Source organism: Shewanella sp. Shew256 (assembly GCF_002196695.1).
Lineage (GTDB): Bacteria > Pseudomonadota > Gammaproteobacteria > Enterobacterales > Shewanellaceae > Shewanella > Shewanella mangrovisoli.
Genome location: NZ_NAJR01000005.1, coordinates 344,542 through 402,212, shown reverse-complemented (window position 1 = coordinate 402,212; position 57,671 = coordinate 344,542). Strand labels below are relative to the sequence as shown.

Below are 57,671 nucleotides of genomic sequence, written 5' to 3'. Positions count from 1 at the left end.
TGCAGGTTTAAAAGCTCTGTGCATTAAAATTATTAGCTTAAAAATCAGTGACTCAAGATTAGATAAAAGGGATCACAATGGCGTTTAAAATAGCCTCATCACCCCATGTTACCCGTAATTTGCATACTTCAACGGTTATGCAAAGGGTCATTTTATGCTTGTTACCCGGCCTTGTGGTGCAATGCGCCTTTTTCGGCTGGGGCACGCTTATTCAAGTGTTACTGGCGATTATCGTTGCCCTGAGCTGTGAAGCCGCGGTGATGAAACTGCGTAATCGCAGCATCAAAGCGAGTTTAAGCGATAACAGCGCCATGTTAACGGCGATCTTAATCGGGGTTGCGATCCCGCCGCTGGCGCCTTGGTGGATGATTGTCATGGGCACTGCCTTTGCGATTGTTATCGTTAAGCACCTCTACGGAGGCTTAGGCCATAACCTGTTCAACCCCGCGATGGCCGCCTATGTGTTGCTGCTGGTTTCTTTCCCGGTGCAGATGACCAGTTGGATTGCACCAAGTACGGTTGCGCTTAATACCCCAAGTGTGATTGATAGCTTGCAATTGATCTTCAATGTCGGCGCCCATGGTGGCATGGAGCAATTCCGTCTCGGCATCGATGGGATCAGTATGGCGACACCGCTCGATACCCTCAAAACCGATCTGTCCTTAGGGCTGACTACTACTGAGAGTATGGCCAAAAGCATATTCGATGGCGGCACTGGCGTAGGTTGGTTTTGGGTCAATTTAGCTTATCTTGCTGGCGGTTTAGTGCTGCTTAAATTAAAAGCCATCCGTTGGCACATCAGCACAGGCGTGTTGGTGGGATTATTTGTAGCATCGAGCATCGGCTATTTATTATCCCCCGATACTCAGGCAAGCCCGCTGTTCCATTTATTCTCGGGCGCGACCATGCTCGCCGCCTTCTTTATCGCCACCGATCCCGTCACCGCGGCGACCAGTCCACGCGGCCGTTTAATTTTCGGCGCATTAATTGGTGTCTTGGTCTATGTCATTCGTACCCAAGGTGGCTACCCCGATGCATTCGCCTTTGCCGTGCTGCTCGCAAACCTGTGCGCACCATTTATTGACTACTATGTGCGTCCGCGCACCTATGGCCACTCTGCGGGCTAGGCCTGTGACATAAAAGAATCAAGCGAGCTTGAACAAAGATTCTTGAGGAATAAAAGTGAATAATCCAATGATTAAAAATGGTTTGCTGCTTGCCCTGTTTGCCCTGCTCTGCACGGGCTTAGTAGCAGTGGTCAATCAACAGACCTTAGATAAAATTAAGCAGCAAGAGCAGCAGGAATTGATGCGCGTGTTGCATCAGTTGATCCCCGATGAGATCCATGACAATGAGCTGACCGAGCAATGTACCCTGTTGCAGGATAAAGAGGCGCTCGGCACCGACGATGCCATGCCAGCCTATATCGCCACTGCTGCAGGTAAGCCCGTTGCTATCGCCCTCGAAGCCATTGCCCCCGATGGTTACAACGGTAATATTAAGCTGATTGTGGGTATCAATACCCAAGGTGAAGTGTTAGGTGTACGCACACTTGCCCACCAAGAAACCCCGGGCCTTGGGGATAAAATCGATTTACGTAAATCCGATTGGGTCACCAAGTTTGTCGGAAAAGTGCTGACATCCGAAGATGATAAGCAATGGCAAGTGCAAAAAGACGGGGGTGACTTTGACCAATTCACTGGCGCGACAATCACACCACGCGCCTATGTGAAAGCGGTTAAACGCGCCGTATGGTACTTTACTCAGCATCAAGCAGAGATTTTCAGCCAACCACTGAATTGTGAGGCCAACCATGACTAATTATCGCGAAATTGCCTGGCAAGGACTGTGGAAAAACAACCCAGGTCTAGTGCAATTGTTGGGACTGTGCCCACTGTTAGCCGTCACGGCCACCCTCACCAATGCCCTCGGGCTTGGGGTCGCCACTATGTTGGTACTGATTGGTTCAAACATTTTAGTCTCGTTGGTACGTGACTATGTGCCCAAGGAAATCCGTATCCCCGTGTTTGTGATGATCATTGCGGCGCTGGTGACGGCAGTACAGCTGCTTATCAACGCCTACGCCTATGGCCTGTATTTGTCCTTAGGGATCTTCTTACCGCTGATTGTGACTAACTGCATTATCATTGGCCGCGCCGAAGCGTTTGCCTCCCGTAATAATGCCTTTAGCGCCGCCTTCGATGGACTGATGATGGGGCTTGGCTTTACCTTAGTCTTAGCGGTACTTGGCGCAACGCGGGAAATTCTCGGCCAAGGCACCCTATTTGATGGCGCCGACCAACTGCTCGGCCCATGGGCAAAAACCTTAACGATACAAGTATGGCAAGTCGATACGCCCTTCTTGCTGGCGATGTTACCGCCCGGCGCCTTTATTCTGATGGGCCTACTTATCGCCCTGAAAAACGTTATCGATAAAAAGCTTAAAGAGCGTCAACCCGAAGCGGCAGTGCAGCCAAGCGTAACACGGGCACGGATCACCAAAGTGAGTTAAGCCCTTATTGAGATAACAGCTTAAGTAGTGGGTTTAGCGTTAAACCCACTACTTACAAGGACCACTATGAATCAAGAAAAACGCATCCAAATCCTCACCCGCCTTCGCGAAAACAATCCCAAACCCGAAACCGAGCTGAATTTCTCTAGTCCCTTTGAATTACTGGTGGCAGTGACTTTATCGGCGCAGGCGACCGATGTGAGCGTGAATAAGGCAACCGATAAACTATTTCCAGTCGCCAATACCGCCCACAGTATTTATGCCTTAGGCGTGGATGGATTAAAGGAATATATCAAGACGATTGGCCTGTATAACAACAAGGCCATCAATGTGATTAAAGCCTGTGAGATCTTGATTGAAAAATACAACGGCGAAGTCCCAGAGGACAGAGAAGCGCTAGAGTCGCTTCCTGGTGTTGGTCGTAAAACCGCTAACGTGGTGCTCAATACCGCCTTTGGCTGGCCGACCATCGCCGTCGACACCCATATCTTTCGCATGGCAAACCGCACTAAATTCGCCCCCGGTAAAAATGTGGTCGAAGTCGAGGAGCGCATGTTAAAGGTTGTTCCCGCCGAATTTAAAGTCGATGTGCACCACTGGTTTATTCTGCATGGACGCTATACCTGTCTGGCCCGCAAACCCCGCTGTGGCAGCTGCATTATTGAGGACCTTTGCGAATTTAAAGAAAAGGTCTACCCCGAAGAATAAAAAGCCACAAGGCTGTTGTTCATGAGCGGATAGCGGACATCATATGGTCCGCTTCTTAATGCTGTAAATTACTCTAGTAAATTTAATTACTTACCAAGTTTTTGCTGTAAGAAATCGATGAAAACCCGAACTTTTGCGGGCAATAGTCTGGTTTCAGTCAATGCGTAAACAGGTAAACTCGCACCGGTCCATCCTGGTAATAATCCGACTAATTTCCCTTGGGCTAATTCTTCTATTACCGAGGTTTGCGGCAATAGAATAATGCCGTGATTTAACGTTGCTAAGCGTTTCATCATGCCCACGTTGTTGGCCCGATAGCGACCGCCAAATTCAGCCCGAATGTCTTGTTTGCCATTTCTCAAATCCCAGTGACTTGTCTTTGGAAATGCTATGCCGTCATGCCCGATGAGTTCCGATGGATGTTTTGGCTGACCGCATCGTTTAAGGTAAGCAGGTGACGCAAACAATTGGCTGGTAAAACTGGTAATTTTTCTGGCAATTAGTGTTGAATCCGGTGGTTGCCCCATACGGATGGCTAAGTCTATATGCTCTGAAATCAGGTCTGCATTACGCGGCGTCATATCAAATTCGACGTTAATGCCCGGGTAAATAGCACCGAATTCTTCAAGCAAGGGCGCGATGTAGATGATGGCAAAGTCGACAGGAACGGACGCTCTGATTGTCCCTGTGGGGTGTTCAAGCATTTCACCAAGTTGTTCGTGGGCTAAATTGGCTTCATCGACAATACGTTTACAGCGCTGGAAGTAAAGTAATCCGGCTTCTGTCAGATCCACTTTTCTGGTGGTGCGATGCAATAAGCGCAATCCAACTTCTTTTTCTAAATGACTTATTCTGCGGGAAAGCGTTGAGCTCGGCATGTCTAAAGCATCCGCCGCCTTGCGAAAACTCATCACTTTGCACACTTCCACGAATAACGCCATGTCTCTCAATATGTCCAACTAGATTGCTCCATTAATGCATCAATCAATTCCATTTTAACTTATTTATCCCAAATATCTATTGATTAATAATTGTACGCAACCAAGAGGTGGCATTAAAACAGAGGCACATTAGCGTGAAAATTAATAAACAGTTCAGTGCAATCCGTATGGGCGATGTTCGTACTGAGTTGAAAGGCAAGCAAGTCGTCATTGTCGGTGGTACCGGAGGTTTAGGGCGTGCACTTGCGCAAAACATGGCTAAACATGGCGCTGATGTTCTGGTCTTAGGAAGAACATTTCGCGATCAAGCCCACCAAGGTATTCGCTTTTTGCAAGCGGACTTAAGTTCGATGCGGGAAGCTGAGCGTGTAGCAGCCCTTATCCCTGCCGAAACACTGGATATGTTGATTTTTACCACCGGAATTTTTGCTGCACCTAAACGGCAAGAAACTGCGGAAGGGCTGGAGATGGACATGGCGACCAGTTACCTCAATCGGCTGGTCATGTTTGATAACTTCATGCCGCGTTTAGGCACGCAGACTCACCAAAAACCCCGGGTATTTGTGATGGGGTATCCAGGTTCAGGTAGTCCAGGCGTGCTGAACGATTTGAATGCAGAGCAAAGCTACAAAACCATGCAAGTGCATATGAACACGGTCGCCGGCAATGAAATGCTGGTCCTTGATAATCATCATCGCTTCCAAAATTTTTCGATATTTGGCCTGAATCCAGGTTTAGTTAAAACCGATATCCGCAGTAATTTCCTCGGTGGGAACCGGGTGATTTTCAATCTGCTGGAAACGCTGATCGGTTGGTTTACCCCGACACCGGAGCAATACGCCCAAGGCATTACGCCGTTACTGATTGCGCCTGAATTAGACCAATACTCCGGCACTTTATTTAACCATAAATCTCAGGCACTGCTGCCGACCAAAGGCATCAATGCGGACGACCATATGCAGGCTTATTTACGTCAGTCTCGCGGCTTAGTCGCAAAGGCATTGGCTTAATTATCCAGTTAACGAATAGCAGAGGTTATTACGATGAAATCCATTTTTGATTCGATCACTTTAGGTAAAAACACCCTACAAAACGCGCTTGTTATGGCGCCAATGACCCGTTCAAGGGCCCATCAGGATGGTACTCCCGGTGCATTAGCAGCCGACTATTACAGTCAACGCGCAAGTCTGGGGTTAATTGTCACCGAAGGCATACAGCCATCAGACGACGGGCAAGGCTATATCTTTACGCCAGGGATTTACACCCAAGCCCATATCGACGGCTGGAAGCAGGTTACGAAAGCGGTGCATGAAAAAGGCGGACGTATTTTTTTCCAGCTGATGCATGCTGGCCGCATGTCTCATCCAGACAATACACCGCATCACCGGGCTGGTTTGGCCCCTTCAGCCATAGCGCCAGGTACGCAAATGTTTACCTTGAAAGGCATGCTGGACATTCCGGTGCCCGAGGCCATGACTCAGGTGCAAATTAAGCAAGCCATTGGCGAATTCAGACATGCCGGACGCAGTGCCATTGAAGCGGGCGCCGATGGTGTCGAAATTCACGGTGCGAACGCTTACCTCATCCAACAGTTTTTTGCCCCAAGCGCAAATACCCGTACGGATGAATATGGTGGTTCTATCGAAAACAGAGCCCGCTTTGCTATCGAAATTGCTAAAGCTGTCGCCGAAGAAATCGGTGCAGAAAGAACCGCGATCCGCTTGTCGCCGGGCACAAAATTGTGGGGCATTGATGAAGGCGCTGAGGGACCAGCCTTATACCGCTATTTGGTTGCAGAGTTGAACAAGCTGCAATTGGTTTATTTGCACGTGATGCATCAAGGTGATGACGAGCTTCTGCGCGATATCCGTGATGGTTGGGATGGCATTTTGATCGTTAACAAACCAGGCCGTGCCCGCGAAAACATCGGTGAAGATATTCGCAGTGGAATAGCCGATTTAGAGGCTTATGGTCAGATGGTGCTGGCTAATCCTGATTTTGTCGAACGTCTGAAACAGGACATTCCGTTTAATACGGCGGATCGCAATACTTTCTTTGGTGGCTCAGCACAAGGTTATACCGATTATCCGCTGGCCAAGGTTGCAGGCTGAACTACCATGCAAATAGTAACCACACAACAGGTCAGCCACGGCTCACATTTTCGGGCACAGGTTCTGCGTGGCTATCAGCAAAAAATTAACCCGTTTATTGCGGTTGATCACGCCTGGATGAGTGGACCCACATTTCCTCCTCATTCACATGCAGGTTTTTCAGCGGTCTCCTATGTGTTTCTCGATTCTGAAAGCGGAATTGATAACAGCGACTCAACCGGGGTGAAGAACCTAATCAAACCAGGAGGATTGCACTGGGCCGCGGCAGGCTCAGGGATTGTTCATGAGGAAGTTCCGGCCGAGCCCGGCAAAACCGTGCATTCGTTACAAATATTTATTGCCTTGCCAGAGGCTAAGCGGTTGATGCAGCCAACGTCTTTGACGTTGGAAGCGGAAGATGTTGTCAGCGTTAAGATTCCAGAAGGAAAAGTCCGTATTCCGGTGGGTGAATTTAATGGCGTGCAATCTCCTTTAAATACACCCACGGATGTGACCTTACTGGATATTACCTTAAACGCCGGAGCCTCGATCAATTTGCAGGTAAAAGCCAACCACAACGCTTTTTTGCTGCCAGTTTCGGGGGCGTTTACTGTAGACCAGCAAACGTTCTCTTTTCAGCAGCACAAAGTACCGGTCTTCTCGTCACAAGAAAATGAGCAGACCATCACAGTGACCGCGTCCGATGCCGGTGCGAAGGTCATGTTTTTTAGTGGCAAACCACTTTAATTAATGAGGATACCAAGATGAGTTTCAGTAGATTTACTGGCGAGAACGCAACGCTGCTCTTGATTGACCATCAGGTTGGCACTATGGGCTGGGTAAAATCTATCCCAATTGACGAAATGAAGCGTAATGCCCTTATGCTGGCGAAAACCGCCAAGATACTAAAAATGCCCGTTGTATTGACCTCCAGCATGGAGGAATACGCGCAAGGACCGTTAATGCAGGAATTAAAAGATGTCCTGCCGGAAGAGTTTGAAAACAGAATTCAACGCTTAGGTATCGTTAACGCGATGGACGACGGAAACTTCGCGAAAGCGACCAAAGCACAGGGGCGCAAACGTATCATCATTGCCGGAGTGACAAATGATGTCTGTACTGTCTACCCTGCTCTGAGCTTGGTTTCAGAAGGCTATGAAGTCCAGGTCGTAGCGGATGCGGGCGGCTCTCCGAGTAAGATGGGCGATGACATGGCTTTACGGCGAATGGAACAGGCAGGCGTTGTATTAACCAGTACCAATCAAGTCATTGCCGAGCTTGCCGGCAGTTGGAGTACACCCGAAGGGATGCGAATCGTGCAGGAAGTTGTGATGCCCTCTCTTCAAGGTGCTTAGCTAACAAGTAGCAGTCTTAGTTGCAATAATTAAGACTGCTATATAAATGGCGGAGACTTCTTTGAGCTAGATGCGGATAGAGGTTTGTCTGAGCCACAATGGTCATCATACGACAAACGGAGTTTGTATAGGTCCGCTTTTGGCACTTAGCAGTCCTTTCAAAACATCGAAATATTCTACCATCCACTACCGCAGCGAGAACTTTGGCTGGCCAACCATCGCCGTCGACATCCATATCTTTCGCCTCGCAAACCGTACTAAATTCGCCCCCGGTAAAAACGTGGTCGAAGTCGAGGAACGCATGTTAAAAGTTGTTCCCGCCGAATTTAAGGTCGATGTGCACCACTGGTTTATTCTGCATGGCCGCTATACCTGTCTGGCCCGCAAACCCCGCTGTGGCAGCTGCATCATTGAAGATTTGTGCGAGTTTAAGGAAAAGGTCTATCCCGAAGAGTAAGGGCGCTACAAGGCTGTGGTTAAGCGCTTTAGTTAACGAAATGAGCAAGCAACAAGGGCTTTCACGCTAGAGAATACTTTCAGGCTAGTTAAGATTTTGCTGAAAGCCCTTTTGATATTAGCCCTGTGGTGCAGATTAATCGGCTTGAGCGGCTTTTTGCTGCAATAGGGCGAGCAATTCTTCATATTTGGGTCCCTGGCCAAACTGGGGTAGCGCTACCGCAAACACCACCAGCGCAAAGGCAATATAAATCGCGTACGGATGGCTCCAAAATCCTGCCAGCAACGTAAGCGTGCCTAAGATAAGCAACATAATCACCCCAACACGTACCCGCTGCGCCATTTGCATTTTTTGTTTCGCGGCAGCGATTAACGCGAGTTCTGCTTGAGTAAATGCCATATCCAATCCTTTGCAGTAAACCTATCCGATAAAAATAACCCTCAGGCACAGTTTGCACCTGAGGGCGGTTTTACTGCAACAATTTGCTAACGGTATTACTGAACTAACACAGCCTCGGGTACGGACCATTGGCTAACCAACCATTCACCCTGCCAATTTTGAATCGATACCCACAGGCTATCCGTTGCCGCTAACTTAGCGCCGGTTATCGCATGCACATGCTGGCCATGTTTGCTGCCATGCAACACACCATTTTCACCTTTTTGCAGGGCTTCTAATGGCAAAGCCTCTGGGCCGATATTGGCATAACCTTGGCGAATATGGGCGACATCACCCTGTTCAAAGATCAACATAAAATCTTTTACGTAATCATCATGGTGTTTGTAAGGCGCCTTTAAATCTAAAGGCATTGGCGCGATTTTAAATTCACCAAGCTGCTGGCTCGGCCAAGCGGGTGGAAGGCTTGGGCTAAGCGACTGATAGAGAAACACTAAGGGTAAAATCAAAATCAAGCCACTGAGCTTATATTTATGCTTTAACCAAAATACCGATGATGCCATTAGCGAGCCTCCCCTATCATATCTGCGGCTAAGTCTTTGGTTTCGGCCTGTTTAAAGGCGCGGACATGGCGCAATCCCCACATCATAAAACCAGTGATCGACATCCCAGAAAGCACCAGCCCAAAGAAGAACCAAATCAATTTAGTCCAAATACCAGCTAAGGTGCCGTAATGCAGCGGATCAGCAATATGCATTAAGGTTTGCATACCTGTCATGGTTTCTGGCGAGGTAGCACTGGCGATTTCGCCGGTCCACGGGTTAATGCTGAGACTATAGGAATATTGATCGTAAAAAATATGATCGCCACTGCCGCTTAAATGGTACATATCCCGTTGATGCTCAGGTAGCATCACATAGCTTGGTTGAAAATCGGGGAAACGCTGCTTGGCTAAACTTAAAGCCTCAGTAAAAGAGACATTAGCGCTTGGCAGTTGCGTATCACCAGCTTGCATCAAAGGCACTTGCTCGGCGGCAATCATAGGCGCATGGGATTCAATATCGATATCGGCATGCCAGAAGATGGCTTGGACTAAATACCACAGCCCTGTGAGGCTCATAATCGCGATAAACCAAATCGACCAGACGCCGGAGAGTTTATGCAGATCCGACAATAGAGTCTTCTTGCCTTGGGTGAGTCTAAGTTTTGGGGCAAAAAAACTGCGCCAAAAACGTTTATAAACGATGAGTCCCGTTACCAATGAGGCAAGCATCAAGAGGGCCATAGAGCACACAAGGTAATACCCCACGCTATAGCCGCTCTGCCAAGGGAATAACAGCCAACCATGTAATGAGCGCATAAAACCGATAAAGGTTAGTCCTTCATTGATCTGCTGGATCTCGCCCGTATATTGATTCACATAGGCGATGGCATAGGGTTTATCGGCATCGGTAAAGGTAATGGCATTGACTAAATAAGGTTCGAGGGTCATTGCCCCCATCACTTGCGCATTTGGATACGCCTTTTCGACCACCAGCATCAACTCGTCGACGGGTTTTGCGGGTAATTCGTTAGGATTAGTCGCACGAGCCGCAGGGTTGGTCAGCCAAGTCAACTCATGACTCAACACGGCCACAGTGCCCGTTAAACAGATAAAACTGAATAAAATCCAGATGGGCAATGACACCCAACCGTGTAACATAAACCAGAAGCGATTACTTATTTTCGCCATGGGGGATTGTTTCCTACCTCTTTTAGAATCCCAACAGTGTAAAGGTAATGCGAATTGTTATCAATACAGCATATTGATAATACGATAGGTTTATAAGATTTGTCACAAATTAGGCCGAGTTGCGCAATAGCTCGCAACTCGAATGCGGTCAATAATGCTTAAAGATCCCATCGATTAGACAAAACCAGAGAGTGATTTCACTATGCATAAGGTATTCGTTACCCTCGTTTTTTTAACGTCTAGCTTCATTGTTCAAGCCAATACCATCAGTGTTGAGCAAGTCTCTGAGCAAGTACAGCTTTTAAAAGGCATCGATTACGGCACCAATATTGGCCTGATATTGACGCAGGATGGTTTGGTGCTTATCGATCCTATGCCTGGGAATGAACACTTAAGTGCTCTGGATGATGTGATTCAATCCCTCTATGCCAAACCCGCTAAATTCATCTTAAATACCCATGAACACGTCGATCATACCGGTGGTAATCAATATTTTATTCAACAAGGCGCGCACCTAGTGCCAACGCAAAACACTGTTCCATTGCAAAAAGTTCCGTCACAAAAAGTATCTTCACAAAAAGTTCCATCACAAAATACAGCCCCGATGCAGAACACGGTGGCAGCGAAAAATACTGTGCCATTGCAATCCGTGATACCCGATATATTGGCCACCCAAGTTTCTTCCCATTCATCTGCCGACTGGATTTATTTTCATCCACAGAGCAACAGCCTGTTTGTCGGCGATATTGTCGATAACAGCTGGCACCCGACTTTTTATACGGGTGGTATTAGTGGATTTAATGCCGCCATCAACCATATTTTAGCCATAGGTAATGAGGACAGCCTTATCGTGCCCGGGCATGGTAAGCCAAGTAGTAAGGCATCCCTGCGCCGCTTTCAGCAAAACACTAATGACTGGGTTCAACAAATCGAGTCGCTAATTGACTCAGGCAAAAGTGTGGAACAGATAACCCAACATCCACAGATCGCAGAGCTGGTTGCGCGCTTTAATCAGGAGAGCAAATCCCCTTTTCTGCCGCCAAAAGCCTTGAGGAAATTTATCGAACGTACCATTGCCGTGATAGAAAAAGAACGTCAAACAACGGGAAAATAACGGATAAATACTATTTTAAGGACGAAAGTTGATAGCCAGAGTTTACAAAGCTAATGCTCCAACGGCTTAGCGGGCCGGGCAATACTACTCGCAACTCAATAGCCCTCAATCCCAAATACATCAACCTACGCTTGAGGAGATTAACTAAGGATAAAAACCGAAACAAAAACAGTCTAACATACTGTTATTATGAAATTTTATTAATTATCTTGTCTGTCGCTTCAGGGGAATAATTCTTTAGTCAAAACAGAAGTTCCGCTACAATACCCATCTTTGTTTTAGAGAGTCCTTGCGAGTATGTCCTATCCACAGCCCTTAGCCGATGCGCCTCAGTCCCATACGCATATGCACCGTCAATTGGCTGAGCCACAACCTAGGATTTGCCTTCGCACACTCGCAGAGCAACTTAAACTTGAGCAAGTGACCATTATTGGCAATGCCTCTGGCGAGTGGCAGCCCGCGGCCGAAGGCCTCACCTTTATCTTTAATGGCACACAATGGTCGCAGCAGAATGCTCCCCAAGGTCAAGTGGTCAATATTGCCAATGGCGGCTTTGCTGAGTCGCAGTATGCCTTTGAAGTTCAAGGTCATCCGCAAGCTGTGCAACTGGCGAAAGCATTGACACAAGTCGCCACCGATCTCACCGCATCCCTTGGTTGTTGGCCATCTTCAGGCTTAACGACAGTTGTACTCATGCTGCAATTGGCAAATCACGTACAGGTTCAGCGGATGTCGCTGTTGCCGAGCTTACAGCGCAGTATTGAACTACCAGAGACACGCCATTTACCCTGCATGGTGCATAACTGGCTAGGGGAAAGAAGAATCGCCAAGACGCTGCTGTGTGAACGCTTAGATTGGGCCGAGTTTACTCTAATGCCTTGGGAGCCAATGTCTAAGGACTGTGAAACAAATGAAGCGAGAGAAACCGATAGCGGTAAGAATAAACAAACTTTATGCGAGGAGCCCTTTAAACAGCTGGAATTACTCAGACAATCCAACCTCGCCCCAAGTGTAAGGGAGGAGACTAAACAAACGCTACGTCAGCACTTAGCCAAGCTTGCACACACACCTTATGAGATTTGGCAACAATGTGCCGATCACAGCAAGCTTAAAGCGAGCGAGCCTTTGTTCTTTAATCATCTTCCCGAAAGCCAAGCGAGCCCTTGGTACCTGATGGATTATCACGCCTCGCAATATCTCGATGCCATTCGCCACCAGCTCGCCTATTGCCAGCAGCAACTCACAGACTAACGCATCAGATTTATCCGGTTTTCCCTAACGCCATGCCTAATGGCTCAAAGTAGGCAATCAAGGCATTGAAGATACGTTGTCTATGTGGCTCATCGGGATACGCCCCTTCCTTTGCCAGCGCTGAATAGCGCGTGCCAGAGACTAAATAGGGATTTTGGATCCCTTGATGGGATTCAATACAGGCCTCAAAGGCCCTCGCCATCATTTCCGTCGGTTTAGCAAAATACTGCGCCCCATAACGCTTATCTAAGGCAATTGCGCGGCGCACGTAATCACTTGGCTCCAAATTGTCCTCGGAGAGCAAGGTAACACGAAAGATCTCAGCTAAACGGTGATTAAGGGGATGCTCGATAAGCGGCTGATCCGCAAGCCAGAGATCGCTGGCGCACTTAAAACGCCCTGTGGCGCGCGAAAACGCCTTAGGGGCAACATAGTGGTCAAACGCATGCCAAAACTCATGGGCCAGCGCCCCAGCACCCGCATTTTTCGCTAATGCCAATTCTCGCGCCCCTGGCGCATAGTGTGCCTGCACACCCTTTTGCCCACCATGGCCAAAGGCAAGGCTTAAGGTTTGCCTTAACCCTAAGGTCAACGGCGGTAAATTGAGGATAAAGGCAAGATCTGCCAGCGAATCAAATACCAAATTCGCGGCAATTAATGACTCCTCGCGCGTGACCCAACGTCCCACACGTACATGGCTAAAACCAAAGGTTTGCTTCACATCGAGGAAAGTCATTTGCTCCCCAAAGCGATAATCGGGCCCATGACGATGGTATTGCTGATGGATTAGCACGCGATCCCTGAAAACGGCAAGTGAAAGGTCGAGGTCAGTTATTCTAAGTGAAACAAAACAGCATTTATAGCCCAGCCCCTCAACGATACAAGGCGCTTTAATACTCACATACCTAATGGCACAGACACAAAATCCATTTTGAGTATTTATTCTCGAATTTGCATAAATAAAAATATAACCCTCGGGAATTTTCTAACAAATATGCAAGTCAATGAATAGTCATTCAAAAATGGATGTGAGTGGTTTATTTATCATCAGTCTGGAGGGAAATCGCGGGGGCTGTTGTTTAAGCTAATTGGGGCCTGGCTTATGGGGACTGGGCTAATTGGAGCTAGGCTAACCAAAAGCGGAAATACGCAGGCAGTTGACCTGTCCAACGTTTAAAGGAACGCCTGAAATTACTGGCATCACTAAAGGATAGAGAATTGGCAATCGTGTGCGCATCTTGCTCGGGTTCGGCTAAAAAATACAGCGCTCGGATCAAACGCGTTTCGTCGGCAAGTTGCCCGTAACTTAAGCCCATCTCCGTCAGGCGGCGTTTTAAGGTTGCGGGGCTCATCTCCAGCGATTGTGCCATCTCTGGCAAGGAAAGAGTGCTGCGCATCAGTTTAAGGCGGATCCCACCCGCCAACCCAAGGCGAAACTCGTGCGCTAACAACGCTTGGCGAGCCGCCTGGGTCATATTCGGCGCCGGAGCGATATCTGGCGCTGACATTATGTTTGGCGCCTGATCCAGCCTATTCTGTTGAGATACGATAGGTTGTGACGCTGTGGCTTGAGTTCCTATAGTTTGCGACGCTATGGCTTGAGATGCTAAGGCTAGAGAGTCCCCCACAGAATGACTAGCGCCATGATGAATCACACCATCATCGATGACACCATTATGAATGAGATTGTCATCCCACTCTTCCCCATTAGATATGGCATAGGCCGCGCTCTGGCGCGCAAATAATGAGGGTTGGCGTAACTGGGCTTTGGTCATTGAAATTCGGCAAAGGGGCGCATCAAAGCTTAAGTCCGTGCCAAAGTATTTATAGTAATGGGCCAAATTATCCGGCGCGCGGTAGGGAAAACACAGACTACCGCGCCAAGCTTGCCCAAGCAGCTGCTTACAGGCTGCGGTGAGCGACGACAGACTCAGCTCAATCAAAAATTGCCGATGGCGCTGCATACCTAAGTCGAGACTCACGAGATAATGCCACTCATGCTCGCCTTGGCAGCACCAAGTTTGCAGCCAGGGCTGAGTGAGCCAATGATACTTATGCCAAACGCGGCTTAATGCCTGTAAATCCTGCGCGCAAAACATGGCCGCCGTCAGCGCGCCGCTTTGGGATGGCAACCAACGTTGACCCAATAAAAAACTTAAATCGCCACTTGGCCACAGGGAGAGCGCATTATCCAGCAGTCGTGATAATTGTTTGGGGCTAATAAGGTGATCGGGTTTACGAATATCCGCGATAAAAATCCCCGTCCCGCGCAGTAACTTATCAGTATCCAATTCACGCTGCTTAAACAACATTACTAAACTTGCCACCAGCAATTGGCTATCGATACATTTATCCTGCCATGTGGCGAGCGCGCGCATCAGTTAAGCCCGCTTTCAGTCGAGGTGCTGCGCGAATGAAACGGCTGAGTGATAGGCGCCGCTGAGGCGCGTTTCGCTTTTTTCTGTGATATTTTTTGATTCAATAATTGCAACAGTGTTGCAGCCTCAGCCTTTGGATTATTCTGCTTGTCCTGCCTATCCAATGCTTTGGGAGAGGGTAGCGTCCAAACCACTGAAACAGAGCAGCCCAACTCCCTCACCCCTTGCTGTACCTGCTCTGCCATCACACTCACTAAAGGCGGAATGGCGCCGCTCATCAGAATGATAAAGCGATCGCCAGCATAACGGCAGACTAAATCCTGACTTCTTAGGCTCGCGCTTAGCCACAATGCCAACTGGGACAACAGCCTATCGCCCTCTTCGACGCCGTTTGATTCGTTGTATTGATGAAAATTATCGACATCAAGCATAATCAGACCAAATGATTGATTTTGCGATATTTGTCTAATGAGATGCTGTTCGAATGCCTTGGCATCATTGAGCAGGGTCAAGCCGTCGGTTAACTGATGTTCGCGATGAAATTGCTCCCGAGTTTGTAGCTGGCGATTGACGACGGTCTGCTCATCTCGCCATAACCATAAACCGTAGGTCAGCACCAGCAGCCCGACAGGCGTGGGCATCTTTTCAAACCAGTTATATACAGGAATGGTTTTGACGATAAAAATCTCGTCCAGTAAATCCAAATAACAACCCAAACAATAGCTTGAGAGGCCCGCAATCAACAGATTTGTCACTCTACCCGAGGGGCGCACCGAGACCATCACCATCAGCCAGCACATGCCGAGCACAAATAAGGCGCCCTCGGTGACCACATCAAACCAATCGACCGCCGTTACGGTTTTGGCCGTGGTGCTCTGCCAAAGCAGTAAAGGCACCATAAAGATGATCAGCAGACTCACGCCATAGACGCTGGCGAGCCGTAATGATTTTGCAGGAGTTTCCAAAATACACACCTTGTTTAATAAAGCCCTAAAAGGAGAATTAAGCCTTGTTACTATGGGGACGCAAGTTAGCGGGCTTTTATGACAACTCGGTGACGTCACTTGTCGCGACGTTACGATAGAAAATACATGATTCAAATATAAGTAATTAAATTTAAAGCTAAAAAACACCTTCCAACCTCACAACACGCAATGCTACTGCGGCAAATTAGCTCAGGCAGTTTTCAGCTGGATCGAGAAAAGTGCCATCTTCGCTTAATTTGAGTCCCTGTGAACTCAATCTACGCCGTATTCGCGGACCAAAAAGCATCGCATCCCGCCCTAAAGTAACGAGCCAAAATCTAAATAAACACTCTCTAACCCATTCTAAAATTGGGTTATTTTCACTTCTAATGGGATTAAACGATTCAATCATGCGAGCGCCCCATAACAGCCAACGCCTTCTTATATGACGTTAATTCTGTAAGCGTCATTTTGGCTCAGCCTTAGCTCAAAATCGCCATATCACTCGGTAAAAGCGGGCCAAACCGTACGGCTCAACGATCCCGTCACAAATCTGACATTTTGCTCCCCTAACTTGGCCGCCATTACAAATCAGCCTTCCCACAAGGCTTGCAATAACACTCAACTGAAACGGAACTCAAGATGCAATCTCCAATCGCTCGACAATTAGGTTCTCTGCTGCCACAACAAGCGCATCCTGTCGCTAGGGTCCACAAACGTCTCACGTCGCGTCTCTCAGCCTTAAGCTTAGCCCTGGTGATCGCAGGCTTGAGTCACAATGCTCTGGCCATAGGCAAACTTGAGGGGCAAATTCGCGATAACAGCAGCCAACAACCCCTTGCAGGTGCGACCGTCACCTTAAAAGAGATCAACCTTAGCCAGCAGGCTGGCCGTGATGGGCGTTTCTTTTTTGTCGGCGTGCAGGATGGCGATTACACCTTAGTGGTCAACTACCTCGGTGCGATGCCGACCGAGCATAGGATCAGCATTCGCGATAAACAAACCACACTGCAAGACATCAACTTAAATAGCCAAGATGTCGAGCATATCCGCGTGGTCGGCCAACAAGGCGCATTAAGTAAATCCATGAACCGCCAACGCGGCGCCGATAACGTGCTGAGCGTGGTCAGCGCCGATGTGCTGGGGAATTTCCCCGACAGCAATATCAGTGAATCGCTGCAGCGGGTGCCAGGGCTGTCTATCGAGCGGGATCAGGGCGAAGGTCGCTTTGTACGCGTGCGCGGTATGGCGCCTGACTATAACTCAGTATCGATGAACGGCACGCGCTTGCCCTCACCCGAAAGCGATCGCCGTGCGGTTGCCCTCGATGTGGTGCCATCGGATCTACTGCAATCGGTAGAAGTGAGTAAAACCTTAACACCGGATATGGATGCCGATGCGCTGGGCGGCGCCATTGAGGTTAAAAGTCTGTCGGCCTTCGATCGCGATGACACTTATCTCAACCTCAACGCCGAGGCGAGCCAAGATACCTTAACCGATAATACCAATCCTAAACTCGCCGCCAGCTACAGCGATATCTTTGCCGACAAGCTAGGGGTAGCCATAGGTGCCAGTTGGTATAACCGCGACTTTGGCTCAGATAACGTCGAAACCGGTGGCAAATGGGAATTTGCCGGGGATAACGGCTTTGAGGATGCGGCGCTCGAATCCATCGATGAGCGGGATTATGAAATCAATCGTGAGCGTTTAGGCATAGGGGTGAACTTCGATTATCGCCCGAGCGATGATACCGATCTGTATCTGCGCACCCTTTACAGTGAGTTTGATGATACCGAAACCCGCAACAGCGCTAAAACCAAGTGGAAATCGCCGCAGCAAGCCAATGCCCTCGGGCAAGGCAAAACTACCCGCTCGCTAAAATCACGCACCGAGAACCAAAACATCACCTCCTTTGTGCTAGGCGGTCAAACCCGCTTCGAACGCTGGACCTTTGACTATCAAGCGAGCCACAGCACCGCTAGCGCCGACAAACCGAGGGATATCGCCGGCGCTGACTTTGTCGCCAAGATTGATAACACGGGCTTTAGCAATACTAAACAGCCACAAATTATCGCCCCCGAAGATTACTTTCAAAACACTAACTTTGAATTAGATGAAATTGAAATCGCCGCCTCCAAGGCCGAAGACACCATCAACAGTGGCCAACTGGATCTTACCCGCCAGTTAACCATTGCGGATTACAGCGTCGAGCTAAAAACCGGCGTCAAGCTGAGCCGCCGTGATAAATCCAATCGCGAAGATATTTGGATCTACAGCGACTTAGGCGATCAAGGCGTGAGTGATGAAGACTTGTTATTGAGTCAATATGCGGCCAATGAGCTTGACTATGACCTCGGCCGCTTTGGCAGCGGCATCAATGCTGCGCCACTCTGGCAGCTAATCGACAGCCTCGATGCCGACAGCAATCGCGATGATATCGAGTCCACCATTAACGACTTTGATATCAGCGAAGATATCAACGCCGCCTACCTGATGGGCCACATCGATATCGAGAAACTGCGTATCCTTACGGGGCTGCGTTTCGAGCAAAATCAATGGGACTCTAGTGGCTACGGTTACGATGGCGCCAAGGGCGAGTTTATCGATATCAAGCATTCGCGCGATGAGGATCATTGGCTGCCTGCACTGCACCTCACTTACCGCTATAGCGACAATACCGTGCTGCGCGCCGCTTGGACCAACACCTTAGTGCGCCCAACATTCGGCCAATTGGCGCCGGGATATTTGCTCGAAGAGGATGATGGCGATATCGATTTAACCTTTGGCAATCCACAACTTAAGTCGCTCGAATCGATGAACTTTGACTTAAGCCTCGAGCACTATTTTGGCAATATCGGCTTAATTTCGGCGGGGCTGTTTTATAAAGATATCGACAACTTTATCTATCAGGCGGATTTAGCTGGTCGTGGCGATTATTTCGATGCCCATAGCGCCGTCACCTTTGTTAATGGCGACAGTGCCGACATCTACGGCGTCGAGCTCAGCTATGTGCAAGAGTTTAACTTTTTACCCGAGCCCTTTAATGCGCTGGTGCTCAACTCTAACCTCACTTACACAGATTCCAGCGCCAAGATCAGTTGGCTGGAGGATGGCCAATTACTGAGCCGTGATATTCCGATGCCAAGCCAATCGGATCTCACCGCTAACCTGTCCTTTGGCTATGAAAATAGCTACGCCAGTGTCTGGTTATCGGCGGCCTATAAATCCGAATATTTACAGGAAGTCACTGAACTCAGTGATGAGCGCTACGATCTCTATCAAGACAATCACTTGCAGTGGGACTTTGTCGCCAAGGCCCATTTAACCAGCAATTTAACCTTGTATTTCAAAGGGGTGAACCTGACCGACGAGCCCTACTACAGCTACACGGGTGACAGCAGCTATAACGCCCAATACGAAGCCTATGGCCGCACTTTCCAGTTAGGCGTGCAGTACACCAACTATTAATCACCCATTGAAAAGAACGAAGATATGACAACACCATTTACCCAAATTAGTGCCATAGCTGTGACCTTAGGCCTTATCAGTGCGCCCTTGAGCGCATTCGCTCAACCCGTCTCAGCCCAAGCTTATAAAGGCAGCCAGGCCCAAGCCTTACTGTTTAACAACGATAACAACGCAGTAATCCCTGCCGCCGATTGGCTGTGGGTGAGTGAAAAGCAAGGTTTGATGCGACAAAGCATGCCAAGCGCAGATAAAACGACCCTGCCCGCAGCTAAAACCTTAGTCAAAGGCGAGTTTGAATTGTTAGCCTTTAGCGATCCCTATGCCTTAACGCTGGATCGCCGCGCCGATCGCATTCGTCCTATCATGGTCAAACAGATAGAAGGCAAAGTCGCGACTAATGTATTGCCACTGCTGCCGATGGCATCGTTTGAAATCAATTGGATCTGCATTCAGCCAAGGCCGCAGGATGGCAATATCTATGCGTGGTTTGGCGGCGAAGACGGTTATAGCGAACAATGGCTGTTAGGCGATGCCGGACACTTTATGCCGAAAAAGCTGCGCAGTCAGGCAATTCCCGTCAACAGCACTAGCTGCGCCATCGATGGCGACAAACTGTTAGTGAGTGAGCCCGAAGCCGGTGTCTGGCAATTTGATGCCAGCCCCTTCGCCGACAATAGCGCTAAGTTGGTTCTCGCCGCCCTCAATAATGATATCGCGGGCATGCAAGTCATCGATGGCAAGTTATTGTTAAGCGATAAAAAAGGCGCCATTACCTTAGATCAACAGGCTATTGCGAACTACGACTTAGGGAAGGTACAGGGATTCAGTGGTTATCTAAGCGGAACCAGCACCAACAAGGCAATCCAGTTTGCCCTCTATGATGATAAAACCGATCAGTACTTATTTAGCCAAGCAGTCTTACCTAAAGACCTGAGTCAATCAAATAACGAGTCCAGCGATAATATTATCGAAATCCCTGCTTGGGTTGAAAGCGCGCCATCCGATCGACCCGGCGATACCATGGACGATCCGGCGATTTGGGTGCATCCAACTCAACCGGAAAAAAGCCTAGTGCTTGGCACCAACAAACGTTGGGGACTATTGAGCTTTAATATGCGTGGCGAGCAGGTTCAAGCCCTGCCGTCGGGGCGTATCAATAACGTCGATCTACGCCAGCAAGTGATGCTGGGCGGTAAAAAACGCGATATCGCGGTGGCGACCTTAAGGGATAACGACAGCCTCGCCTTCTATGAAATCGACGCTGAAGGGAAGCTCAACGAGTATCCCAATCAAGCCACGAATATGCTGGATATTTATGGCATGTGCCTGTATCAAGATACCGATAGCCTGTATGTGTTCGCCAATGAAAAGTCCGGCCGTATCGCCCAATACCGCGTCGATTGGCAGGCAAATGGCCCAAGTATTAAACTGGTGCGTGATATTCATACTCCAAGCCAAGTCGAAGGTTGTGTGGTCGATGAAGCTCAGCACGCGCTGTTTATTGGTGAAGAAGACAAAGGCATTTGGCGCTTTAATGCCAAAGCTAATGGCAGCACTCAAGGCAAACTCATCATTAAAGCCGAGGGCGACTTAGTCCCTGATGTCGAAGGGATTTCACTCTACCAAGGCGCGACTATTCACGGTAAAAAGCAGGATCTGCTGGTGGTGTCCAGCCAAGGCGATAACAGTTACTTGCTGTATCAGACGCAGCCGCCCTACGCCCAATTAGGCAAATTCCGCATTGGAATGAACCTTAACGGGATGGAAAATGGCCGTGAAACCAGTATCGATGCGAGCAGTGAAACCGATGGCTTAGCCGTGACTCACTTAAGCGTCGGCACGGGAGCTTGGCAACAGGGAATGTTGGTGGTACAGGATGGGCACAATCATTTACCCGATAATAATCAATCTTTTAAATGGCTGCCTTGGCGCAGTATTGTCGAGAAGTTATCGCTTAACTGAGTATTTCGCCAACTGAAATCGGCATGATCTGGCGAGACAAATGATAACCGAGCCTGAGTGGCTCGGTTTGTTTTTGCCTTGAACCTTTATGCTTGAAACTCGCATCTTGAGGCTGAAATCGCTATACTCCGCGCCCAAATATGTGGCCAATAACTAGCTCGATATTGCAATCCTTTGCGGTTGTCAGCTTTTTAAGCCGTTATTAACGACTTTTTCCTAGGACATACCCTTGATCTCTACCGCAAATATCACCATGCAATTCGGCCCAGAGCCATTATTTGAAAATATCTCGGCAAAATTTGGCAACGGCAACCGTTATGGTTTGATTGGCGCAAACGGCTGCGGCAAATCGACTTTTATGAAGATCTTAAGTGGCGCCCTCGCCCCAACCTCAGGCAACGTGTCTATCACGCCGGGTTTAAAGGTCGGCACCCTAAGCCAAGATCAATTCGCCTTCGAACAATACACGGTTATCGATGCGGTGATCATGGGCGATACCCAGCTGTGGAAAATCAAGCAAGAGCGTGACGCGATTTATGCCAAACCCGATATGACCGAAGAAGACGGCATGCGTGTGGGCGATCTCGAGAGTGAATTTGCCGAAATGGACGGCTACAGCGCCGAAAGCCGCGCGGGCGAAATTCTGATTGAAGCTGGTATCGAAGAGTCCTTCCACTATGGCCCTATGTCACAGGTCGCCCCCGGTTGGAAACTGCGTGTACTGTTAGCCCAAGCCCTGTTCGCTAACCCCGATATTCTGCTGCTCGACGAGCCCACCAACAACTTGGATATTCACACCATCAGTTGGCTCGAAACTGAGCTGAATAAGCGCAAATGCACCATGATCATCATTTCCCACGACAGACACTTCTTAAATGCTGTCTGTACCCATATGGCGGATATCGATTACGGTGAACTGCGGATTTATCCCGGTAACTACGAATACTTCCTCGAGCAATCGGCCCTGCAGCGCGAACAACTGCTGTCGAGCAACGCCAAGAAGAGCGCCGAGATTGAAGAACTACAGGACTTCGTTAACCGCTTTGGGGCTAACGCTTCTAAGGCAAAACTCGCCAGCTCACGCGCTAAGCGCATGGACAAAATTAAGCTGGATGAGGTCAAATCCTCCAGCCGTATCGCGCCATCGATTCGCTTCGCGCCAGGCAAAAAGATGCACCGTCAGGCATTGGTGCTTGAGAACCTCGCCCACGGTTTTGATGGCGAATTGTTATTCGAAGGCGGCGATTTAATCCTCGAAGCCGGTGCAAAGCTTGCGATTATCGGCGAGAACGGCGTAGGTAAAACAACTTTATTACGCTGTTTAGTCAATGAGTTAATTCATAATCAAGGCGTGATTAAGTGGTCCGAAAACGCTTCTATTGGTTACTGCCCACAGGACAGCACCAGCGACTTCGATAATGATTTGACTATTATTGAATGGATGGACCAATGGCGTCAGCCAAAACACAACGATTTGATGGTGCGAGCCATGTTAGGTCGTTTGCTGTTTACCGAAGATGATGCCAACAAAAAAGCGAAAAACTGCTCCGGAGGGGAGAAAAACCGTTTAATTTTCGGTAAGTTAATGATGCAAGATATCAACGTCATCATTATGGACGAACCGACCAACCATATGGATATGGAAGCGATTGAATCCTTAAATAATGCCCTCAAAGATTTTGAAGGCACATTGATTTTCGTTAGCCACGACCGCGAATTCGTGTCCTCGTTAGCGACCCGCATTATCGATATTCGGGATAGAAAATTGGTGAACTTCCAAGGGACATTTGATGAGTATCTGGCAAACCTTGCCAGTGCATAAACCTGCTGCTGTGCGATAAGCCTTTTTTAAAAGGCTTTATCCATTAGCCTATAAGGTTGCCCTATCAAATAGCCCAATAGAGTTACCCAATAAAGTTGCCTAATAAAAAGACGCTTCACTCTACTCGAGATAAGCGTCTTTTTTATATCCCACTCGCATATCACCCTTTATAACACCCAGTGACTGACGGCCTTCACTCCGTCTTCGCTTCTACCAAAGCCGCAAGTTGCAGTAATGATTCCTGCCAGCCTAAGTAACACATCTCCTCTGGGATCACGGCAGGAATGCCCTCCTGAGTGATCTGCAAACTGGTACCGCAGGAAACCTCGGTTAACGCGATAGTCACCTGCATCACGCCGGGTAAATGTTCATCATCAAACTGGTCGGTATGTCTAATCAATTTGTTGGGGATAAGCTCGGTATAGACCACCTTAAAGGAGTGACTGTGTCCGGTCGCAAATTGGGTAAAGCTCATGGAATACCCTGACCCAACGGCTAATTCAAACTCATGAATCGTTCCCACAAAGCCGCAAGGTGGTAACCAACGCTCTAGGGCCGCTTTATCGGTAAACGCCTTGTAGACTAACGCCGCTGTCGCGCGTAGCACTCTATGTAACTTCACTGTACCTGTGTTATTGGGCATATCCTTATCCTTCCAGTTGCTTATAGGCCAATAATGTTCTTAAAGATAGCGCAAGAATCCCATTCGCTATCACCTGCGCGAGAATATTAATTGTCCCCTCAGCTTGAAATGGTTGGCTCAATGCGACGATGCTTAAACTGCATTAAGTGCAATGACTTCGCATCAGAGTCCGACTGCTGCAGAGCGATATCTAGCCGTTCTGCGGCAAGAGTGAATGCCAGATTTGTGCTGTGAGAGGTTTCCGTTATTTGCCCTTTATATTGAGCGATTAAACTCAAAAGTCCCGACTCATTCACCACATTTTTAGGCAACGGCGTTTTAAAGCTCGCCTCATCGCTAAACACGACGACCGAATGGAGCCCTTCGACTAACCCTAAGCAATGGGCAACCGCCAAACAATGTTTATAGTTCTGATGGAGAGGATTTTTAAAGCGGGTTTGTTTGGTAAAGATTTTTTGCGTCCACTGGGCTTGCTTCTCGCCGCCAAATATCCAGCCGGAGTAATTTTTAACTTCAAGGACGAACACGCCGAAATGGGTCAGTAAAACTAAATCCACCTCTGTCAAAGCAGGCGTACCTTCAGTTATCTCATCCATGGGCAAAATTAAATTGCGATAAAGTCGGTAGTCCTCATCTTTGAGTCCCTGTTTCAGTAACTTAGCGACTCGCTTTTCCCCCTGTTGACCTAATCTTTCAGCTCTGTATTGCCTAAGTGACGGACGAAATAACAAGGTCGCTATCGCAAACAGCAGCAAAAGAATTGGAATGACCAAAATAATCGACAGCGACTCGAACATTGAAGAGATGGGAGACATTGTGCTTGGCGCAGACGTAGGTTTCGCTGTTACCACGGCAGGTATTGTATTGGGTTTCTGTTTAGGCGCGTCGTGGCGAACCGTAGTGGGTGTTGCAGGCGGCCTTAGCGTGGATTTAACACCGTTGGCGACGGGCTGCTGGCAATGCTCGTCAAATCTTGCTTTAAGATCTTGGTAGCGCGGCGTAGTGGGATGCCAATCTTGCATCTCACTTTGGATAAGAATACAGATGGCCTCAGAGTCTTGTTTCACCAACGCCCATGCCGTTGAGCAAGATAAGCCGATACTCAGAGCGCTCATCCACAAGATTAACGTTCGAAAAACCATGGGATAAGCCCACTTATCCTTTACGCGTCCCTTCACTCTGTCTGTACTCCTGTACGGTTTTGTTAATGCCCATGGCCGTTATAGAACACTTGTTGGCATGTGTTTTTATCTTACAAGATTTAGCCAGTGCTACATTTGACTGAAATGTATCATATCGGTCTCTCGCAGCATAAAAATCGAGTGAAATCACAGCTCAAACACCGCATTTTCTCAACCTTGGTTTACACTCTTAGGGTATCGAATAAGCAGAAAATCCCACTAATTGTGCCGACTAATACTTATGAGGTATTGCATACGCGCCAGCAGTGCACCAGCTTATCCTATAAATTCTGATGGTGGTGATAGCCTATGAGTCTTGAAGAATCCTTAGAACAACTAAAACGTCAGTACTTACATGCACTACCCGATAAGAAGAAACAAATTATCACCCTGTGGATCTCGCTAAGGAAAAACTGGCAGAGCCATATGCTGTCGGCGGTCTACCGTGAAGTCCATAACTTAAAAGGCTCCTGCGAAACTTTTGGCTTGACCGACACCAAAGAGATTGTCGATAAGCTTGAGCTGCTGTTAAAGAATTTACTCGATTCGCCCGCCCCAGCGCTGAATGTGATCAAAAGCTTAGATACCCTCTTCCACCAACTGCTGCAAAATAACCTCCGTGGTGAGCCAGCGGCCCCCGTGGTCGAAGCGCAAATGCAGCACAGTCCCTATAAACCGACTAAAGCACGGCACGAGTATCGAATTGCGATTATTGAGGATGACAATAATGTCGGGGCGATGATAACAAAGCAGCTGCATGAGTTTGGCTTTAATGTGCAGCACTTTTTAAATTTCACCGACTTCCTCGAAATTCAAAATACCTCGCCCTTCGATTTGATTTTATTAGATCTCATCTTGCCCGATTATACCGAAGAAGCCTTATTTACCGCGGCGACCGAGTTTGAGAAGCACAATACCCGTGTATTTGTTCTCTCTTCCCGCGGTGATTTTGAGATGCGACTGCTAGCGATCCGTGCCAATGTCAGTGAGTATTTTGTCAAACCCGCCGAAACCACCCTGCTGGTACGCAAGATCCATCAGTGGCTCAAAATGTCAGAAAAACAGCCGCTTAAAATTTTGCTGGTGGACGATCAGCAATCCATGGTCGATTATTTTTCCAGCCTGCTTCGCAGTCATGGGCTGATGGTCAAAGGCATGACCAAACCCGAGCAAGTGCTGCCAACCCTAGAGCAATTTGAGCCAGATCTGTTTATTTTCGATTTGTATATGCCCGATGTGAATGGTTTAGAGCTGGCGAAAATGATCCGCCAATTAGATAAATACAGCTCAAGCCCTATCCTAGTGCTCAGCTCCGACGACACTATGCAAAACAAAGTCAGCATCATTCAGGCGGGTTCCGACGATTTAATCTCAAAACAAACCGCGCCGAGTTTATTTGTGACACAAGTGATTTCCCGCGCCCAGCGTGGCCATGATATTCGAAGCTCCGCCAGCCGCGATAGCTTAACGGGCCTGCTCAATCACACCCAGATCCTCGTTGCTGCCCGCCGCTGTTTTAACCTCGCCAAACGCATCAACTCCTCGGTGTGCATTGCTATGCTGGACTTAGATCACTTTAAACAAGTGAATGATACCTATGGGCATTCTGGCGGCGACAAAGTGCTGTTGGCCTTTGCTCATCTGTTGCAGCAATCCCTGCGCCCCGTGGATTTTATGGGTCGTTACGGCGGCGAAGAATTTATGTTGGTCTTGCCCGATCTCCCCGCGCCCTTAGCCATTGCCAAGCTTAATGCTATTCGCGAGAGCTTTAGCCATATTGTGTTTGTCGAAGAAGGCGCCGAATTTAAAGTCACCTTAAGCGGGGGCTTAGCCTTTTCGACCGAATGCAGCGAGTTTCAAGACTGTTTATTGCTGGCGGATAAAAATCTGTATGAGGCAAAACGTACCGGACGCAATCGTTTAATCACTACCTTAAAATAAGCCCTAACTCTCGCGATATGCTCTGGCGATAATTTCACCATGCCCGAGCTTTAAAAAGTCCCCCGTCGCGGGGCGTTGCATGAGTAACTAAACGAATGCGCACAAATAAGATTGTTGTGTGGAATGATAAGGTAGCGCGTAATTTGCCATTGTTTGCGATTGATAAGACCAAGGTGAATCGACGCGCTAAGCCTGCACTAAACATGCGTTGTCAGTGCTTTAGTCTCGCTTAAGCGAGGCTAAATAATTGAGCATCTTATCCGCCAGTTGCGGCAGTTCGACGACATGATGGATAACGCCGCGTTTGATCGCTTCCCTTGGCATGCCAAACACCACACAGCTCTGCTCTCCCTGCGCAAAGGTTTTACCGCCCTGTTCATCGATTAACGCCATCCCATCGGCGCCATCTTTGCCCATGCCAGTTAGGATCGCCGCAGTGGTATTGGCTCCCGCACACTCGGCAACCGAGTTAAATAGCACATCGACCGACGGCCTATGGCCACTCACCTTGTCGCCCTGGGTCAAGCGGGTCTTAAAACTGCCGCCGACCTTAATCACTTCTAAGTGTTGATCCCCCGGCGCAATATACACATAACAGGGCAGCAAACGTTCACCATCTTCGGCCTGTTTGACATTCAAACGGGTGAGTTTATTTAGCCGCTCAGCAAAAGTGCGAGTAAAGCCCGGTGGCATATGTTGGGTGATCACAATCGGTGGCATTACCGCCGGAAACTGCTGTAACAGCGATAAAATCGCTTCGGTACCACCAGTGGAGGCGCCAATTGCCACCAATTGCGTGTTGATTACTCGGTTACTCAGCACGGGTTTATGGCTAGGTTGTACCACGACGGCAGGAGCTGCTCGTTGGGTTTTCAGTTTCGCGTGGGCGGCCGATTTAATTTTCTCTAAAATTAAATCTTGGTATTCATTAAAATCCTGGGGCGAATCTAATTTCGGCTTGGGGATAAAATCCACCGCTCCGAGGGCGAGCGCGTTAAATGTAGCGTCGGCGCCTTCTTCAGTTAAGGATGAAATCATCACCACCGCCGTGGGCCTGGCCTTCATTAATCGGTCTAAAAAGGTCAAGCCATCCACTTTAGGCATTTCAATATCTAAAGTGATCACATCGGGGCGATGCTGATTAACCATATCCTTGGCCATATAGGCATCGGCGGCCATGCCCACGAGGGAAAGTTCGCTATCGGCTTCGATCATCTTGCCCAATAAGTTACGGATCAATGCCGAATCATCAACCACCAGTACTTTTATCGTCATGTCTTAGTCACCAAAAAGTTCCACATCTCCGCCACTCGGCAAATTCCTGATCCTTAGGCGATACTCACTTTCCCTGTCCATAATGGTGCTATTATGCATTGTTCTGATTTTTCTAACTTTTACTAAACCTGTCGCCGGAAAAAAATACACTTTTCGAGGATAATAATCGAGTAAGTCTGCGGCCAAAATGGGGATTTGTTCCATCTGCAAATATTCGAGTACAAACTCCGCATTGCGCTCACCGATATTATGGGCGGTGATCCCATTGAGCATATTTCCGCCCCCGAACACTTTAGCGACCAAGGCACGGCGCCGCGCACCCAGTTTGAGCAACTCATTGATCAGTAACTCCATGGCGTACACACCATAACGGGCTGAATCGGTTAAGATCCCCGAGCTGTTGCCATTATCACTCGGTAATAAAAAATGATTCATTCCACCAATTTTTAAATCGGGATCGGAGAGGCAAACGGACACACATGAGCCTAGCACTGTGACTATCATGGTTTGGTCGCGGGTGGCGAAAAACTCCCCCGGCAAAATTTTGACCGCATCACAGCCAAAATGATGGTCATAATAGCGATTCGGCTCGATAACGGGGTATTCAATATTCGGCTTTGGCACTCATCAAGCTCCCTTTACCGCCTTGTAGGTTGTCTGGCCCACTGGCTTAATGATCTGGGGGAACATATTAAAGTTCTCCGAATGGCCTGCGATGTAGAGTCCATCATCGGCAAGGGAAAGCATCATGTGTTTAAGAATGCTTTCCTGCGTAGTTTTATCGAAATAAATCATCACGTTTCGACAAAAAATCACATCGATTGGCGTCTTGATTGACCAAAACTCATCGACTAAGTTGAGCCGAGTAAACTGCAGCATCTGTTTGAGCTCTGGCACCACGCGCACATTGCCTTGTTGTGCCCCGCGCCCCCGCTGAAAAAACGCCTTCTTGCGCTCGGCACTTACCGCCTCGATACGCTCGATAGGATAAATACCCAGCTGCGCCTTTTTCAGTACGCCGCTGTCGATATCCGAAGCAATGATTTCGATGGGCGTGTTGAAGCGGCCAAAATGCTCGGCCACCACCATAGCAATGGAGTAAGGCTCTTCCCCCGTGCTACTGGCCGCACACCAGATCCTTTTGGTATGCGGATGTGCCTGTAAATATTGTTTTAAGATCTCAAAATGATGGGGCTCGCGAAAGAACGCCGTCTGATTAGTGGTCAGTGCATTAATAAACTCCTGATGTTCACTCTCGTGTGCCTGCAAATACTCAAAATACGCAGTAAATCCCGCTAACTTGAGCGCCCTTATCCGCCGGACTAAACGGCTATACACCATGGCGTCTTTACTGTCGGCTAACTTAATGCCGGCAAATTGGTACAGCCGGGTTTTCACCGTATTAAAGTGCGCCGCCGTAAAAACAAACTCTTTCCCTAGAGGTTGATGTTCGCTCAATCAAAAATCTTCCCATTCATCTTGGTCGGCTTTATTGACCTTTGGCGCCATCGCCTTAGGTTTAACGGGCATGCGAGTCACAGTCGATGGCGGTTTAACCGCTAACTTCTTGTGGCTCGCCACGGGTTTGGGCGCAGCTGTGGTGTCTTCGTCCACGGTAAAGTTGGCCACACTGTCCGCTAACTGCTGCGCCTGCGATTGCATGCTTTCGGCTGCGGCGGCGGCTTCTTCCACTAAGGCCGCGTTTTGCTGCGTCATTTCATCCATTTGCACCACGGCTTTACTGATCTCATCGATACCGATCGCCTGCTCATTCGAGGCTGAGGCAATTTCGGCCATGATGTCGTTCACCCGTTTAATAGCGATGACGATTTCTTTCATGGTGTCGCCGGATTTGCCGACTAAGCTGTTACCGCTTTCGATTTTGGTCACAGAGTCGGAGATCAAGGCTTTAATGTCCTTAGCTGCGTTGGCCGAACGTTGGGCTAAACTTCTCACCTCTGAGGCCACCACCGCAAATCCACGACCTTGCTCACCGGCTCTGGCCGCTTCGACCGCCGCATTAAGCGCTAAGATATTGGTTTGGAAGGCTATGCCATCAATAACACCGATAATATCGGCAATCTTGCGTGCCGATTCGTTAATCGATGCCATGGTTTGCACCACTTGCTGGATAAGTTCGCCCCCATCGACGGCGACATCGGCGGCCTTAGAGGCAAGTGCATTGGCCTGGCTGGCGTTGTCGGCATTTAGCTTCACTGTGCCTGTCAGTTCTTCCATACTCGCCGAAGTTTGTTCAAGACTCGATGCTTGCTCCTCAGTGCGGCTCGACAAATCAGCATTGCCCTGAGCGATTTCGGAAGAGGCGGTATTGATGGTATCGGCGGCCTTTTGAATGTCTCTTATCATGTAAGATAGCTTTTCAGCGGTTTGATTTGAATAGTTTTTCAAATCATTAAAGGTGCCTTCGTAATCGTTATAGATACGCGTGGTTAAATCGCCTTCGGCGAGCGCCATCAACACCCGCGCCACATCCTGTAGACCGCGATCCGAGGTCTCAATCAAGGCATTGAGGCTGTTCGCCAGCATTAAAAAGAAGCCCTGCTTACCTTGCGTCTCAGCCCGTTGGGAGAAATCCCCCGCCGCCGCCGCATTGACGATGCGCGAGATTTCCTGCTCGATTTGCACTTCGACCGTGCGGTCGAGCCATTCGACAACAGAACCTAACCGCTCGCCCGTTTTGGAAATAATCGGGCTTGCAGTTAAGCGGAAGTGACAACTGGCCACTTTGATTTGCGATTCATATTTACGGTCGAGCTTGTCTAACAGACTCGCTTGATGGGCTGGATTCTTATGGAAAATATCCATAGAGCTGCCAAGAATTTTATCGACGGAGAAATGCGGCAGCGCTTGCCTGATCTCACTCTCAGATTGGCGCAGCATCGATTCCACCGAACGGTTCATATAGATGATGGTGCGGTTGGCATCGGCGATCATCACATTGGTACTGGTATTATTCAGCGCTTCTAAAATGCGCTGCGTCGCCCGCTCGGACTCTATGCTCTCCGTTCTATCAATCCACTCAACCCCCGTACCTAAGTGTTTATTTTCACGGGTGATAATGGGCGTCAGGATCAGCTTAAAAGTCCGTTTCCCAATGGTGATTTGCGCCGTATGGGATTGGGTAAGACGCTCGAGCATATTGCGTTGATGGGCAGGATTTTTATGGAAAATATCGATATTACTGCCCACCACCTTGGCCACAGAGAACTGCGGCAGCTCTTTGCGAATGTCCGCCTCAGCCTCAGATAACATATTCAATACCGCTTTATTGGCGTAGATAATATTGCGGTTGCTGTCGGCGATCATAAAGCTGTTGCCGCTGTTATCTAATAATTGGAAATAGCGCTGCAGCTCTTCTTCCTTTTGCTGGCGCGCCTCTTCATTTCCAAACACATTGAAAATACCCATTATGATTACTCCTGATCAGACAGACTATTTGCATCAATTAGACCCAGCTCATCACTGCTGATCAGAGCCTGTATATTTACCAAAATGATCATCTTGTCTTCTACCGTTGCCAGCCCCTTGAGGTAACGGCTATCGAAGGCCACCCCAAATTCGGGGGCGGGTAGAATTTCTTCGGCGGCGAGTTTAATCACATCCGACACCGCATCGACGACAATCCCGACGATACGGTCAAACACATTCAACATAATGACGATGGTGAACTCGTTGTAGGTCGCACTGCCCACGGCAAACTTCATCCTTAAATCGACAATAGGTACGATATCGCCCCTAAGATTCAGTACGCCCTTGATAAAACCCGGCGCATTGGCGATTTTGGTGACGGGTTCATACCCACGGATCTCCTTCACCGACATAATGTCGAGCGCATAATGCTCTTCACCCAGCACAAAACTTAAAAACTCGACCTCATCGTGGACGCTGTACTCCTGCTTACTCACCGTGTTTGTGCGGTTATCCATTGCGACATCCTTAGTTAATTTTTGATATGCAGTGCAAGTGATTCAACATCGAGGATCAAGGCCACGCTGCCATCGCCCATAATGGTCGCTCCCGATACACCGGGGATCCGCCGATAGTGCTTTTCAAGGCTCTTGATCACCACTTGTTGCTGCCCGACGAGAGCATCGACACACAGACCAAAGCGTTTATTATTGCTTTCGAGCAAGACCACTATGCCGGCCTCTGGCGTTTTAGCTTGGGGTTCGATTTCCATTAATTGATAGAGGTTTAGCAGGGGTAAATATTCTTCCCGCACCTTGAGTAACCGCTCTTTAGCCAAAAATTTAAGCTGCTCGGTTTGCGGTTGTATCGATTCGATAATGTGTACTAAAGGTAAGATATAAATTTGATTGCCTACGCTGACACTCATGCCATCGACAATGGCTAAGGTAAGGGGAAGTTGGATTTCGAAGGTCGCGCCCTGACCCGCAACGGAATCAATATCGATGCGACCACCTAAGGCCTCAATATTCTTGCGTACCACATCCATACCCACGCCGCGCCCCGAGACATCGGTAACCTCAGCCGCCGTTGAGAACCCTGCGGCAAAGATCAATTGCCAAACTTGTTTGTCCGTCATGTTCTCGGGCAGTGCCATGCCATTTTCCCGGGCCTTTTGTAAAATGCGCTCGCGGTTTAACCCGCCGCCATCATCGTGGACGGCGATCACTATACTGCCACCGCGCTGACTGGCTTTAAGGGACAAGACACCGGCTTCACTTTTGCCTGCTGCAAGCCTTTTTTCTGGTTTTTCAATACCATGGTCAAGACTGTTACGAACGAGGTGAGTGAGCGGGTCGACTAACTTTTCAATCATCCCCTTATCAATTTCAGTGTTGCCGCCCTCAATCACCAGACTGACATTTTTGCCAAGCTGATCCGATAAATCCCGCACCAGTCGATGAAAACGGTTAAATACGAACGACACGGGTAACATGCGTACCGACATCACGGCTTCCTGCATTTCCCGGGTATTGCGTTCTAACTCATTAAGCGCGGTTTTTAGCCGCTCACCTAACTCGCCGCCCAGCTCATTACCGATAAGGGTGAGCATGGATTGGGTGATCACCAATTCACCCGCAAGATTAACTAGAGTATCTATCTTGGAGGTTTCTACCCTCAAAGTAGCATCTTGACTGGCGGCACTGGCTTTTTTCGCTGCAGGTTGACTACTGCTGCTAGATCCTGACCCTATGGTTGAAGTAGAAGATTGCGACGGCATTGCCTCGGCTTTAGCTGCCGATTTAGCGGGCTGTGTACTGGCTTCTTGTGCAGGCTTTTGGGCTCGAGTCGATTGCAGCTTTGAAGTGTCCGCTTCAGCTCGTGGCGCGGACGCCTGATTAGTGATGGGCTTCTCTTTGACCGATGTTGACGTTAAGGCATCAATTTCAGTGGCGAATGTTTCGGGCGTTAATGATTCAAAAAAGCCGAAACCTAATTCATCATCCAGCGCATCGTCGCTAACAGCAGCAACCTGATTGGCAGCCAGATCAGCAGCCGCCTGTTCTTGCGGTGTCAAACTCAGCTCAACTGCAGTAGGTGCGTGAATATCCTCGGCGCGGATGTCCTTTGCGGTATAGGCCTCGTCAAAAAAGCCGAAATGTTCCGTTTCATCGACTAACCCAAGCTCCACTTCATCCTCAAAAAAACCGAAGCTATCGTCTACTGATTGAGTCGCTACACTTGGCTTAACCGCAGCTTGTAAGGGGTTATCTTCGCTCTGGTTATTGGTATTGGGATTTGCGGCACTCAAACCATTTGCCGCATTGGCGGTTTGAGTGGAAAAGGGTTCGCCATTTAAGGCCGCCACCAGCTGGTTTTTGGCAAATTCCACCTGCTGCCAATCTATGGGTTCCTCTTCCCGATAGAGGTTTAAAATATGTGAAAGGGTATCGACGGTACGAAGCAAAAGATCAATGACAGAAGAGGAAAGCTCAAACGTGCCCTTTCGGGTTTTATCGAGCAAATTTTCCATTACGTGGGTCACGCTGGTGAGCGCAGTAAAACCAAAGATGCCACTGCCCCCTTTAATCGAATGGGCAGCACGGAAAATGGTATTTAATTCTTCGGGATCGGGGGCGTCTAAATCTAATGCAAGGAGCAATTGCTCCATATTTTCAAGATGTTCGTGGCTTTCTTCAAAAAAAACCTGATGGAACTCTGCCATATTAATGGACATAGCACACCCCGACCTAGGTTAGCCCAGCACTTTGGCTGTGATAGCTAATAGCTTCTGCGGGTCAAAGGGCTTGACCATCCATCCCGTAGCGCCTGCGGCTCGACCTTGCGCCTTCATGTCTTCACCGGCTTCGGTGGTAAGCATGACGATGGGCGTACGCATAAACGCCGACATGGCTCTGAGGGATTTTATGAGCGTCAAACCGTCCATACGGGGCATATTTTGATCCGTCAAAATAAAATCGAATCGTTGTCCGCCACATAAATCCAGGGCTTCACGACCATCTTTTGCGAGCACGACTTGATAATTTGCCGACTTTAACGTCGCCTCAACCATCTGTCTGATCGCGGCCGAGTCATCAACAATTAATATTTTTTTGCTCATTTACCATTCCATCATGACTTTAGTTTTATTTCCTGGAGCTACTAACTCATAGCTCTTAGAGAGGGATTTAACCAATAAAAGACCACGACCCGAAATTTGAAACCAATCTGCGATTTCCTCCTGCTCCTTCGGCACATACCCATCACCACTGTCGGATACAGTGATCCTGAGTTCACTGAGTTGTGCATGCCATTCCAGCTCAACCTTGACCCAATCTTCAGCCTTAAGCTTGTCTATGCTGCTTTCACGTATACTGTGGTATAACTCAAAACGTTCAGGATCATTTTTAAGACGAGAGTCTAACTTGAGTACACCATGGTCAACTGCGTTAGTAACTAACTCAGAAACAACAGTAAATACCCTCTGACTAAACGTAGTAGAAAACCCAAAAATATTCAAAAACTGATTCAGTGAATTTAAATAGTCGGCATTTAATAACATGGCGCCCATCATTTTAATGGCCCAAGTAAACTCCCCTTTCATACAAATTTGACTCGATTTATGTTCTCGTTCTCGATACCAGTTATGTAATAACTCGAAATCGAGTACACACACCGCAATATCATCGGTGATCTCGTGTTCAAAAATGGTTTTGAGTTTTGTTCTTAGGTGTTCAGTTAAATCGCGACCATAAAAACTCAACAACGAAATCACGCTGTCCATACCAAAAAATGTGCCGCCTTTACTCTGTTGCTCAATTAATCCGTCACTGAGTAAACAGATCCGTCCCGTCCGCGGAATGGGAAACGAAGCAATATTCGCGATAAACGCACTGGGCGACAAAATGCCGAGAGCCATATTTTTAGAGCGGTATTTCTGTATGTGCTCATGCTCGGCATAAGCCGAATCGCTCTCCAATTCATCTTGATAAAGCAATGCGTCCGGCATGCCGCCATTCCAGAGGTTGATTTGATTTTTAAAGAAATCTATCTCTAAGACCACGGCCGCCACAAAACGATCGCCGGGGCTGTCTTCATACACATTGGCATTAAGTTCATAAATCAAACTGACGAGATTAAAGCCTTTCGCCACCATGGCCCTGAAGGTATTGGCCACCCTTAAAATCGGCATAGCCGCACTTAATCCATGGCCGGTAGAATCCGCAATAATTAAGAAGAAGTTTCCGTTGGGCCCAACGGTATTAAGAATAATATCGCCGCTAAAATTAGCACTTGCTTGAGTAAAGGATTTGACGAAATCAAAACTGACATTGCGAATATTGACAAGATGCTCAAATAAATGTCTTGCCATTTGTTCTTCGCGAGCCTTTTGATAGAGCATTTTTTCTAATATTGAGCGTTGTTGCTTAACTTGTTTCTCTAAGGAAAAATGCGCTAATAACCCTTCAACTTTATGCCAGAACAGTTCTAAATTAATCGGTTTAATAATAAAATCTAAGGCCCCTAAACGAAAGCAGGATATTATTTTTTGATATTCGTTATCCGCGCTGATAACGATTACGGGCACGGGCGATTCTCGGTATCGCAGTCTTTCTAATAACGTCATGGCGGTACCATCGGGCAAATAATAGTCTAATAAAATAAGTTCGATATTTTGCTGATTAATTTCTTCGCTTGCTTCTTCCAGATTACAGCAAGTAATCACCCCCCAACCTTTACTGTGAATAAACGCCGTAATAATTTGGTTTGTGACTAAGTCATCATCAATGACCAGAATATAACGTTGGCTTTTAGGCACTTACACATCCCGTTCAACAAGATACAAACGTCCCATATTGGCAATCGTAATAATTTCTTCCGCTTGCCCATGCAGTCCCCGAATCGCCGTGCTGATCTGGCGCTCAAGTGCCTTACGATGCAGCAACACCATCATCCCCAGTGCCGAGCTATCAATGTAGAGCACGCGGCTAAAATCCAGCACTAAGTGCTTAATGTCCTCTTCGAGAAAGGCCTTTTGATAATCGCTGGTGAATTTTTTATGATGATAAAAATCAAAACGTTCTGGCAAAGAGATATAAAAAATATTAGCCATCACAATCTTCCCTGTTTAGAAAAGCTCAATCTCACCACAACTGATTTGACTTGCGGATACTGGATTATGGGTGTTGGTACGCCGACCACTGATCTGCGAAACTAGACCATCACACTGCTCATCGAATTCTTCAGGCGACATTGCCGTGACCCGATTTAAGGATTCACGCAAGTGCTGCAAACTCTGATTGGTATAAATCAAACTTTGCGAGGTGATATCGCTAAATTGTAAGCCACGAATCGTGTCGGCAATGGCACTCTCTAATTCGTGGGCGGAGGCGTCGATGCGGTCAATGACCACAGCGTCTTTTTCTGCTTTTACAATGATTTGTTCTAGCGCCGTATCGAGATCTTTTTTCGCCTCGATAATGTAAGACATATCCTGAGCGGCGACTTTACTCACTTGATGGGTTAACTGTTCAATTTGTACTTGAATTGTATGTAGCTGTTTTTGAATGCTTTCACTAAAACCAGCGCTGCGATTAGAGAGGGCGCGCACCTCATCGGCCACCACGGCAAAGCCCCTACCCGCATCCCCCGCGCGGGCGGCCTCAATTGCCGCGTTCAATGCCAGTAAATTGGTTTGCGAAGAGATTTGGTCGATATCCTTCAAGGCCTTCATCGCCTGCGGCATGGCTTCATAAATCACATTCACTTTCTCGAGCAAATCGATATTAGAAGCTGACATCTCAATGGTCGATTGAATAAAACGCTCCAGCGTGGTCGAGGTGTTATTGGCAAATAGCTTCATCTGCTCAGAATGGAAAATCTCTTCATCATCAGTGCTATGCACCAGTGCTGAAATAAACTCGCTTTGCTCGTGCATTAACTTACCTAGGCCATCGAAGGCGCCGCCCAATAGCTCGACTGCATCCGACTGCACCGACAGCACATCATCGATACTCTGCTCACAGGTTTTTAATGACACAGACACTTCTTGATACAGCGTCAGTTGATCTTGCCAATCGGCGCGAGTACCAGATGTGGCATAGGCATGGGAGATGGGTTGAGACACTGAAGATTGTCGATAAAACTGCCAAGCGAGCATAATGGTCACGGCAACTAAGGTACTCAGCATAAAACTGACTAGGCTGCCGATGAAATATCCTATTACTGCAGCAAACACTGCAACAATGCCATCCTTGTATGTCATAGAGACTTCGCAATTATTGATCTGTGATTAAAAAGTAGTTTCATATTCAGGGGTTTTCAAACAACTAATCGACTTTTTTCACTAAAATCAGAACGGCATGCGCAAAATGGATACGCTATACAGGCATTCGGTCTGCAGTCAGGCGAATGACTGATTAATGTAGAGACTTGTCTAGTGGATACATAAACTTAGCTGTGCAGCCACCACAGGCTAGGTTACACTGGCGATGTCTTCGACTGGGATGGGATCATTTATGAGTCAACGTACATTACACTCCTTATTTAAACCCACATCCGTAGCGATTATTGGCGCCTCCAATAGCGAGAAACGTGCCGGTAATGTGCTGATGAAAAACCTGCTCTCGAGCGGATTTTCAGGCCCCATCATGCCCGTAACGCCAAAATACCGCGCGGTAATGGGGGTGCTTGCCTATCCCAATATTGAAGCCTTGCCGATAAAGCCCGATTTAGCGGTCATCTGTACCCGCGCCAGCCGCGTGCCTGCCATCGTCGAAACTCTGGCCCAATTCGGCTGTAAAGTGGCGATTATTATGGCCTCCGGCATGGCACAGGAAGTCAATGAAGAAGGTGTCAGCCTACTCGACTTAGCCATGCAACATGCTAAACGCTATGGCATGCGCATTCTTGGCCCCAATAGTTTGGGGATGTTGTTGCCGCCGCTAGGGCTCAATGCCAGTTTGGCCCATGCCAGCGCCCTGCCCGGTAAAATTGCCTTTGTATCGCAATCTGCCGCCATTTGTACCACAGTGCTGGATTGGGCGAACAACAAAGGCATTGGTTTCTCATCCTTTATCTCCCTTGGGGATGCCACCGATATTAACTTCGATGAGTTACTCGATTTCCTCGGCCGCGATAGCCGTACCAGCGCCATCATGTTGTATATCGATTCGGTCAATGAAAAGCGCCATTTCCTCTCCGCCGCCCGTGCCGCTTCCCGCAATAAGCCCATATTAGTGATTAAATCTGGCCGCAGCGCCGAAGGAGTACGTGCCGCCAAATTACATACAGGTGGAATTGGCGGCAACGATGCCGTGTACGAAGCCGCCTTTAGGCGCGCGGGTATGTTGCGGGTGAATGATTTAATTGAACTTTTTGCCGCGGTAGAAAGCCTTGCCCACTCTAATCCATTGCAGGGCGAACGATTAGGCATTATCAGTAATGGTGGCGGCCCTGCGGTGTTGGCCGTTGATGAACTGATCCTACGCGGTGGCAAACTGGCGGAATTATCCCAAGACACCATAGCCAAACTCGATGCCGTACTGCCCAATACTTGGTCGAAACAAAACCCCGTCGATATTATCGGCGATGCCAACGCCAGCCGTTACGCCAGCGCACTTAATATCTTGATGGATTGTGAAGAATTAGACGCCATCTTAGTGCTGCACTCGCCCTCCGCCCTTGGCGAAAGTGTCGAGATTGCCGATGCCTTAATTAAAGTGATCCACGCACATCCGAAGAAAAACCGCTTAAATATCCTCACCAACTGGAGCGGTGAAGACTCGGCCTACCAGGCCCGCAAACGCTTTACCAAGGGCGGCATCTCTACCTATCGCACCCCCGAAGGTGCGGTAGGTGCCTTTATGCATATGGTGGAATATCGCCGTAACCAAAAACTGCTGCAGGAAGTGCCGCAGTCGATCCCCGACAATATTCCAACCGATAGCCAAACGGCGCGAAAACTGCTGCAAGCAGCGCAGGCCAAGGGCAAAGCGGTGCTCGAAACCCACGAAGCCAGCCCGATTTTGCGCGCCTATGGCCTCAATACTATCGACACTTGGTTTGTCAAAGATGCCGATGAGGCCGTCGCCATCGCCAACGAGGCGGGTTATCCCCTCGCGCTCAAGGTGCAATCACCGAATATTTTGCATAAATCCGATGTCCACGGCGTCATGCTTAACCTCACCTCGGCAGAAGATATTCGCCATGCCGCCAATGCTATTACCCAGCGGGTGCATCAGGCCAATCCCGACGCAATTATCGAGGGCATGATAGTGCAGAAGATGGCCTTGACCGCCGGCGCGCAGGAAATTCGGGTCGCCGTGATAAGTGATCCCGTGTTCGGTCCTGCCATCTGTTTAGGTGAAGGCGGCTCGGAGTGGGATCCGACTCAAGATGCTGCGGTCGCCTTGCCGCCACTCAATATGGCGCTGGCCCGCTACATGGTGATCCAAGCCTTAAAGACCCATAAGTTAAAGGATAGGCATTTACCGCTGGGGCTGGATATGAACGCCCTATGCGTGATGCTGACGCAAATTTCCCACATCATCATCGACTGCCCAGAGATAGCATCGTTAGATCTTAACCCTGTGCTGGCGGCAGGGGAAAACATCACCCTGCTCGATGTGAATATCCGTCTGCACGATGCCAATACCGATAACACCTCACGCCTTGCCATCATGCCTTATCCCAAGGAATTAGAGGAATTTGCCGAGCTTAAAAATGGCCTTAAAGTCATGCTGCGCCCCATTCTGCCCGAGGATGAACCCAAGCATTTAGCCTTTGATAATTCCCTCTCCGATGAAGATAGATACAAACGCTACTTTGGTGTGCGATCTAAGATGACCCACGAGGAAATGGCGGTGCTGACCCAAATCGACTACGCCCGCGAAATGGCGTTTATCGCCACCGCCAAAGGGCCGGACGGTGATGACATTACCTTAGGTGCAGTCAGGGCCTCCATCGATCCCGACAATACCGAAGCCGAATTTGCCATGGCGGTGCGAGGCGATCACCAAGGTATTGGGCTGGGTAAATTACTGCTCGAAAAATTGATTAAATACTATCAAGCCAACGACACCCCAGTGCTGACGGGCTTTACCATGTTTGAAAACCGTAATATGGCAAGCCTTGCCAAGAGCTTAGGCTTTAAAGTCACCTTCGATATGGAGGAGCATTTGATCAAAATGCATATGGATCTTAAGGCGCCCATCGCCAATAGCAGTCAATAGCGCGAAGCAAGCTTCGGTTCGCTGAACACAATAAAAAAACGCCGCACTCAAAAGATGCGGCGTTTTTTATTTTTCATGCAGTGAGCGCTTAGCTGAACCCACTAAACCCCGATTTACTGCTCATCTTAATGTTTTGATTTTTTATGCACGCCTTTAAGCAGAAACACTAAGGGCACGGCGGATAACGTCACCCACATCATTAACCTAAAGTCCTGCAAATAGGCCAAGGTAGCCGCCTGACGATTCACTTCGGCATTGAGTAAGGCCATGCCCTGCGTCGTCGATAAATCTACCGCATGAACATCCACTGCATGTTGCAGCGCAAAACTAAAGGGATGAATGTAATCGGCAAACACCGCATGATTCATCTGTGTGTGCTGGGCAAGATAGGTGATCACCACGGAGATCCCTATGCTGCTGCCGATATTTCGCATCAGGCTAAAGAGTGCAGTCCCCTCATTACGGTATTTCGCCGCTAAGGTTGCAAAGGTAATGGTCGAGAGTGGTACAAAGATAAACCCTAAGCCAAGGCCCTGGATAATCCCAGTGCGCACTATGTCCCAGCCGGTAATATTGGTGTTAAAACCCGTCATCTCCCATAGGGACAAAATAGTGAGCATCAAACCTAAGAATATTTGGTAGCGCACATCCACTTTCCCGGCGAGTTTACCCACAGTCATCATGGCGATCATAGTGCCGACGCCCCTTGGCGCCAGCAGGTAACCCACATCAATCACAGGATAACCTAACAGGTTCTGCATAAACGGCGGCAGTAAGGCCATGGTCGCCAGCAGAATAATCCCAATAATAAAGATGAAGATAAGCCCCACACTGAAGTTTCGGTCCTTAAACAGCCCGGGCTCAATAAAGGGATGTTTATGGGTAAAGATATGGGCCACAAACAAATAAAACGCCATGCCAGCAATAATGGCTTCGATAACAATTTCGCGACTAGAAAACCAATCGAGGGATTCTCCCCTGTCGAGCAACATTTGCAGGGCGCCAATGGCCAGACTCAACATGGCAAAACCGAGTAAATCGAACTTACGACTATGGTCCAGCGGCGTTTCTTTCACATAGGCGGCAAGACCAAACCAGGCCAATAATCCAAAAGGCAGGTTGATATAGAACACCCAGCGCCAGTTGTAATACTCAGTTAACCAACCACCGAGGGATGGCCCCAAAATCGGCCCGACCATCACCCCCACTCCCCAAAGGGCCATGGCCGAACCATGGCGCTCTGGCGGATAACTGTCGAGTAATACCGATTGGGATAAAGGTACTAAGCTGGCACCAAACACCCCTTGCAATAAGCGAAATAACACAATTTGCTCAAGGTTTTGCGCAGCGCCGCAGAGCATGGAGGCAATCGTAAAGCCAACCACGGCCCACATAAATACCCGTTTACGCCCAAGCCTGGCGGTTAAAAATCCCGTCAGCGGCATAAAAATCACCGCGGCCACAATATAGGAGGTTAACACCCAAGAGATCTGATCCTGAGTCGCCCCCATGCTGCCCTGCATATGGGGCAAGGCCACGTTGGCAATCGTAGTATCGAGCGCCTGCATAATGGTCGCCAGCATTACCGAAAGCGTGATAAACCCAAGGTGTTGCTCAGACTTAGGTTTAGTATCGGTGTGTAAAACATCGCTCGAATTCACGCCCTTAGATTGGGCATGGTCTTGCCCTGCTATCACTTGCTGACTCACAGACTAAAACCCAACAACTGGCGTTGATATTCAGTATCGATATCCACCACGGCGCTTAATCCAGCACGCAGCGGCGCCTCGGGTAACACAGTATCAATGGCAATTCGCACCGGAACCCGCTGGGCGATTTTCACCCAGTTGCCCGTGGCATTTTGCGCGGGGATCAGCGAGAACTCAGCGCCCGTTGCCGGACTTAAACTCTCGACCGTACCTTGCCAGCGATTGTCGGGAAAGGTATCGATATGAATATTGACCTTTTGTCCGGGTTTGACGTGGGTTAAATCGGTTTCGGTGAAGTTCGCCTCAATCCATAGGGCATGATCGGCCACCAGCGCTAAAGCGATGGCGCCAACATTCACATATTGTCCCAACTTAGGCAGTTGGCTAACGACGCCAGATACTGGGGCTTTAATCTCCACGCGACTTAAATCAAGCTTGGCTTCATTTAATTGGGCTAAAGCTTCTAAATAGCTGGGATGTTGTTCAATCGGAAAATCGGGGCTACCGCCTAAGCTTTCGGCAATGCGGTGTAAATCTTTTTGAAGGGTCTGAATATTCTGCCGCGCAATATCGGTATTTTGTCTTGCATCCTCAAGCTGAGATTCGGACACAAAGTGTTTACCGATTAAATTCTCCTGCCGCTTTTGCTCTTTCTCGGCAAAGGCTAACTTGGTTTCAGCTAGGGTAATTTCGGCTTGTTTCTCATGGTAACTCGCCTTGAGTACTGCTAAATCGGTTTTGACCTGCGCCAGTTTGGCACTCGCCTTATCGACCATCACCTTAAACATGGCATCGTCGAGGCGAAACAACACTTGCCCCTTCTCAACCCGTTGGTTTTCCACCACATACAAGTTGTCCACATTCCCAGCCACTTGAGCACTCACGGGGACTTTATCCGCCTTCACATAGGCGTTATCGGTTTCCATGTAGCGGCCGCCATGCAGATAAACCGCACCTATGGCCAAAACAGATAACAGGGGAACCACAATCAGCAACACGCTGCGTTTTTTACGCATATTATCTTGAGGGGCTTGAGGGTTTGCGTCACTCATTACAACAACTCCAACTTCACTCACGTTCTATCACAGGGATGGGTTATCAGCTTTGATTAGGCTGAAAAATTTTTATGAATTTGCGACAACAAGCGGATCACCGTTTGTGACTCGGCTTCATCAAATCCCTTAAAGGCTTGGGCGTACACTATGGTTACGGCGCGTTCAATTTCGGCCAAATGGGGCGCAGCCGCTTCAGTCAAAAATAACTGAAAAGCGCGTCTGTCCTTGGCATCGGGTCTACGTTCAACCAGCGCCGCATCACACAGCACATCAATTAATCTCGCGGCCGTGATAGGTTTAATCTCGAGGCGATCCGCCAGTTCAATCTGTTTAAGACCTTCATTACGGGCGATATGCAATAAGGCTCTCGCCTGAGAAAGTGTCAGTGAGCAGTCTGCAGTAGGCCTATAGGTTTCTTGGAATACGCGGCGCATCATGCGGGTAATGTCACTTAAGAGTGCGCCTAGGGTATTTGATGATGATTTCATAAGCCATCCATATAGTAAGCATTGCTTATTATATGAATGGTATGCGATGTAAAGCAATTGCCCATTTAGGCAACATAGGTAACAAAATGCAAATGCTGCGGGAGGATCCTGATAACTAATTGATAAGAGTTGAGATTAATTTTTATTCATTGATTGATACAGGGTCATTAGCGAAAGTGCCTTTGTGCGAAAGTGTCTTTGAGCGAAAGAGCCTTAGAGCAAAAGTGCCTTAACCGAATAGTCAACATGGCACAGACTTGCACCTCGGCTCATATGTTTATTGCACCTAAGCTCGCGCGCTATCCACAAGCTTATAGGTTTACATTCGAGCGACCTGTCAGCTGAAAAAACTAGCCAAACTATCTCGATAAGTAAGCCTTATCACGAAACTGTTTGCCAAGCCATCACACTAAACTATCTTGCCCAATTTGCTAGCCGCGCACGCAGTTACGGCCATCGGATTTGGCTTCATATAAGGCTTTATCCGCTCGGCTAAATAAGGTTTCGGCATCATCCCCTTTTTGCAACGAGGCTAAGCCGATAGACACAGTAATCGCGCCCAGTGAGAGTTTTTTATCTTTGCCTATGGCTAAACGCCGCTCTGAGATACGCTCCCTTAAGGTTTCGGCCACTTGGAGCGCATCGTGGAAATGGGTGTTAGGCAACACCACCACAAACTCCTCGCCGCCATAGCGGGCGACAAAGTCATCCCCCCGCACACATTGTTTGAGGGCGAGCGCGACATAGGCTAAAACCTTATCCCCCACTTGATGACCATAGGTGTCGTTAAACAATTTAAAGCGGTCAATATCGATGAGTAACAGGCTGCAACGGGTTTGTTGTTCTTCGGCGCGATGAATATGATCTTGAATGGCAATCTCGTAGGCGCGGCGGTTATGCAGTGAGGTCAATTGATCTGTCATGGCCGCTAAACTTAGGTTCTCCATCTCGGATTTTAAGTTCTGCACCTCTTGACCCATGGCCGTTAAGCTTTGCTCCATGTTCTGGTTGTTGATTAATAGATTTTGCATTTCATCTATCACCCCACCCACTAATTGGTTCAAGGTGCAGACATCGGGGGTTGATTGCAATTGCAGTCCAAAGTCCACCAAGGTACTTGAAAAGGCCTCCGTCCCTTGGGTTAACTGAGAAATTTTACTGATCAGTGAGTTGATCAATATTTGAGTTTCAATTTGGACATTCTCAATCACTTCTGGGGATTTTTCTTGAATAAAATTCTTGTACAGGCTGGTATTCACCTCTTTGGTAAACACCACTTTGTTTGCCAGAAAGCCATCAATGGCGCGATTTAAGTCGAGGTTTGACTGGGCAAAATACTCATACCAAACCGTGTAGTTTTCGGGGGTCACGGGAATATCAAGCGCAGACATTTGTGGTACGGCTAATCGCAGGATTTGCGCCGCCGAATCGAGCTCTTTGTTTGCTGCAGAAGAAGACATGAATCGCGCACCCAATGGTTGTTATGTTTTTGTGTCATTTAAGTTAACTCAACTACTTCAATTTGGATACTGGGCACAATGATTATTATGATGGCGCGCAAAAAACAAAGGAGGATGTCGCCATCCTCCTTCATCTATTCACAAGCCTACTGAACTTAACCGCGGCAGCGGGCAAAAATATCTAACTTAGGCTGATACACTTGGGTCTGTACGTTCATTAATCCTAACAAACTGTCGAACAGATTGTCGTGGGAGAAGCCGCCCTTCTCTGCCTCTTTGGCCAAACACGCCATATTTAAATGGTTGTCTTGGCTGAAATCCTCCGACACCCAGGCCAGCATAGGAATACTGGTTTGTTCAATCGGCGCGATGCTGTACGGCGCACCATGCAGATACATGCCTTTCTCACCCAGAGATTCGCCGTGGTCCGACACATAGAACATGGCGGTATCAAACTTAGCTTGTTGCTGTTTAAGCTTATTCACCACTTCACTGATGATGTAATCGGTATACAAAATCGTGTTGTCATAGGTGTTCATCAGCTCTTCGGCGCTGCAGTTTTGAATATCACTGCGTGGGCAATCCGGCGTAAATTTACGGTGCTCTGGCGGATAACGCAGGAAGTACGTCGGCCCATGGCTGCCGATCACATGCAGGGCAATCACAGTGTCTTTCTGCTCCGCATTGGCTAAGGCTTCATCGAGTTTATTGAGCAGCACTTGATCGAAACAATATTGGCCCGAGCAGAGTTCAGGATCGCTATTAAGGTCGATGGTGATGTTTTCAACCTGATCGCACACCCCTTTACAACCCGAGTCATTATCAAACCACTGCACTTTAATCCCGCCGTGATTCAGTACATCCATAGCCGTGTCTTGGGCATAGGCGCGGCGAGAATCGTAATCCTCACGTCCCATACGCGAGAACATGCAAGGCAGCGAGACCGCAGTGGCCGTACCGCAGGAATGGGTGTCTTTGAAGGCGATTAAGCCTTGTCCCTCTGTGTGAGCATTGGTCGGTCTATCATATCCATAGTATTGATAGTTCATCGAACGAGCGGTCTCACCCACCACCAGCACTAACAGGTTAGGTTTACCGTTGACATTGGTCGTCACATTTTTTGCATCCAAGCCCAGTTGCTGATATTCCATCGGCGTTTGCAAATAGTGCACGTTAATGTATTTAGAAGCTGCACCAATAAAATAGGTCGGCACGATATAGCGCTTGATCTCATCATTATTGCGACCAAAGGCGGCGTAATCTTGGAAATAGAAGAAGGCGATAATCCCGAGTCCCGCGAGCATCGCCAGCATAAACAAGACTTTATGTAGCAGTTCTTTAAAAAATGGCTTGTATTGGATATCGGCTTTATAAATTAAATAGGCGGGTAAAATCCCCGTGAGCAGCATGTTGAGAATGGAAGCAAAGTTCACATACATCAAGGCTTCAGCGCTGTTGGTTTGAAAGGTGTTTTCAATCATGCCGTAGTCGAAGACGACATTGTATTTGAGTGCGGCAAAAAACACGCTCGAGGAAAGCAGCGTAAGAATGATGAAAAAGGGTTTTACCAGGTACTTCACTGTAAACAGTGAAAACACAAAACTCAGTGCAAAGGTTAAAAACAGCGGCATAGTGGCGATAAAGATCGGATCCACATCAGGTTGTTTTTCAATGCCTTTTTTGATGACTTCAAAGAGAGGGATATTAAAAACGCAAACGTAAAATAATGCGGTGAGGAAGGTGAAGCGATTCACTGTTAGGGTTTTAAATCTCGTCAGCACTGGTAATGGTCTCTCAAATAAATAGTGGGCCGAAGCTAACTTAGTTTTCTTAAGGTAATCTTATGCCTAAAAATGAATGTCATCTTAGCAACTGACCTTGGCTCACTCAATAAAATTATTAATATTATTAACAAGTTAAAATACGGATTAAAAAAACGGCCGAACCTGAATGAATTCGACCGTTTTTTGCTCCCCAACCTATAGGGACTTGCTCGGTGCTAATCGCGACACTTTTTGTGTGAAAAGGTCCCGATTATTTTAACTGCTGTAATAAGTAGGCAAACGCCATTGAATTTAGGTCCGCAGCTTGATTATTATCTGCAGCCCCAGCATGCCCACCTTCGATATTTTCATAGTAAAGTACATCGATACCCATGTCCTTCATCTTGGCCACCATCTTACGCGCGTGTCCTGGGTGAACCCTGTCATCACGGGTTGAGGTGGTGAAGAACACCTTTGGATAATGCGTATCCTTGTGCAAATTATGGTATGGCGAATAGGTTTTAATGTAAGCCCATTCCTCTGGAACATCGGGATTACCGTATTCCCCCATCCAACTTGCGCCGGCGAGTAACTTATTGAAGCGGTACATGTCGAGTAACGGCACTTGGCAGACCACGGCATTGTAGAGATCGGGACGACGGGTAAAGGCGGCGCCCATCAGCAAACCACCATTACTGCCACCTTGAATACCTAAATGCTTGCTCGAAGTGATCTTACGGGCAATGAGATCCTCAGCAATGGCTTCAAAGTCCTCGTAGGCCTTATGACGATTTTCCTTAAGCGCCGCTTGATGCCACGCAGGCCCATACTCGCCGCCACCACGGATATTCGCCAGCACATACACACCGCCCTGCTCTAACCAGTTTTTACCAATGGTTGCTGAATAGGCTGGGCGCAGTGACACTTCAAAACCACCATAACCATAAAGCAGTGTTGGATTGCTGCCATCGAGCTTAAGATCTTTTGCCATCACCACAAAATACGGCACTTTGGTGCCATCCTTTGAGGTCGCAAAATACTGCTCGGTGGTAAATTTATCCGCCGCAAATTGCTGAGGCATACCTTTCATCTTTTGCGGTTTTAGCGCCTTAGCATTGACGGTATACAAGCTCGATGGCTCAAGGAAGCTTGTGTAATTGACAAAGAAATCATCACTGTCGCGCTCCATATCCATCACGGTAAGCGCACCGTTGGCCTCAAAGGGTACCGGCGTGCTTTGCCATGCGCCTTTCGCGTCTTGCTCATAGCGAACCAGTTTGCTTTTCACGTTATCGAGCCAATTAACAAAAATCGCGCTCTTACTGAACGTTAACTGGGCGATTGATGCGGTCGGCGTTGGGCTGACAAATTCAGTAAAGGCGTCTTTTTGGGCAATCAAATCCGCCACATTGGCGTACACTACTGCGCCTTGGCTGAATGTCGCCGCAGGGGTTGCTAAGTCACTCTTAAGCTCAATAAACAGCTTGCCTTGGAAATAACCTTTAATCTCGGCATCCTGTGGGAGTGGCAGCTTTATGAGTTTGCCGTCTAGGTAAACATATTGAGTAGCGGTGTAAAAGGTATGCGCCTCTGTGACTAGGCTCAGTGGGGTTTTGTCGTCAAACATCACCCAACCCGATACCGCGACCGAGGTTTTGTCGCCACTGAAAATGGTTTTAGCTTGCTCAAGCGGCGTACCACGTTGCCATAACTTCACCACGCGGGGATAACCCGAGTCCGTCATGCTTTGGCCATCGCCAAAGTCGGTACCGACAAAGGCCTGATCGGTATTAATCCAACTAAGGCTAGATTTCGCTTCTTTTAAGAAGAAAGGTTTGTCTTTCGCAGGCACAAAGTCTTTGGTGGTTAAATCAAATTCACGCACTTCGACCGCATCGGCGCCGCCACGGGACAAGGACACAAAGCAGCGCTGATTCTGTGGATACTGGCAATCAATGCCTTTGAATACCCAGTTCACCGCTTCGGTTTTGCCTAAGGCATCGACATCGAGCACGGTTTCCCACTTTGGATCCGCCTTGGCGTATTCTTCCATCGTGGTGCGACGGTAAATCCCCCGCACATGTGTATCATCCTTCCAAAAGTTATACAGCTTATCGCCAATATGGGTGGCGTAAGGAATACGCTCTTTGTCATTGAGGATAGCGAGGCTGTTGGCAACTAAGGTATCGAAGCCTTTGAAGGCTTTAATTTCAGCGGCTGAAGTGGCATTTTGGGCCTTAACCCACTCCATTGGCTTTGCGCCTTCAACCTCTTCAAGCCAAAGGTATTTGTCTTCTTCGGCGTGGAGTTGACCACTCATAGTGAGTACCCCTGCGATGCACCAAGGCAGTAATTTACGATTCATGTTATTCCTTTTTAAACAGAGCCCTTAAACATAGTCCTTGAACAGAGCCCTTAGATTGAGTCCATCTTGATTTCTGCCCTACATTACCTTAATTGACCTCCAGTTCAACCTTTAATACAACAAGAATGTAACAAAAGGTAAGATATTGTAATCACGGATGATTAATCGAGAATGAATCGAAAATATTCGAGATGTTATGCGGGCGTGTTGACGTTTCGAGATTAGATTTTGTTCGTTCAGGCAAACACGTGCTCGCGAAACGAGAAATGATGTGTAGTCTACTCAAATGACGAGCGGCTCTTATGACAGAAAGTAAGAACAAGGGCTTGCCAGACGAACCCTTCGGGCAGCATTTGGCTGGCGTTTCTGCCGCGTTATCGTCCGTTTATGTAGAATAACTACACTGCACGGACTTTGCCTTGCATAAAAGCCAGCCAAATTGCTGCAAAAATAACCCTGAAACGTCAACACGCCCGCCAAAAAAAGCGCCCATTAGGGCGCTGTAATCAATACTGAATCGCGAGTAAACGCTGCCATTAAAACTCTTGATTCATCCGCGTCAGCAGACTCAGCAGTAAGCTTCGCTCCTCTGCAGTCATCTTAGCCGTGAGATCGGTCGTTAATTGCAAATGCAGTGCATCATGCTCGAGGAACAGCGCCTGACCTTTCTCGGTAAGCTCAACCAGAATCGAGCGTCTGTCACTCTCATGGGGACGGCGCATCACCCACTGGGACTCGACCATTTTATCGATTTGTACGGTGAGCGTGCCTGTGGTCACACCGATTTTGTCGGCCAGTTCCTTCATTCGCATCGCGCCGTGCACACCCAACAACTCTATCGTGTGTACCTGCGACAAGCTAAAACCCTTATCGCGCACAATAGCATGCTCCCACGATGATAATTTTTCATAAAACTCAATAATCACATGGTTCAAGGCCTGATCCGTAGAATGGGCGGACGCGGCTGATAAAGCATCATGCGGGTGTGCAACTGTCATTAGGCTTCCTTAGCCACACACTCACGTTGACGGCAAGTATGCAGCTCAATGGTAATATGGGATAACTCAGGGAACTTAGTCAGTAACTGATTAAAATAACTGGCTTCTTTCGGTGAGTGAGACACAATGGACACCATAATAGCATGGTGATCGGCACTCACGCGCCAAATATGTAAATCGGCGACTTGATGATCCGGTACCGCCTCTATGGTCTCACGCACTTTGCGCTGTAGCGAGGCCTTTACCCCACCGTCCAACAGAATTGGACTGGTCTGTTGGATAAGGCCCCATGACCAGCGGCTGATAATAATCGCACCAACAATCCCCATAATAGGATCGAGCCAAGTTAAGCCCATATATTTACCGAACAACAGCGCCGCAATTGCCAGCACTGAGGTTAACGCATCGGCTAAAACGTGGAAATAGGCGGCCCTCAGGTTGTGATCATGGCCCGAGTGCCCGTGTGAATGCCCATGGGAATGACCCTGTGCGTGGCTGTGTGAATGGTCGTCATGGTCATGGTCATGGTCATGGTCATGGTCATGGTCATGGTCATGGTCATGGTCATGGTCATGGTCATGGTCATGGTCATGGTCATGGTCATGGTCATGGTCATGGTCAGCAGCATGATGATCGTGCCCATGGCAGCAATGATTATCTTGATGCTCTTTATGATCATCATCGTCGTGATCATGGTCGTGTGAGTGACTGTGTGAATGTCCATGCGAGTGGCCGTGTGAATGCCCGTGTGAATGTCCATGGTCGTGGGAATGGTGATCTTTCAATAGGAACACACTCAATACGTTCACGCTTAAGCCAATCAGGGCGACAAAAATCGCTTCATTAAAGTGAATATCCTCAGGGTTAATCAAGCGCATGCCCGACTCAATTAACATCACTAAGGCCACTAAGCCTAAGGCGATGGCGCTGGTGTAACCGCCAAGCACACTCACCTTTCCTGTACCAAAGGCAAAGGCCGGATCATTAGCATGCTTACGGGCATAGGAATAGGCAAACAGGGTAATCATAAAGGCGGCGGCGTGGGTACCCATATGCCAACCATCGGCCAGCAAGGCCATAGAGCCATAAATTGTCCCCGCCACAATCTCGGCCACCATGGTAATCACGGTCAGATACAACACATAGCGAGTATTTTTTTCGCCCGCCGTATTTTGGTTAGAAAATCCATGGGAATGCTGCCACTGCGCGACAGAATGCCCAAGCCCGGTACGCTGCATCGGCTTCTCGGTTGAAGATGTTGTTTTCATTATTTTTTCCTAAGCGATTTCCCTAACTTGCATAAATGAGTGAGCGTAAATTCATGCAGCAAGAGCAAACACGCTGTGGTGATTGATGACTTCTGCCGTCAGTTTAGTTTGAAAATCAAAATATATAAATATCAAAATAATCATTTTTCAAACTATTTGCATAAGTGTTGCAACGAATCACAAAATTTAAACGCAGCAAAGTACCAACCCACATTCACAATGGGTCGTAAGACAAGGCATAAACTCGAAACGGGGAAGCGATAAAAACGATAAGGCATAAAACACAAAGGCGCTTAAATCAATCGACTTAAGCGCCTCTGCATGGGAAGGGATTTGAAGGCAATATCAGAACATGGATACAAAGAATGCACTGAAAAATAAAGCAATTACAACTGTTGTACCTAGCGCCATTTTTAGTTCGGTGTTCATATTCACTCTCCTAGTTGGTATAACCCCATTATTATCAAGGCTGAGATAAATGCCTATATTGAGATAGTTATTTTGTGAGCAAGAGCTAAATAATCGTGCACTTTTCACACCGAGCAGCCAAGCAAAGTGATGTAACTCACAAAGCGAGAGCTTCCCTAGCGCACGTAATTATCGAAATCAAGACCGGGCAATCCATTTATTCGATTAACATTCCGGCATGACTTACGGCAAATTTTGATATACTGCCGCCGTAATTCATTGACCGAGATAATCCTATGTCACAACTGTTACACACCATGCTTCGCGTCGGTAACTTAGAACGCAGTATCGCTTTTTACACTCAAGTGCTGGGCATGAAGCTGCTCCGCACCTCAGAAAACCCAGAGTACAAATATTCCCTCGCCTTCGTGGGTTTCGGTGAAGAATCAACGGGCCAGGCCGTCATCGAGTTGACCTACAACTGGGGAACGGAAAAATACGATCTCGGCACGGCCTTTGGTCATATTGCCATCGGTGATGAAGACATTTATGCCCGCTGCGAAGCCATTGCCGCTGCGGGTGGTAAAGTGACTCGCGCACCCGGCCCTGTTGCTGGTGGCACCACTGAAATCGCCTTTGTGGAAGACCCAGACGGTTATAAGATTGAATTTATTCAAATGAAATCGGCGACCCAAGGTTTAGGTTAAGCCTATTACCTTCCCGCCTGATATAAAACGGCGTTTGCATACCCTGCAAACGCCGTTTTCTTTACTCATGAATAAATGCCAATACTAGGGATTACCGCTTGCCCTCGGCGGCCATGGCGATACGGCTGCTGCGCTTCTTCTGCCAAATGGGCAAACGCCACGCGAGCAACAAACTAAAGCCAAGGATATACAGACTCGGTTCAATAATTTCGGATTTTACCGACCAATAAAAATGAATCGGCGCCAGTATCGCCACCGCATACACCCCATTGTGCAGCGTTTGCCAACGGCGGCCCATTTTACGCATCAAGGCCTTAAAGGACGTCAGTGCTAGCGCAGTAACAATTACATAGGCCAGTGCACCGACTAAAATATAAGGCCGTTTCGCCACTTCACTGAAGAATAACTCCCAGGCAAACAGCAGATCTAAACTAAAAAACGCCACTATATGCAAGGTCGCATAGGCAAACACGTACAAGCCAACTAAGCGGCGTGTCTGCATCAACCAGCCTAATTTTAATCCCTTAGCAAGGGGGGAAATCAGGAGTGTGGCCGCCAACGCATTTAAAGCGCCAATGCCAGTAAAGTGGATAATATGCTGCACGGGATCGCCGCCCGCACGGCCAGACAGCACAGTAAAAACTAGCCAAGCAATCGGGATAAGCCCAATCAAATGAAAGACCAGCTTTATCCACAAAAGCTGTTTTGGCGTGACTCTTAACGCCGTGATATTGAACATAGGACTCCTACTCTTTTGACTCTTTCAAGGCACTAGCCAGTATGCCACTAGATATTGCCACTTGTTCGTTAGGCGCAATCAATGGCGCCTAAACAACAACCGCCAAGTGAGTTAATAAAACTGCCTCAGATCCATGCCCTCATATAACGAGGCGACAAACTCGCCATAACCATTAAAGGGCTGCGTATCTATGCGTTTTGCCGAGAACAAGCCGCCCTCGCCGATGCGCCGCTCGCTCGCCTGTGACCAACGGGGATGATCCACAGCAGGATTCACATTGGCATAAAAGCCATATTCATGGGGCGCTAGTTGATTCCAACTGGTGGGCGGCTGCTTGTCCATCACCCGAATGCGGACGATGGATTTAATGCTCTTAAAACCGTATTTCCAAGGCACCACTAAGCGGATCGGCGCGCCGTTTTGCGGCGGCAGGGTTTTACCATAGAGCCCTACCGACATCAGCGTCAGCTCATTCATCGCCTCGGCAATGGTTAAGCCTTCCACATAGGGATAATGAATGCCGCCGCCCATTAAACGGCTCTTTTGCCCCGGCATTTGCTCGGGATCGAAGGCAGTTTCAAAGGCAACATACTTGCCTTTACTGGTCACGCCGACTTTCTTCAATAAAGCGGCGAGCGGAAAGCCTACCCAAGGGATCACCATGGACCAAGCTTCGACGCAGCGCAGGCGGTAAATACGTTCTTCCAGGGGAAACAGCTTAGTCAGATCTTGATAATCGAGGGTCATGGGGCGCTCCACTTCGCCTTCGATACGTAATTGCCAAGGGTCGACCTTAAACTGCTGGGCGTTATCAGACGGATCCTGTTTGCTGGTGCCAAACTCGTAAAAGTTATTGTGAGTGGTGACCTTGTCGACAGGCGTTAGCACTTCGTCCTTACCAAAGCGCGCATTGGCCTCGAAGGTCAATGGCGTGGTGATAAAGCTGGTTTTGGGTTGTTCGCCAAACAGATCGAATAATCCCGCCTGCACATAACCCGGAATGCTAGCCCCAATCGCGCCAAGGCCCATGGCTTTGACTATATGACGGCGCGCCTTAAACACCGACTCGGGTGTAACTTGATTATCTTGAATATGCCAGCGCGCTTTTTTCAAAATACCCGGTGTAAAACGTGATTGATTAGCCAATGGACACCTCTGCAAAAATAAATGTTATGTACCGGCGCTGACTCACACTCTGCGCTCGCCCAAAAAGCCTCAGGTACATTTACCTGTGTTGATAAGCTGTAGGGATATAGACACAGATAACAGCAAAAAAATTTCATCCCTCACAGTATCTCAACTTAAGCGACTAAGTCTTGCTCATTTGAGTCATCGCCTAAACAGATTGTTAATTAAAGCACTTGAAGCCTTTTTTGGGGCATGCGACCCTAGGCGCCACAGCTAAAGGAGTGCTAATAAGATGCCATTTTCTCAATCTTTTTCCCTCGCCCAGATCATCGGTCTTCTCGCCGTGGCCTTTTTAGGACTGTTAATCGGTGCCCTACTCAATCAACGTCTCACCCGCTCACGCTGGCAACAGTTTAAAGACGAATTAGAGCAAGAAATGCGGCAAGTAAACGAAGACGCCGAGCTCTCCCTCGCCCAGCAGCAAGTTTTAGTCGACGACAAAGATAACCAACTGCGCCAATGCCAACAGCGCTTAGAGCAAAAGATAGAACAACTGGGTAAAGCCGAAGCCATGGCCGAGCGCCTGCCGAGTGTTGAGCAGCAACTTGCCGACAGCCATCGCCGCCAACTCGAGCTCCAACTGGCCTTATCCAAATCCAATGCGATGCAACAAACGATTCAAGCCAAGGCCGATGCCCAGCAATCCGCCATGCAGGAGAAAATCGCCACCTTAGAAATGGCCGAAGTGCGCCTACAAACCCAATTTGAAAACCTTGCCAACCGTATTTTCGAAGAGCGCAGCGAAAGCTTTAAGCACCAAAACGCCAACCAGTTAGAAGGCGTGCTCGGGCCATTAAAGCAGCAGTTAGAAGGCTTTAGGCAGCAAATTCGCGAATCCTACAATCATGAACAGTCGGAGCGCAGCGCCCTTAAACATCAGTTAGAACACCTGCGCGAGCTCAATTTAAAAATGAGCCAGGATGCCATTAACCTGACCAAAGCCTTAAAGGGCGATAACAAGCAGCAAGGCAACTGGGGCGAAGTGATTTTAGACCGCGTGCTGCAAGAAAGCGGTCTGCGCGAAGGTCACGAATACCACACCCAGCAAGATCTGAAAGACGACAGCGGCAAACGCTTTAAGCCAGACGTGATCGTGCATTTGCCTGAAAATAAAGACGTGGTTATCGATGCCAAGATGTCGCTCATCAGCTACGAGCGCTATTTTAATAGCGAAGATCCGCTGGTGCGTGAACAGGCCATCAATGAACACGTTTTATCGATCCGCAATCATATTAAGGGATTGAGTCAAAAGGATTATCAGCGTTTACACGGGCTAAAAAGCTTAGATTATGTGCTGATGTTTATCCCGATTGAACCCGCGTTCTTACTGGCCCTAGAGCACGACCCAAGCCTTGTTAACTTTGCCCTTGAGCAAAATATTATGCTGGTCAGTCCAACCAACCTCTTGGTTGCCCTGCGAACAATCAATAATATCTGGCGTTACGAGTATCAAAACCAGCACGCCCAAACCATTGCTAAACAGGCGGGTCGGATCTACGACAAACTCTGTGGCTACCTCGACGATATGGAAAAACTCGGTCGCGCTCTGGATAACGCCGAGAAAACCTATCACAGTGCCATGAACAAATTGTCATCGGGCAAAGGCAATTTAGTGCGTCAAGCGCATTTAATGCAGCAACTAGGTGTTGATACCAGCAAGCAACTCGATAAGATGTTACTTGAGAAGGCGCTTAACGAAGCCTTAGACGAGAGCGATGCGCTGGACGGCGGTGATAATCAAACTAATCGCGATACGCTTTTGCCCCATACTGAGGATGCCATCGCACTCGAACAATAACGATAAACACGCAGTTTAAAAGCCAATAACTCATAATCCTGAATCGATAGGGAAAAGTCGATTGTAACCTTGATGCCCGGAGGCAAGTTCTGCATGTGCAACCCATTGACAAAGATGGTGTTATCCAGCGCAATTATCATCGCAGGGGCATTTAATGCCTCTGCGGCTTTCGCGTTAACTTCTACCCAGAAGACCTTTCTTGAGGCTGAAAAAGCCCTAAAGAAACAAGACTATGCCACCTACAAGCCCCTGCGAGCTAAGTTAGGCGATTATCCGCTGGCGATTTATCTCGACCATGATATCGACATTGGCAAGCTTAACGATTTACGCGGCAACGACGCTAAGGCCATGATAGATAAGTATCAAACCACGCCTATGTATCAGCGCCTGCGTTCAAAATATTTATTAAATGCCGGCGGCCAAAAGCGTTGGAACGACTTTTTGAGCCTCGCCCAAGACGCGCCGACCGATGTCAGGCTGCAGTGTTATTTCTATGAGGCCAAACTCGCCAAGGGCGAAACCCAAACCGCCTACACGGCGGCGCAGTCACTTTGGGTCTATGGCGATTCCCGTCCCAAGGAATGCGATCCCCTCTTCAATGCCTGGACCAAAGCCGGTAAGCGCACTCAGGATGTGATTTGGGCGCGGATGTTACTGAGTTTCGATGAGGGCCAAACCAGCCTGCTGAGTTACCTATCGCAAAAAATCACCGTGCACAGCGCCGAGGCAAAACGCTTAGTGGCGGTATATAAAGATCCCAATAGCCTGCGCCATACCGAAAAATTTAAGGATAAAAATCCTATCGTTGGCGATATCGTCGCCGCAGGTTTAAAACGCCTTGCCCGTAAGGATCTCGACCAAGCCATCAATTT

47 protein-coding genes and 1 pseudogene (1 of these 48 running past the window's edge) are annotated in these 57,671 nt (G+C 48.3%); 19 read left to right on the top strand and 29 right to left on the bottom strand.

The genetic code is table 11. The features are described 5' to 3' along the window. Window positions 1-77: 77 nt before the first annotated feature. The 4 genes from rsxD (at window position 78) to nth (ending at window position 3,220) form a co-directional block, all read left to right on the top strand. A complete protein-coding gene (gene rsxD / locus B5P39_RS12225) occupies window positions 78-1,127 on the top strand; it encodes an electron transport complex subunit RsxD (protein WP_088211688.1) in 1,050 nt (349 codons plus the stop codon). A 55-nt stretch (window positions 1,128-1,182) separates the two neighbouring features. Next, the gene (rsxG, locus tag B5P39_RS12220; RefSeq protein ID WP_088211687.1) at window positions 1,183-1,821 is read left to right on the top strand and encodes an electron transport complex subunit RsxG; all 639 of its coding nucleotides are present in this window, start codon (window positions 1,183-1,185) and stop codon (window positions 1,819-1,821) included. Next, the gene (locus B5P39_RS12215; protein WP_088211686.1) at window positions 1,814-2,512 is read left to right on the top strand and encodes an electron transport complex subunit E; all 699 of its coding nucleotides are present in this window, start codon (window positions 1,814-1,816) and stop codon (window positions 2,510-2,512) included. The genes rsxG and B5P39_RS12215 overlap by 8 nt, the downstream gene beginning before the upstream one ends. A gap of 66 nt (window positions 2,513-2,578) precedes the next feature. Further along, window positions 2,579-3,220, top strand: coding sequence for an endonuclease III (gene nth, locus B5P39_RS12210; protein WP_011626118.1), 642 nt, complete (start codon window positions 2,579-2,581; stop codon window positions 3,218-3,220). Window positions 3,221-3,306: 86 nt separating this feature from the next. On the opposite strand, the gene B5P39_RS12205 is transcribed toward nth, so the two are convergent. Continuing rightward, window positions 3,307-4,161: a LysR family transcriptional regulator gene (locus B5P39_RS12205; protein WP_217895743.1), complete on the bottom strand. Its 855-nt coding sequence runs from the start codon at window positions 4,159-4,161 to the stop codon at window positions 3,307-3,309. A 134-nt stretch (window positions 4,162-4,295) separates the two neighbouring features. Between B5P39_RS12205 and B5P39_RS12200 the strand changes: the two genes are divergently transcribed. From B5P39_RS12200 to B5P39_RS12180, 5 genes and pseudogenes are all read left to right on the top strand, one after another. Next, window positions 4,296-5,171 (top strand): SDR family NAD(P)-dependent oxidoreductase, encoded by an 876-nt coding sequence (locus tag B5P39_RS12200; RefSeq protein ID WP_217895742.1) that lies wholly within the window; start codon window positions 4,296-4,298, stop codon window positions 5,169-5,171. A 33-nt stretch (window positions 5,172-5,204) separates the two neighbouring features. After that, on the top strand, window positions 5,205-6,272 hold the full coding sequence (locus B5P39_RS12195) for an alkene reductase (RefSeq protein WP_088211684.1): 1,068 nt from the start codon (window positions 5,205-5,207) through the stop codon (window positions 6,270-6,272). 6 nt (window positions 6,273-6,278) lie between these two features. After that, window positions 6,279-6,998, top strand: coding sequence for a pirin family protein (locus B5P39_RS12190; RefSeq protein WP_088211683.1), 720 nt, complete (start codon window positions 6,279-6,281; stop codon window positions 6,996-6,998). 17 nt (window positions 6,999-7,015) lie between these two features. Further along, the gene (locus B5P39_RS12185; protein WP_088211682.1) at window positions 7,016-7,606 is read left to right on the top strand and encodes an isochorismatase family protein; all 591 of its coding nucleotides are present in this window, start codon (window positions 7,016-7,018) and stop codon (window positions 7,604-7,606) included. 202 nt (window positions 7,607-7,808) lie between these two features. After that, window positions 7,809-8,063 (top strand): annotated as a pseudogene (locus tag B5P39_RS12180) (endonuclease III); the annotation flags it as partial. Window positions 8,064-8,198: 135 nt separating this feature from the next. Here B5P39_RS12180 and B5P39_RS12175 read toward each other — a convergent pair. The 3 genes from B5P39_RS12175 to B5P39_RS12165 form a co-directional block, all read right to left on the bottom strand. Then, window positions 8,199-8,462, bottom strand: a complete 264-nt coding sequence (locus B5P39_RS12175) for a hypothetical protein (protein ID WP_088211681.1) — start codon at window positions 8,460-8,462, stop codon at window positions 8,199-8,201. 95 nt (window positions 8,463-8,557) lie between these two features. Further along, window positions 8,558-9,022: a hypothetical protein gene (locus B5P39_RS12170; RefSeq protein ID WP_088211680.1), complete on the bottom strand. Its 465-nt coding sequence runs from the start codon at window positions 9,020-9,022 to the stop codon at window positions 8,558-8,560. Continuing rightward, window positions 9,022-10,191, bottom strand: a complete 1,170-nt coding sequence (locus B5P39_RS12165) for a PepSY-associated TM helix domain-containing protein (protein ID WP_088211679.1) — start codon at window positions 10,189-10,191, stop codon at window positions 9,022-9,024. Before B5P39_RS12165 ends, B5P39_RS12170 begins: the two co-directional genes overlap by 1 nt. A 202-nt stretch (window positions 10,192-10,393) precedes the next feature. On the opposite strand from B5P39_RS12165, the gene B5P39_RS12160 reads away from it, so the two are divergent. Both B5P39_RS12160 and B5P39_RS12155 read left to right on the top strand, forming a co-directional pair. Beyond that, window positions 10,394-11,305 carry an MBL fold metallo-hydrolase gene (locus B5P39_RS12160; RefSeq protein ID WP_088211678.1) on the top strand — a complete coding sequence of 304 codons (912 nt, stop codon included), beginning with the start codon at window positions 10,394-10,396 and terminating at the stop codon, window positions 11,303-11,305. Window positions 11,306-11,602: 297 nt separating this feature from the next. Then, window positions 11,603-12,556, top strand: a complete 954-nt coding sequence (locus B5P39_RS12155; RefSeq protein WP_088211677.1) for a hypothetical protein — start codon at window positions 11,603-11,605, stop codon at window positions 12,554-12,556. Between the two features lie 10 nt (window positions 12,557-12,566). On the opposite strand, the gene B5P39_RS12150 is transcribed toward B5P39_RS12155, so the two are convergent. The 3 genes from B5P39_RS12150 to B5P39_RS12140 form a co-directional block, all read right to left on the bottom strand. Beyond that, on the bottom strand, window positions 12,567-13,349 hold the full coding sequence (locus tag B5P39_RS12150) for a CLCA_X family protein (protein WP_086904253.1): 783 nt from the start codon (window positions 13,347-13,349) through the stop codon (window positions 12,567-12,569). A gap of 331 nt (window positions 13,350-13,680) precedes the next feature. After that, window positions 13,681-14,934 (bottom strand): AraC family transcriptional regulator, encoded by a 1,254-nt coding sequence (locus B5P39_RS12145; protein ID WP_086904254.1) that lies wholly within the window; start codon window positions 14,932-14,934, stop codon window positions 13,681-13,683. Then, window positions 14,934-15,899, bottom strand: a complete 966-nt coding sequence (locus B5P39_RS12140) for a GGDEF domain-containing protein (protein ID WP_086904255.1) — start codon at window positions 15,897-15,899, stop codon at window positions 14,934-14,936. The genes B5P39_RS12145 and B5P39_RS12140 overlap by 1 nt, the downstream gene beginning before the upstream one ends. 642 nt (window positions 15,900-16,541) lie before the next feature. Here B5P39_RS12140 and B5P39_RS12135 point away from each other — a divergent pair. From B5P39_RS12135 to B5P39_RS12125, 3 genes are all read left to right on the top strand, one after another. Beyond that, on the top strand, window positions 16,542-19,367 hold the full coding sequence (locus tag B5P39_RS12135; protein WP_088211676.1) for a TonB-dependent receptor: 2,826 nt from the start codon (window positions 16,542-16,544) through the stop codon (window positions 19,365-19,367). 24 nt (window positions 19,368-19,391) lie between these two features. Further along, window positions 19,392-21,329, top strand: coding sequence for a phytase (locus B5P39_RS12130; protein ID WP_088211675.1), 1,938 nt, complete (start codon window positions 19,392-19,394; stop codon window positions 21,327-21,329). A gap of 229 nt (window positions 21,330-21,558) precedes the next feature. Continuing rightward, entirely contained in the window at window positions 21,559-23,151 is a 1,593-nt protein-coding gene (locus B5P39_RS12125) for an ABC-F family ATPase (protein WP_011622847.1), read from the top strand. Window positions 23,152-23,344: 193 nt separating this feature from the next. Here the strand turns inward: B5P39_RS12125 and B5P39_RS12120 are convergent, their stop codons facing one another. Beyond that, on the bottom strand, window positions 23,345-23,794 hold the full coding sequence (locus tag B5P39_RS12120) for an SRPBCC family protein (protein WP_086904258.1): 450 nt from the start codon (window positions 23,792-23,794) through the stop codon (window positions 23,345-23,347). Between the two features lie 98 nt (window positions 23,795-23,892). Further along, window positions 23,893-24,936 (bottom strand): nuclease-related domain-containing protein, encoded by a 1,044-nt coding sequence (locus tag B5P39_RS12115; RefSeq protein WP_140374514.1) that lies wholly within the window; start codon window positions 24,934-24,936, stop codon window positions 23,893-23,895. A 348-nt stretch (window positions 24,937-25,284) separates the two neighbouring features. On the opposite strand from B5P39_RS12115, the gene B5P39_RS12110 reads away from it, so the two are divergent. After that, on the top strand, window positions 25,285-26,916 hold the full coding sequence (locus B5P39_RS12110; RefSeq protein WP_086904260.1) for a diguanylate cyclase: 1,632 nt from the start codon (window positions 25,285-25,287) through the stop codon (window positions 26,914-26,916). A 219-nt stretch (window positions 26,917-27,135) separates the two neighbouring features. On the opposite strand, the gene B5P39_RS12105 is transcribed toward B5P39_RS12110, so the two are convergent. The 10 genes from B5P39_RS12105 to B5P39_RS25145 are packed head-to-tail and all read right to left on the bottom strand — an operon-like array spanning window position 27,136 to window position 37,885. Continuing rightward, on the bottom strand, window positions 27,136-28,191 hold the full coding sequence (locus B5P39_RS12105; protein ID WP_086904261.1) for a protein-glutamate methylesterase/protein-glutamine glutaminase: 1,056 nt from the start codon (window positions 28,189-28,191) through the stop codon (window positions 27,136-27,138). 3 nt (window positions 28,192-28,194) lie between these two features. Next, a complete protein-coding gene (gene cheD, locus B5P39_RS12100) occupies window positions 28,195-28,815 on the bottom strand; it encodes a chemoreceptor glutamine deamidase CheD (protein ID WP_086904262.1) in 621 nt (206 codons plus the stop codon). 3 nt (window positions 28,816-28,818) lie between these two features. Beyond that, window positions 28,819-29,649: a CheR family methyltransferase gene (locus tag B5P39_RS12095; RefSeq protein ID WP_086904263.1), complete on the bottom strand. Its 831-nt coding sequence runs from the start codon at window positions 29,647-29,649 to the stop codon at window positions 28,819-28,821. Continuing rightward, window positions 29,650-31,620 (bottom strand): methyl-accepting chemotaxis protein, encoded by a 1,971-nt coding sequence (locus B5P39_RS12090; RefSeq protein ID WP_011626099.1) that lies wholly within the window; start codon window positions 31,618-31,620, stop codon window positions 29,650-29,652. It lies immediately after the preceding gene. Window positions 31,621-31,625: 5 nt separating this feature from the next. Beyond that, the gene (locus tag B5P39_RS12085) at window positions 31,626-32,138 is read right to left on the bottom strand and encodes a chemotaxis protein CheW (RefSeq protein ID WP_086904264.1); all 513 of its coding nucleotides are present in this window, start codon (window positions 32,136-32,138) and stop codon (window positions 31,626-31,628) included. A gap of 14 nt (window positions 32,139-32,152) precedes the next feature. After that, the gene (locus B5P39_RS12080; RefSeq protein WP_086904265.1) at window positions 32,153-34,357 is read right to left on the bottom strand and encodes a chemotaxis protein CheA; all 2,205 of its coding nucleotides are present in this window, start codon (window positions 34,355-34,357) and stop codon (window positions 32,153-32,155) included. Between the two features lie 18 nt (window positions 34,358-34,375). Further along, window positions 34,376-34,741, bottom strand: a complete 366-nt coding sequence (locus B5P39_RS12075; protein WP_086904266.1) for a response regulator — start codon at window positions 34,739-34,741, stop codon at window positions 34,376-34,378. Further along, window positions 34,742-36,439: a fused response regulator/phosphatase gene (locus B5P39_RS12070; RefSeq protein WP_086904267.1), complete on the bottom strand. Its 1,698-nt coding sequence runs from the start codon at window positions 36,437-36,439 to the stop codon at window positions 34,742-34,744. After that, window positions 36,440-36,733, bottom strand: coding sequence for an STAS domain-containing protein (locus B5P39_RS12065; protein ID WP_086904268.1), 294 nt, complete (start codon window positions 36,731-36,733; stop codon window positions 36,440-36,442). Window positions 36,734-36,748: 15 nt separating this feature from the next. Continuing rightward, window positions 36,749-37,885 carry a methyl-accepting chemotaxis protein gene (locus B5P39_RS25145; protein ID WP_088211674.1) on the bottom strand — a complete coding sequence of 379 codons (1,137 nt, stop codon included), beginning with the start codon at window positions 37,883-37,885 and terminating at the stop codon, window positions 36,749-36,751. Window positions 37,886-38,138: 253 nt separating this feature from the next. Between B5P39_RS25145 and B5P39_RS12055 the strand changes: the two genes are divergently transcribed. Further along, on the top strand, window positions 38,139-40,853 hold the full coding sequence (locus B5P39_RS12055; protein WP_086904270.1) for an acetate--CoA ligase family protein: 2,715 nt from the start codon (window positions 38,139-38,141) through the stop codon (window positions 40,851-40,853). Between the two features lie 125 nt (window positions 40,854-40,978). Here the strand turns inward: B5P39_RS12055 and B5P39_RS12050 are convergent, their stop codons facing one another. The 8 genes from B5P39_RS12050 to B5P39_RS12015 form a co-directional block, all read right to left on the bottom strand. Continuing rightward, on the bottom strand, window positions 40,979-42,562 hold the full coding sequence (locus B5P39_RS12050; protein ID WP_086904271.1) for a DHA2 family efflux MFS transporter permease subunit: 1,584 nt from the start codon (window positions 42,560-42,562) through the stop codon (window positions 40,979-40,981). Then, window positions 42,559-43,614 (bottom strand): HlyD family secretion protein, encoded by a 1,056-nt coding sequence (locus tag B5P39_RS12045; RefSeq protein WP_011626091.1) that lies wholly within the window; start codon window positions 43,612-43,614, stop codon window positions 42,559-42,561. Before B5P39_RS12045 ends, B5P39_RS12050 begins: the two co-directional genes overlap by 4 nt. 56 nt (window positions 43,615-43,670) lie before the next feature. Next, a complete protein-coding gene (locus B5P39_RS12040) occupies window positions 43,671-44,105 on the bottom strand; it encodes a MarR family winged helix-turn-helix transcriptional regulator (protein WP_086904272.1) in 435 nt (144 codons plus the stop codon). Window positions 44,106-44,536: 431 nt separating this feature from the next. Further along, a complete protein-coding gene (locus B5P39_RS12035) occupies window positions 44,537-45,565 on the bottom strand; it encodes a GGDEF domain-containing protein (RefSeq protein ID WP_086904273.1) in 1,029 nt (342 codons plus the stop codon). Window positions 45,566-45,720: 155 nt separating this feature from the next. Next, the gene (locus B5P39_RS12030) at window positions 45,721-47,346 is read right to left on the bottom strand and encodes a phosphoethanolamine transferase (RefSeq protein ID WP_088211673.1); all 1,626 of its coding nucleotides are present in this window, start codon (window positions 47,344-47,346) and stop codon (window positions 45,721-45,723) included. 253 nt (window positions 47,347-47,599) lie between these two features. Continuing rightward, on the bottom strand, window positions 47,600-49,693 hold the full coding sequence (locus B5P39_RS12025) for a prolyl oligopeptidase family serine peptidase (RefSeq protein ID WP_086904275.1): 2,094 nt from the start codon (window positions 49,691-49,693) through the stop codon (window positions 47,600-47,602). A 536-nt stretch (window positions 49,694-50,229) separates the two neighbouring features. After that, entirely contained in the window at window positions 50,230-50,691 is a 462-nt protein-coding gene (locus B5P39_RS12020) for a MarR family winged helix-turn-helix transcriptional regulator (protein ID WP_086904276.1), read from the bottom strand. Then, on the bottom strand, window positions 50,691-51,959 hold the full coding sequence (locus B5P39_RS12015) for a cation diffusion facilitator family transporter (RefSeq protein WP_088211672.1): 1,269 nt from the start codon (window positions 51,957-51,959) through the stop codon (window positions 50,691-50,693). Before B5P39_RS12015 ends, B5P39_RS12020 begins: the two co-directional genes overlap by 1 nt. A 704-nt stretch (window positions 51,960-52,663) precedes the next feature. Here B5P39_RS12015 and gloA point away from each other — a divergent pair. Next, a complete protein-coding gene (gloA, locus tag B5P39_RS12010) occupies window positions 52,664-53,074 on the top strand; it encodes a lactoylglutathione lyase (protein WP_011717181.1) in 411 nt (136 codons plus the stop codon). A 91-nt stretch (window positions 53,075-53,165) separates the two neighbouring features. Here gloA and msrQ read toward each other — a convergent pair whose 3' ends face one another. After that, window positions 53,166-53,813: a protein-methionine-sulfoxide reductase heme-binding subunit MsrQ gene (gene msrQ, locus B5P39_RS12005; protein ID WP_088211671.1), complete on the bottom strand. Its 648-nt coding sequence runs from the start codon at window positions 53,811-53,813 to the stop codon at window positions 53,166-53,168. Window positions 53,814-53,924: 111 nt separating this feature from the next. Next, window positions 53,925-54,959 (bottom strand): protein-methionine-sulfoxide reductase catalytic subunit MsrP, encoded by a 1,035-nt coding sequence (gene msrP, locus B5P39_RS12000; RefSeq protein ID WP_088211670.1) that lies wholly within the window; start codon window positions 54,957-54,959, stop codon window positions 53,925-53,927. A 274-nt stretch (window positions 54,960-55,233) separates the two neighbouring features. Here msrP and rmuC point away from each other — a divergent pair, with 274 nt between their 5' ends. Together rmuC and B5P39_RS11990 are read left to right on the top strand one after the other, a co-directional pair. After that, entirely contained in the window at window positions 55,234-56,799 is a 1,566-nt protein-coding gene (gene rmuC / locus B5P39_RS11995; protein WP_088211669.1) for a DNA recombination protein RmuC, read from the top strand. A 93-nt stretch (window positions 56,800-56,892) separates the two neighbouring features. Next, on the top strand, window positions 56,893-57,671 hold the 5' end (the start) of the coding sequence (locus B5P39_RS11990) for a transglycosylase SLT domain-containing protein (RefSeq protein WP_088211668.1). 1,147 nt of this gene lie beyond the right edge of the window; only the first 779 of its 1,926 coding nucleotides appear in the window; its start codon is at window positions 56,893-56,895; the stop codon falls past the right edge of the window.

Excerpts from the sequence above, each read along its gene's own strand:
- rsxD (WP_088211688.1), top strand. The coding sequence starts at position 78 with ATGGCGTTTAAAATAGCCTCATCACCCCATGTTACCCGTAATTTGCAT.
- B5P39_RS12215 (WP_088211686.1), top strand. The coding sequence starts at position 1,814 with ATGACTAATTATCGCGAAATTGCCTGGCAAGGACTGTGGAAAAACAAC.
- nth (WP_011626118.1), top strand. The coding sequence starts at position 2,579 with ATGAATCAAGAAAAACGCATCCAAATCCTCACCCGCCTTCGCGAAAAC.
- B5P39_RS12205 (WP_217895743.1), bottom strand. The coding sequence starts at position 4,161 with ATGGCGTTATTCGTGGAAGTGTGCAAAGTGATGAGTTTTCGCAAGGCG.
- B5P39_RS12195 (WP_088211684.1), top strand. The coding sequence starts at position 5,205 with ATGAAATCCATTTTTGATTCGATCACTTTAGGTAAAAACACCCTACAA.
- B5P39_RS12190 (WP_088211683.1), top strand. The coding sequence starts at position 6,279 with ATGCAAATAGTAACCACACAACAGGTCAGCCACGGCTCACATTTTCGG.
- B5P39_RS12185 (WP_088211682.1), top strand. The coding sequence starts at position 7,016 with ATGAGTTTCAGTAGATTTACTGGCGAGAACGCAACGCTGCTCTTGATT.
- B5P39_RS12175 (WP_088211681.1), bottom strand. The coding sequence starts at position 8,462 with ATGGCATTTACTCAAGCAGAACTCGCGTTAATCGCTGCCGCGAAACAA.
- B5P39_RS12170 (WP_088211680.1), bottom strand. The coding sequence starts at position 9,022 with ATGGCATCATCGGTATTTTGGTTAAAGCATAAATATAAGCTCAGTGGC.
- B5P39_RS12165 (WP_088211679.1), bottom strand. The coding sequence starts at position 10,191 with ATGGCGAAAATAAGTAATCGCTTCTGGTTTATGTTACACGGTTGGGTG.
- B5P39_RS12160 (WP_088211678.1), top strand. The coding sequence starts at position 10,394 with ATGCATAAGGTATTCGTTACCCTCGTTTTTTTAACGTCTAGCTTCATT.
- B5P39_RS12155 (WP_088211677.1), top strand. The coding sequence starts at position 11,603 with ATGTCCTATCCACAGCCCTTAGCCGATGCGCCTCAGTCCCATACGCAT.
- B5P39_RS12145 (WP_086904254.1), bottom strand. The coding sequence starts at position 14,934 with ATGCGCGCGCTCGCCACATGGCAGGATAAATGTATCGATAGCCAATTG.
- B5P39_RS12135 (WP_088211676.1), top strand. The coding sequence starts at position 16,542 with ATGCAATCTCCAATCGCTCGACAATTAGGTTCTCTGCTGCCACAACAA.
- B5P39_RS12130 (WP_088211675.1), top strand. The coding sequence starts at position 19,392 with ATGACAACACCATTTACCCAAATTAGTGCCATAGCTGTGACCTTAGGC.
- B5P39_RS12120 (WP_086904258.1), bottom strand. The coding sequence starts at position 23,794 with ATGCCCAATAACACAGGTACAGTGAAGTTACATAGAGTGCTACGCGCG.
- B5P39_RS12115 (WP_140374514.1), bottom strand. The coding sequence starts at position 24,936 with ATGGTTTTTCGAACGTTAATCTTGTGGATGAGCGCTCTGAGTATCGGC.
- B5P39_RS12110 (WP_086904260.1), top strand. The coding sequence starts at position 25,285 with ATGAGTCTTGAAGAATCCTTAGAACAACTAAAACGTCAGTACTTACAT.
- B5P39_RS12105 (WP_086904261.1), bottom strand. The coding sequence starts at position 28,191 with ATGACGATAAAAGTACTGGTGGTTGATGATTCGGCATTGATCCGTAAC.
- B5P39_RS12090 (WP_011626099.1), bottom strand. The coding sequence starts at position 31,620 with ATGGGTATTTTCAATGTGTTTGGAAATGAAGAGGCGCGCCAGCAAAAG.
- B5P39_RS12085 (WP_086904264.1), bottom strand. The coding sequence starts at position 32,138 with ATGGATAACCGCACAAACACGGTGAGTAAGCAGGAGTACAGCGTCCAC.
- B5P39_RS12080 (WP_086904265.1), bottom strand. The coding sequence starts at position 34,357 with ATGTCCATTAATATGGCAGAGTTCCATCAGGTTTTTTTTGAAGAAAGC.
- B5P39_RS12075 (WP_086904266.1), bottom strand. The coding sequence starts at position 34,741 with ATGAGCAAAAAAATATTAATTGTTGATGACTCGGCCGCGATCAGACAG.
- B5P39_RS12065 (WP_086904268.1), bottom strand. The coding sequence starts at position 36,733 with ATGGCTAATATTTTTTATATCTCTTTGCCAGAACGTTTTGATTTTTAT.
- B5P39_RS25145 (WP_088211674.1), bottom strand. The coding sequence starts at position 37,885 with ATGACATACAAGGATGGCATTGTTGCAGTGTTTGCTGCAGTAATAGGA.
- B5P39_RS12055 (WP_086904270.1), top strand. The coding sequence starts at position 38,139 with ATGAGTCAACGTACATTACACTCCTTATTTAAACCCACATCCGTAGCG.
- B5P39_RS12045 (WP_011626091.1), bottom strand. The coding sequence starts at position 43,614 with ATGAGTGACGCAAACCCTCAAGCCCCTCAAGATAATATGCGTAAAAAA.
- B5P39_RS12040 (WP_086904272.1), bottom strand. The coding sequence starts at position 44,105 with ATGAAATCATCATCAAATACCCTAGGCGCACTCTTAAGTGACATTACC.
- B5P39_RS12035 (WP_086904273.1), bottom strand. The coding sequence starts at position 45,565 with ATGTCTTCTTCTGCAGCAAACAAAGAGCTCGATTCGGCGGCGCAAATC.
- B5P39_RS12025 (WP_086904275.1), bottom strand. The coding sequence starts at position 49,693 with ATGAATCGTAAATTACTGCCTTGGTGCATCGCAGGGGTACTCACTATG.
- B5P39_RS12020 (WP_086904276.1), bottom strand. The coding sequence starts at position 50,691 with ATGACAGTTGCACACCCGCATGATGCTTTATCAGCCGCGTCCGCCCAT.
- B5P39_RS12015 (WP_088211672.1), bottom strand. The coding sequence starts at position 51,959 with ATGAAAACAACATCTTCAACCGAGAAGCCGATGCAGCGTACCGGGCTT.
- gloA (WP_011717181.1), top strand. The coding sequence starts at position 52,664 with ATGTCACAACTGTTACACACCATGCTTCGCGTCGGTAACTTAGAACGC.
- msrQ (WP_088211671.1), bottom strand. The coding sequence starts at position 53,813 with ATGTTCAATATCACGGCGTTAAGAGTCACGCCAAAACAGCTTTTGTGG.
- rmuC (WP_088211669.1), top strand. The coding sequence starts at position 55,234 with ATGCCATTTTCTCAATCTTTTTCCCTCGCCCAGATCATCGGTCTTCTC.